Below are 57,671 nucleotides of genomic sequence, written 5' to 3'. Positions count from 1 at the left end.
GTTGGCGAGGAAGATCGACGTCCACCCGAAGCGCCCGACGAGCGCCGCGCCGAGCGTCGGCCCGAGACCGGCAGACAGCCCCATCACCGCGCCGAAGGCCCCGAACGCGCGCCCGCGGACCTCGGGCGGCAGCTCGGTGCGCAGCAGCGCAGTCGCGCTCGGGACCATGATGGCCCCGCCGGTCGCCATCAACATCCGCGCGACCGTCAGACCGACCAGCTCCGGCCAGAACCACGCGAGCATCGACCCGGCCGCGAGCAAGAGCTGGCCGAGTCCCAGCGCCCGGCGGTGGCCGAGCCGGTCGCCGAGCTTCCCGCCGGGGCTCTGCAGGACGATGTTCGTCAGCAAATAGCTGGTGACGAGCGCCTGTCGCAGCACGCCGGACTCCTCGTGGAGGGTGCGCGCCATCTCCGGGAGGGCCACCGCCACCATCGTCGAGTTGAGCGGCGCGAGCGCGGCCGAGACGGCGATGGCGACGAGCAGCCGGGCCTGGGGGCCCGAATTCGCTTCAGCCATGCGCGACCTCGCCGGCGTTCGCGGGGCGCAGGAGCGTCACCAGGCCCTCGTTGCCGTCGACCAGGATCTCCTGCCCGTCGGCGATCCGCTCGGTCGCACCGGCGGCTCCGAGCACCGCCGGGATCCCGTACTCGCGCGCGACGATCGCCGCGTGGGACACGGCGCCGCCGGTGTTCGTCACGACGCCGGCCGCGAGCGTGAACAGCGGCGTCCAGGCGGGGTTGGTATACCGGCACACCAGGATCTCGCCGGCCCGGAGCCGCTCGAACCCGTGCTCGTCACAAATGACGCGCGCCCTCCCGCGGACGACCCCGGAGGAGGCCCCGACGCCCCGCAGCACGTCGGCCGCGCCGCCCTGGCTACCGGCCGCGAAGGCCCACTTCTGCCAGCGCCCGTTGACGACCGCATAGGTCGCCCGCCGCCGCCGCACGAGCCGCTCGACCTCGCCGCGTGACGGCACCTGTCCCTCGAGCCAGCTCCTCAGCTCGGCCCGGGTCAGATAGAAGATGTCCTCGGGGACAGGTAAATGCCCGCGCTCGTGCAGGCGCCGCGCGAGCGCGGCGATGATGTCCTGCAGCGCCGAGAACAGGCGCGCCAGGTCGAAGTGGGAGCGCTCGCGGAAGACGATCGCCGTGCGGAGTCGTTCGACGACCTGCGCGAACGCGGCGCCGAGCCCGGGGATGAAGCGCACCGCGCGGGTGACCTCGGCGAGGGCGGCCCGGTAGCGCCGCTGCCCGGCCGCCTCGGAGGGCGGCTCGCTCACGTCGAGCAGCCCGCGCAGCAGCCCCCACATCGGCGTGGGATCGCGCCGCCACATCGAGGCCGAGAGGAACAGGCCGGTGCTCTCGCGATACCCGTGCTCGGCGAGGAAGGCGTCGACCTCGGCGAGGAAGGCGCGACCCGCCTCCGTCTCCCGCAGCTCGTCGGGGCGCCCGTCGCGGAGCGGGCCCGTGACCTCCGGCCCGGCGCCGACCGCCTTGCGCGAGAGGTCGAACAGCGCCTCGTTGACCTCGGAGGTCCGGGTGCGGAGCCCCGACACGAGGTCGCCCATGATCACGGGCGCTCGCTTCCTGCCGACGGCGAAGACGACGGGGATGCGCACGAGCAGCGTCGCCGCCTGACCGACGATCCCTTCGAACCGCTTGCCCAGCGTCTCGGTCAGCACGCCGGCGATCCGGTCGGCGCGGCGGAGCAGCGCGGCGTCGTCCATGGCGCCCAGGTCGGTCAGGTCGCAGGCGTCCAGGATCCGCGGGAGGGCCTCGTTCTCCCACCATCCCATCCAGTCGTGGCCCAGGCTGGCCGCGACCGTCCGCGGCAAGGCGAGCAGCCGGAGCGTCGGTCGTGCCCGCGGCGGGACCAGGGCCTCGCGCCAGACCTGCTCGGCCGACGCGCGCAGCTCGGCCTCGTCGACCGCGAAGCCGGCGAACTGCAGCGTGTGAGCCACCGCAGGCAGCACGATCCCGAACCCCCACTGATCGAGCGGCTTGGGCGCGACGGGGAAGCGGTCGTTGTCGTTCGACTCGAGCAGCCGTCGCTGCATCCGGTTGAGCGGCGGCAGCGGCGGGATCGCCTCGAGCTCGACGTCGCGGAGCGTGGTGATCGGCCGCGACTGCAGGAGGTGGACGACGCCGCCGGCGAACGCGAACTCGACGTCCTGCGGGCACCCGAAGTGCGCCTCGAGGCGCAGCCCGATGCGAGCCAGCTCGTGGACCAGCGCGTCGCTCGGGGCCGGGCGGCCGGCCCCCCGGCGTTCGCGCGCGGTGATCGCCGGGGCTCCCGCGCCCGGCTTTCCCGCGTCGAGCGGGCGACTCAGGTGATAGAGGTCGCCGCTCGTGTGCCCGGACACGATGGCCTCGCCGAGGCCCGGGGCCAGCTCGACGAGCATGCGATCGGTGCGCTGGTCGACCGGGTCGACGGTGAACAGGACGCCGGCGAATTCGGACTGCACCATGCGCTGAACGACGACTGCGATGGCGACGCCGAGGTGATCGATGCCCCGAGCCGCGCGGTAGTCGAGCGCCCGCGGCGTCCACAGGGACGCCCAGCAGCGCCGCAGCGACAGGAGCAACGCGGATTCGCCCGCCACCTCGAGGTACGTGTCGTGCTGCCCCGCGAACGACGCGTCTGCCAGATCTTCGGCCGTCGCGGAGGACCGTACTGCCACGAGTGGTGCGCCCAGCTCACGGTAGGCGTCACGCACCGCGAGCTCGACCGCAGGGAGCAGCGCCCCGTGGAGGCACAGCTCCGCGGCCGTCGCCGCCGCGGCCTCCCAATTCCTCGCGGCGATCGGCGCCGTCAGGTGCTCGGCGAACTGCCACGCGCGCGCCTGCTCGGCGTAGGTCCCGGCGGTGACGACGAAGCCGGGCGGGACCGCCAGCCCGAGCCCGATCAGCTCTCCGAGGTTCGCTCCCTTGCCGCCCGCGATCGGCAGATCGGCGCGCGACAGCTCGCTCAATTGACGGGTGATCATGAAACGTCTCCTTCGGTCACGCTCGCATTGCGTCGACTACCGCCGCGCCAGCAAGGCGCCGACGGCCCCCATCGGCCCGGTGCGCCCGCCGAGCGCGATCGTCTCGACCGCGCCGAGCCCGGCGGCCGCGAGCCACGACGCGAACTCGGCGGGGCTGTGGACCCGTCCGGCCCGTGTCCGAAGGGCCAGGTTGAGGGCGTAGAGCGCCCGGGCGCGCTCGCGCTCCGGCGTGCCGCCTGCGAGCGCGTCGACGACGAGCAGCGCGCCTCCGGGCGCGACGGCCCGCGCCAGTCGGGCGAGCAGCGACGCCGCGCGCTCCGGCGTCTCGAGGCGGAGCACGTTGGCGATCACCACCAGATCGAAGGCGCCGGCGGGCAGCTCGACCGCGTGCATGTCACCGGGGATCGTCGCCACGCGTTCGCCGAGGTCCAGCTGCTGCGCGCGCGCCGTGAACGACTCGAGCACCTGCGGAAAGTCCTGGCCGGTGACGTGCGTGGTCGGAGAACGCTCCGCGATCGCCAGGCTCCACACGCCCGAGCCGCACCCGACGTCGAGCACGCGCGCGGGCGCCTGCGCCAGCTTGCCGGCCAGCTCGCGCGCGAACGGCTCGAAGTGCTCGCCGAGCCACGCGACCCCGGCGCGGTAGCTCGCCTCGCGCTCGGCCGGGGTCCCGTCCATGTGCGCGCGGGGTTCGCCGGAGCGGAGGAACGCGACAGTGTGCTCCCACAGGTGCGGCCGCGGATCGTTGCCGCCGACCCAGGGCCGCAGCCACGACCGCAGCTGCGGGCTCGCCTCGTAGAAGTCGCCCTCGCGGCTGGCGAGGTCGAGCGTCACGAGCGCGTCGAGCACCAGCGTGGCGGCCCGCCGATCGAGGCCGAGCTTCTCGGCGAAGGCCGACGCGGCCTGCGGCGCCGCCAACAGCTCGCGGAAGAGACCCGTCTGCTGGGCCGCGGTGACGATCGATGCCGCTGCGAACAGATCCATCACATCAAGTTCCATCTGCGTGTCCTCCCTCGGTGGGGTGTCGAGCCCTCATTGAACTCGCGCCATGCGCGCGTTTCGGGGGCTAAACCCAGGCCTGCTTGCGCTGCTGGAAAGTTAGTGACATGACACTTATTAAATGGCAAGGCCGAGGAACACCACCGACGCACAAATTCTCGAGGAGGCGCGCGCGTGCTTTTTGGAGCACGGCGCGGGGGCGTCGACGACCCTGATCGCGGAGCGGCTCGGCATCTCGCACGGCGTGCTGTTTCAACGCTTCGGCACCAAGGAGCAGCTGCTGCGAGCCGCGCTGCTGCCCTCGCCGGCGCAGCCATGGATCGCGCAGGTGCGAGCGGGCCCCGACGAGCGGGACGCGCGGACCCAGCTCCTCGAGCTCGCCGAAGAAATCTCGACGTATCTCGAGCGCATCGTCCCGGCCCTCGCCGTGCTGCGCTCGGCGGGCGTGCAGGTCGAGTCGCTGGCTGAGCGGCGGGAGGAGTTGCCGCCGGTCCGTGCGCGGCGCGAGGTCACGGCGTGGTTCACCCGCGCGATCGAGCGCGGGCTGCTGCGCCCGGTCCGGCCGGAGCACGCGACCGACCTGTTCCTCGGCGCGCTGCAGTTTCGGCCGTTTTATCAACACCTCTCGGGTCAGGGCTTCGACGGCCCCGACAACCACGCGTACCGGCAATTCGTCGTCGATACGGTCTACGGGACGCTCGCTCCGACCGGCGAGCCACCGTGAGGGCGGCTCCCCGTCGGCCGCCGTCATGTCAGGATTTCGACGTACCCGTCCGTCCCGTGCACGCGGATGCGTTGCCCGTCCCGGATCAGCCGGGTCGCATGTTCCACGCTGACCACGGCCGGCAAGCCGTATTCGCGGGCGATCACCGCCCCGTGCGTCATCAGGCCGCCCACCTCGGTCACCAGGCCCTTGATCGACACGAACAGGGGCGTCCAGCTGGGGTCGGTGAAGGTGGTGACGAGGATGTCGCCCGCCTCCAGCTCTGCGTCGGCCATGTCGAGGAGGACGCGGGCCCGTCCCTCGACGACGCCGGAGGAGACCGGTAGGCCGGCGATGGCTCCGGCGGGCAGATCGGCGCGCCTGGGGGCGCATGCCACGATTTCCCCGTCGGACGTGATGACGCGCGGCGGCGTCAGCTTCTTGTGGAGCTCGTGCTCGGCCTTCCGTGTGCGGACGATCTGGTCGTCCAGCTGATGCGTGCGCACGACCTCGCGGAGCTCGGCGAACGTGAGGTAGTCGATGTCTTCCACGTCGTGGATCACGTCGGCCTGCACGAGCCGCTCGGCCTCTCGCAGCAAGGCCTGCTTGTACACGAAATAGCGATTGATGATGCTGTACTTCGGATACTCGCGATAGCCGCTGAAGTTCCGCAGGCGCTCGATCATCCGCCGGGCTTCGCTGGCCTTCTGCTCCCCGTCCGGCAGCTGCCTCAACCGCTCCAGCAACGCCTGCGCGTGCTGCGAGGCCTCCTGCTGCCCCTGCGCGAACTTCCGCGCGCCGGCGTGAGGCTCGAAGTTCTTGATGTTGCTCAAAAGCAAGGGGACGAGCGTCGTCGGCTTCTCGCTCCAGCGGGCCCTCGTGATGTCGATCTCCCCGGCGCAGCGCATGCCGTATTTGTCGAGGTAAGCCACAATGGCGTCCCGGGCCTCCGGCCCGCCGTCGAGCCCGGCCATCTCGTCCAGGAAGCCGTCATGCTCGACCTGCTGCAAATAGGCGACCACGGCCGGATACGGGCGGATCACGTCGGCGACGTGCAACAGGTCGAGGCCCATCTCCGACGTGATGTTGTTCGCCACCGACTGGGACAGCGTGTCCGCGGCGTTCTTCTCGCCCAGCCACGTCATCATCATCTCATTGAGCCACCAGGCCGCGTTCATGCCCGCCATGATCACGCCCATGTTGGTCGGACCGAACATGAGCTGCTTGAATCGCGGGATGTCCGCGAGGATGAAGTCGAACAGCTCCGTGCCGGCCCTGGTCCGGATCTCACTCTTCAGCTCCGCGAGCGCGGTCTGGCTGCGCTCGATCAACGCCGCGACGATCGCCGGATCGTCTTCGACCTGCGCGTCGAAGCGCGCCATGGCTTGCTTGCCGGGCTGCGAGGCCGGCGCCTCGTCGGGCAATTGTGGGATGAAATCTCCCCGCTCGACGATGCTCACGATGGCGCCCTGGATGAGCGGATCGGAGCGCTCCAGGAGCTTCAGGAAGGCGTCCCGGCTGGCCGGTGAGGCCAGTTGCGGCGTGACATCGACGAACAATCGACCACCCGCCGCGTGCATGGGCCCACCGGCGGTCAATTGGAAGAATGACAGTCCCAGGGGCTTCATGGCGTCGGTCATCATCTGTTGGTGGCCGACGGAGATGTAGACGCGGTTGCCGCGATCATTCGATTCAGGGACGGGATACACGGTCGTGATCGGCCGGCTCTGGACGATGTGGAACCCGTCCTCGGCCAGGCACCATTCGATGTCCTGCGGGTGGGCGAAATGCCGCTCGATCTGCCGGCCCAGGCGCTCGAGCTGCAGGACCTGCGCGACCGTCAGCACCGGCTCGTTCTGCCGCTCGGGCTCGATCGCCCGCTCTTCCGTACCGCCCTCCGCCGCGGCGCAGGTGGCCAGCGTCTTGGTGGCGATCGCCCTCTCGGCGATCTGACCGTCCCGCAGCTTGTAGCGATCGGTCCGCGCCAGGCCGGCGACCAGCGCCTCGCCCAGGCCGAAGCCGGCCTCGATCGACGCGACCTTGCGATTCGACGTGACGGGATCGGCCGTGAACAGGATCCCCGCCGCTTGCGGGAAGACCATCTTCTGCACCACCACCGCCATGTGGACCTTGCGGTGGTCGAACGCGTGCTGGATCCGGTACGTCACCGCCCGCTCGCTGAACAGCGAGGCCCAGCAGCGGCGGACGTGCGTCAGGATCGCCTGCGTCCCGCGGACGTTCAGATACGTGTCCTGCTGGCCTGCGAAGGACGCTCCCGGCAGGTCCTCCGCCGTCGCGCTGGAGCGCACGGCGTGGGCCTCGTCCGCGCCGAGCCGGGAGAGGGCCCGGGTGAGCGCCGCCTGCAGGTCGTCAGGGACGGCCGTCGCTTCGATGAGCCGGCGCAGCTCGCCGCTGAGCCGTCGCAGCTCGTCCCGGTCGTTCGCCGCGAGCGACGACAACCGATCGAGCAGCTCGCCGATCGCCGGCGCTTCTCCCATGATCCGCTGGAAGGCCCCGGTCGTGACGCAGAAGCCGGCGGGCACGCGGATCCCCTCGATCCTGGACAGCTCCCCCAGGTTCGCGCCTTTCCCCCCGACCAGCCTGGCCTGCGTTCGATCGACCTCCCGGAGACCCAGCACGTAGGTCGGCATCATCCCGGTCGGCGCTCCTCCAGCGATCACCACTTCATGCCTCGTCTTCGTCATGGCCGAGGACTCTGCGGCATGACCGGGGGCTTGTGGCAAGCCCCCGTGCCTGATATAACCTGAAGGTGGCGAGGGGCGGAGAGTCGCTCGCGCGGTGGTTTTCCTGGTTTTTGCGAAAATTTTTCGAGCCTCGCCCATGGACGAGGCCGGTTTGGGCACCTCGCGGATATCTCGATGCAGTGAGATACTCTGCGGCCATGACCGTCGTGCACATCCGCAACGTCGATATCGTGACCCTCGACGCCGCGGGCACCATCGTGCCCGGTGGCACGGTGGTGGTGCGAGACGGCCGGATCGCGTACGTGGGGCCTGGTGCCACGGACATGCCGCTCGAGGCGGCGGACGAGGTCGTCGACGGCCGCGGCCGGGCGCTCCTGCCCGGGTTCTTCAATGGTCACTGTCACAGCCCCATGACCTTCGAGCGCGGCTGGGCCGAGGATCTGCCGTTCGACCGCTGGCTCAACGAGAAGATGTGGGTGGCCGAGAGCGCGCTGACGCCCGACGACGTCGAGTGGGGCGCGCGACTCGCCGCCTGCGAGATGATCCGCGGCGGCATCGTCGGCTACAACGACCACTACTTCCACATGGACCGCGTGGCCGCGGTCGTGCACGAGAGCGGTATGCGGGCAGCGCTGGCCTGGTGCGTGTTCGGCATCGGACCGCAGTCCGAGGTGGGTCCCGGCTTCGAGGGCACGCTCGAGTGGATCGCGGCCGTGAACGAACTGGGTGAGGAGCAGGGCCGCGTCCGCGCGTTGCTCGGCCCGCATTCACCATACGTGTGTCCGCCCGAGTTCCTGCGCCGCGTCGCCGAGGTCGCGCACGAGCGCGGGCTGGGCGTCCACCTGCACGTGGCCGAGAGCGAGGAGCAGGTGGCGCAGTCGCTTGCGCGTCACGGGCGGCGACCGGTCCAGCACGTCGACGCGCTCGGCCTCCTCGACGCGCCCGGCGGCTGCGTGGTCGCGCACGGTCTGGCCCTCGATGCGGACGACACCGCCGTGCTCGCGGCCAGGGGCGTGCACGTCGCTCACTGTCCGATCACGTACATGAAGCTGGCCATGCCGTTCCCCCCGCTGGCCGCGCGCCTGGACGCCGGCGTGCGGGTGTGCCTCGGCACGGACGGTCCGGCCTCGAACTCGGATCTCGACATGTTCGCGGTCATGCGCCAGACCGTGCTGATGGAGAAGTACCAGACCGGCGATCCCGCGCGCCTCGCCGGTGACGCGGCGCTGCGCATGGCCACCCGCGACGGCGCGCTCGCCCTCGGGTTCGGGCGCAGCGGCAGCATCGAGGTCGGCGCGGCCGCGGACCTGATCCTGGTGAACCTCGACGCGCCGCACATGCGCCCCCGCCACGACCTGGTGGCCAACCTCGTGCACGCGGCCAAGGCGGCGGACGTCACCGACGTGATGGTCGACGGCCGCTGGCTGATGCGCAGGCGTACGCTGTGCACGCTGGACGAGGAGCGCATCCTGTACGAGGCCGAGCGCCGCGCGCTCGACATGGTGCGGCGGGGCCAGCACCAGCTTCGCACGTATCGCAGCTGAGCCGGCCCGGCTACATCGCGGATTGCGGCGCGTCGCGATCACCAACAGCATCGCCGGCGCATCCATCGTCGATGGCTCCGAGCAGCCGAGCCGCGGTGGCGCCATATCAGAGCACGCTTGACAGGACGACGCAGCGGGGCACCTTTCGCCGCATGAAATCCGTACAGACAAACATCCACATCCTCGCGGCGGCGCTGGCGATCGGCGGTTCGCTCGGCTTCGCCATGGTCGCCCAGGAGGCTCAGGCGCGCGATCGGGACAACGACGACAGGGACGAGGTCGAGGTCGTGGGCCCCGTGGAGAGCCTCAAGGGCACGTGCCCCGACCTCAGCTTCACCGTCAAGGGGGAGACGATCATCACCGACGAGCAGACGGAGTTCGACGACGGGACCTGCGACAGCATCCGCAACGGGGATCGCGTCGAGATCGAGGGCCGCATCGAGGACGGCAGGCTGGTCGCGGATGAGGTCGATCTGGAATGAGTCCGGGCGAGGGCGCCGCGCTCGCACGTCCTCGTGGGCGACGGCTCGCCCGCGGAATGCGGCGAGTCGCTCGCCCGGCGCCGCCTCCGAATTGTCGGGGACAGCGCGGCGCGGCGACGTGGGCCCGACTGACAGTCAGTGTGGCATCTGCGGCCGCACGCGCGTGCTCGCCGGGAGGCTGACGTGCGCGAGCTCCTGCCACGGCGTGTCCTTGTCGCGGCCGCGCACGACGAGCGCGCCGGCGGGCTCGCGCAGCACCTCGAACTGCGGCTCGTCCGTCAGCTGGCCGCCCGAGCCCATGACCGCCGCGGTACGAAACAACGCCGGCTCGCCAGGCGGCGTGGGCTCGACCGGTTCGTATAACGTGGTTTGCAGCCGCCACCAGCGGCCGACCTGATGCAGGGTCTCCTTGCCGTGCTCGTCGATGACGAGCAGCGTCAGCATGCATTCGATCACGTCGAGTTCCGTCGGGGCGGCGGTCAGGACCCATGCGACATACACCTTGATGACCGGGGCTTCCGCGGGGGCGACCGGCTCGGGTGACGTGATGGGGCCCGAGCTGCCACAACCCAGCACGAGTCCGATCGCAACGGTCACGAGCGTGCGCATCGGCCCGAGCTTACACGGATCGAGTTCGCGGCGAAGCCGTCGATGAGGGGCGTTGCCGCGCGTCACGCTGCGCGAGGGCCCCGACATGCCGCTGCGCCGGGCCTCGAGCCATGGGATGTACTGGGAGGGCCCAGGCGATGCGCGACCCGCCCCCGCCGATCGGGTCCGCGCGTCACATCGGCGGCTCGGGCTTGCACAGCGAGCCGCCTTCGATCTGCGCGTTGGTGCGGAATGTGTTGAGCAGCTCCCACGAGTGCGGCTCGTACTGCGGGATGGTCGAGTCCTCGCGCACGTTGGTGACGTGATAGGTGTGTTGATTCCAGATCCGGCGGGCCTGGATCCACCGGTCCTGTTTGTCGCGGATGACCTGCACGGTCGGGGCGGTCTGCTGGTCGTCGTAGCCGACGTCGGACACGACCACGATCTCGGCCGAACCATCGTTGTCGACGTCGGCGACCACGGGGTACTCGATGAGGGTCTTCGAGCTGCGCGGCACCGACAGCAGCGGGACGCCGTTGCCGTCGAAGACGTACAGGTTGACCTCGTCGGCGTACATCGCCTCGGCGATGCCGTCGCCGAGGAAGTCGAAGGCGGTGCCGGCGGCCCAGCCGCTGCCGTCGTCGACGTTCGCGGTCCACTCGACCTTGCCGCCGGGCTCGAACATCGAGTAGTGCGCGGCCGAGCTGGTGGCGAACTCGCTCTGCTTGTCGCCGTCGAAGTCGTGGATCGTCGACGGCCGGAACCACGCGCCGAGGCCGTTGTCGCCGGTCGGCTTGATGTCCTTGAACTTCACGGTGCCGTCGTGCTCGAGCACGGTGATGCCGTTGTTGTTGGTGAGGAGGATCTCCGGCTGCGGGTCCGGGTCGAGGTTGGCGACCGAGGGGAAGCCGGGCTTGAGCGAGACGTCGTTGTAGTAGACGCTGCCGTCGTGGTGGTAGGCGGCCTGGCCGAGCACGATCTCGAGGTCGAAGTCGCCGTCGAGGTCGGCGAGGGTGGTGGCGGTGCAGTGGAACGCGAAGTCCCACTGCGCCTGCTCGGGGGCGATGAACAGGGTCTTGCCCTCGTGGTCGACGACGAGGTCGTCGCACACGATCTCGACGTCGCCGTCGTTGTCGAGGTCGCCGAGGGCGACCGCGCCGCCCTGGTCGTGGTTGAACTTGTCGGTGGTGGTCCACTTGAGCGCGCCGTCGTGCTCGAAGGCCATCAGGGCGCTCGGGCCGAGGAAGGTGCCGCCGGGGGTGGCGGCGACGATCTCGGGCAGGCCGTCGTTGTCGATGTCGCCGATCGCCGGGGTGACCCAGCCGTCGACGGGCGTGGGGATCGCAAAGTGCTCGACGCCGGTGGCGCCGTCGAGCACGTGGATCTGGCCGCCGAAGGCGCTGCCGGTGACGACGACGATGTCGGGCACGTCGCACAGGTCGATCGCGCCGTCGCCGTTGTCGTCGGTGAGGTTGGCGACCAGCGGGGTCGAGGAGCTGCCGCCGCTGCCGTTCTGGTTGCCCCAGGACCACTGCACCTCGGGCTCGAAGCTGTCGGGCGGGGCCTCCTTGTTGCAATCGCCGATCGCGTCCATGTCGTCGACGACGTGACAGGTCGGCGCAGGGCCTTCGGTGTCGGGGTCGGCGGCGTCTCCACCCTGGGGGGTGTCGAACTTGAAGCCCGAGCTGCCGCTGGCCGACACGTCGTCGGTGGTGCCCGCGGAGGTCGAGGTGGAGCCCGTGGCGCTGTCGCTGCCGGCGCTGGTGGTCGGCACGCCCGTCGGTGAATCGGTCGCCGAGCCGGACGGCGTCGTCGCGGTGGTCACGCTCGTCGAGCTCAGAGAGTCGCTGCTGCCGGCAGTCGAGTCACCGCAGGCCAGAGGCACGATTCCGAGGACGAGGAGCGGGAGGACGGCGTGCTGAGGGCGGGGCATCTTCGAGCAGGCTCGCGTACGCCTCCGCGCGCGTCAACGCGGGCGCCCGTGGGGGTCATCACGGTCCGTGGCAGCGGGAGAGGCGAGCCGGGGCGTGGGGGCGTGGTGGACCTCGCCGGTGAACCGGTAGCGACGAGGCCGTCGACGTGGCACGCTCGCGGCTCGGCCTGCGACGGGGCTTGCACGGATCTCGCCAGCGACGGGGCGAACTGCGGGACGTGCGGCCATGCATGCACGTCGATGGGCTGTGAGGGAGGCGGGTGCAGCCAGACCTGGAGCGAGTGCGTCACGTCCGACTCCGGGTTTGCGACTTGTTCCCAGATCTGCCAAAGCTTCGGGGAGACGTGCGCAGAGGCGCAGTGCGACGGAAAGACCGTGTTTGTTTACGGTAGTCCCACGCTGTGCATGAAAGACGAGAGCGCTCTCGGTTCGAATCAGCCTTGCGACGACATTCAGAACCGGGGGAAGCCCGCCATCAGGTGCTGCTGCACCGACTCGAACTGAGCAGATAGCTTTCCTCATACACCGCCCTTCGCGATGACGCGCCGGGGCGGGCGGTGGATGGTGCACATATGTCTGAAGAGTCATGTTGATATGGCGTCGAGGAGCCGTAGATTCGGGGCGCCGACGGGCATGCGCGCGCGATGCCTTCGATCGCGCCTGGGGGGTCGCCGCGACAGTTGACGCCCGCGTCGCGCTCGAGCGATTCGACTTCGGTCGCGGACGCGGCGAGGAGGGGGCGATGCGAGGGACGAGCGCGACTGTGATGATTCTGTGGGCGCTGGCGGGCTGCGGTGACAGCGGCGGAGCCGAGGGCGGCGGGACCGGGACCACCGACACGAGCAGCGGGACGGGCACGACCACCGACGTGCCGACGACCACCGAGCCGACGACCGGCGACCCGTGCCCGATGCTGCCGGAGACGGTCGACACCGACATGACGTTCGGGCCAGGTTGCGTCCAGATGTACCGGACCAGCGTGGTCGACGGGGCGACGCTGACCCTCGTGGCCGGCACGACCGTCCACGTCGACGCCGGCGGCTTCCTCCACGCCGGACCCTTCAACGACAACTCGGCGCTGGTGATCGAGGGCACCGAGGCCGAGCCGGTGCACTTCCGTTCGGCCGCGGAGGCGCCGCAGGCGGGCGACTGGCAGTGCGTGCGGATCGGCGGCGGCAGCTCGGCGAGCCGGATCGTGCACGCGCGGTTCGAGCACGGCGGCCAGGCCTGCGACGCGATCGGCAACAAGCCCGAGACGACGCTCGACATCCACGCGCCGGCCGAGGCGTTCTCGTTCAACGAGGTCCGCGCCAGCGCGAGCCACGGGGTGATCCTCGGCGACAACGCGCTGATCCGCGAATTCGAGGCGAACACCTTCGCCGACAACGCGCGGGCGTCGCTGCGGGTGGCCCCGGCGGCGCTGCTGCGCGTGCCCGGCGGGCAGGTGTTCGTCGACGTCGACGACGTCGTCGAGGTCGAGGGCACCTTCGACGCGATCGAGGAGCCCGGGACCTGGTCGGCGCAGACCGTGCCGTACCGCCTGCTCGGCTACGTGCAGGTCGCGAGCGACGGCGACGTGACGCTCGCGGCCGGGACGGTGGTGCAGCTCGACGGCAGCAGCCTCGAGGTGTTCGCCGGCAAGCTGCGGGTGGCGGGGACGGAGGCGGCGCCGGTGCGCTTCACGTCGGCCCGGGACGCGCCGCAGGCGGGCGACTGGGGCTGCGTGGTGTTCACGTCGGTGGGGGGGCCGCCGCAGATCGAGCACGCGATCTTCGAGTACGCGGGCAACGGCCAGGGCTGCACGGGCGCGGCGCACAAGGTCGCGCTGGCCGGGCCGGGGACGATGGCGCTGACGGGGGTGACGTTCCGCGAGCTCGCCGGCGCGGCGATCCACAGCGGCGACGCGTGCAACCCGGCGTGGTGCGACAGCACGTTCGAGGGGGTGGACCCGCTGTTCGACTGCCTCGATCCGCCGATGTGCCCGTGACATGACCTCGGGGACAGGTCGAACTCTCGCCGGCGCGTCCGCCTCTCGGGGGCCCGGCGCGACAGTACGACCGGCCTCGGACTCGCCGTCGATCCGCGGATGGCATCCGGGCTCGGGTTCGGCGGCGTCTCCATCTTGAGGCGTGTCGAGCGTGAACCCCGGCGGTCTGCGCGAGGCGAGAGGCCGTCGGGACGCGTCGACGCCGAGCTCGCTGCTGTAGGCGCGCTATCGATCGACCCCGCGCGGCGCGCTCTTGCGGGCTCACGGTGGGCCCGATACCGTGGGCGCATGGTCTCCATGCGTCGCTTCGGTTGGTTGTTCGCGGCAGGGCTCTGCCACGCTCCCGCTTGTTCGAGCACGTGCGTCGACGACGGCGCGGTGTTCAACCAGTCGCTCGAGGCGTGCATGACCGCCGGCATCACCGCCAGCGCGACCGAGGGCAGCGAGACCGACGCGTCCGAGTCGGAGTCGGACGGGCCGACGATGACGGCGCCGACGGAGGGCAGCGCGACGGAGGGCAGCGCGACGGAGGGCAGCAACAGCAACTCGAACTCGAACTCGAACTCGAACAGCGAGTCCGCGACGATCACCGGCGGCGACGGCGGGTCGTGGTGCGAGGACAAGGACGGGGACGGGTTCGGCGACCCGGCGAACTGCGTCCCGTCCGAGCCCGGTGAGGACCCGCCGGCCGGCTTCGTGCCCAACGACGACGACTGCGACGACGGCGACGAGCACACCTTCCCCGGGGCCGCGCCCAACGACGATCCGGAGGCGTGCATGACCGACGCCGACGGCGACGACTGGGGCGACAACACGCCGACTGACCCCGACGCGGTCCCCGGCACCGACTGCGACGACGACGACGCGAGCACCTTCCCCGGCTCGGCCGAGGTCGAGGACCCGAGCAAATGCATGAAGGACGAGGACGGCGACGGCTGGGGCGACAGCAGCGTCGACGACGGGGTCGACGGCGGCTCCGACTGCTATGATTCGAACGCGGACATCAACCCCGGCGACCGCGTGCTCTACACCGCGACCGACAACGGCGAGTTCCTCGCGATCGACACCGCCACCGGCGACCTCGACGTGTTCGCCAGCGTCGACATCGGCCCGCTGGCGCCGCCCTACGCGGTGATCACCTGCGCGATCTCGCCGATCGACGCCACGATCTACTGCTCGCAGTCGGCCAAGCAGATCCTCATCGTCGTCGACTACTGCAGCGGCGACACGCCGATCGAGCTGGCCGACCACGGGCGATCGATCTGCGGCCTCGGCTTCCTCGACGACGGCACGCTCTACGGCGTCGACTCCGACGGCGACGAGCTCGTCACCTTCGACCCGGGCACCGGCGAGGTCCTCGGCGCCAAGCCGCTGACCGTCGACGGCAACGGCGTCAACATCCAGGCCTGCGGCATGGCGGTCGACTGCGTCGGCGAGCGCATGCTCGTCACCGACGGCCAGAACAGCCGGATCCTCAGCATCGACCCGGAGACCGGCGAGGGCACCGTGGTCGCCGACATCGAGGAGGGCCAGTGGAACTCGGTCGGCCTCGAGTTCGACCCGGTCAGCAAGCAGGCGTTCTCCAACAACGGCGACCGGCTGTTCCAGATCGCGCTCGACGGCTCGAACAACTACATGCAGCTGCCCGAACTGGAGCAGAGCATCAACGACCTGTCGTACGGGCCGACCTGCGACTGACGCGGCGGCGCCCTCGACGAGGACATGTCCGTTCGGACATGTCCTCGGAGCTGTCTCAGGCGCGCCGGCGGCGGCGCAGGCCGAGCAGCGCCAGGCCGGCGAGGCCGCCCGCCGCGGAGCCGCCGAGGTCGCAGCCGCCGGCGGATTCGGGCGCGGCGGCCTTGGTCGGCGGGGCCTCGGCGGCCTTGACCGGCGCGGGCTCGGCCGGCGCGGGCGCGGGGCTCGGGGGCGCGGTCCTGGGCGGGTCGGCGAGCGGGGCGTTGGTGGGCGCCGGCTCTCCGAGCGGCGGCGGGGCGGGCACGGCCTTGCCGGCGGCGTCGAGGTACTCCTGCTTGACCAGCTCGGCGCTGCACTTGCTGTCGTTGACGCTGGCGCGGTAGGTCCAGCGGACCTCGACGGCCGGCGAGGTGTCGACGATCGTGCGCACGCCGGCGAACGGCGGGGCACACACGACGCCGGCGGCGACGAGCGGCTTGCTCTTGTCGCGGTCGAGGTTGGCCCCGGCCGCCTTGATCGCCTCGCCGTCGGCGGCGGCGACCAGGCGCAGCTGCATCTCGCCGCCGAGCGGGTGCCAGGAGATCGGCTGGTCGGTGCCGGGGACGATCAGGGTCCCGCCCTCGAAGGTGTTGGCCAGCACCAGCGCCTTGCCGGCCGGGACCTCGGCGTCGACGTGCAGCGACAGCTTCACGCCCTTGTGCCCCTCGGGCAGCAGGTCGGCGCGGGCGGCGAGCGGGACGAGGAGGACGGCGAGGGCGGCGGCGAGGGTGCGCATCGCCGCCAGGATGCCACAGCGCGGGCGGCTCCGTCACGCGCGAGGGCGCGCCGCGGGGCCGCGCAGAGGCGCGCGAGGGTGACTGACCCCAGGGACATGTCCTCGAGGCATGGAGCGGCGGCGAGGACGCGAGGGACATGCCCCTCGAGGCATGTGACAGGAGCGGGCACGGCGGCATGTCTTCGTGGACATGTCGCAAGGGACATTTTATTTGTGCTGCCGAAGCATGCGCGAGAGGACAGGTGCGGCGGGGCGAGCCGCGCGGCGGCGATGCACGGGCCTGTCCTTCGGGACAGGGCTGCGCTCGACCGCGGCGGCGATGCGGGGGCCTGTCCTTCGGGACAGAGCTGCGCTCGGCCGCCGCGCCCTCGTCGGGGCCAGGCAGTCGGGAGTCGGCGGGCACGCCCCCGGCAGGTCGGTCGGGACCTCGCCGTGGCCGAGCGGGAGGGCGGCGGCGGCTCGCGCGTGCCGGCCGCGCCGACGAGCCGGAGCCAGCGGTCTCCATCTGGGCGATCGGCAGGGGCGGCATCGGCCGATGCTCGGGCCGTGACCTCGCTTGTTCTCCGCCCGCCGGTTTGCGTTTCAGGTCGGCCCGCAGGGCGCCCTCGTCGCGCTTTCTCGGCCTGTCCGAGCTGGCGGGGCGAGCGCCGGGAATGGCCGGCGGGTCCGCGTGTGAGGATGTTTCTCTCGTTCCGATCGGGGTCGGATCTCGTAACGGCGTGAATGTTGGTATTGTGGCTTCAGTTTCGGTGCGAAGTCTCATGCCCTCCCTCGACGCCACCCCGAACTCTGCGCGGATGCGCACAGACCCCGACGCCAGTCGGGATTCGGGGGATTTCGAGGCGGTCGGGAGCAGCGAGGGCGGGGACTTCGGGCGCATGTACGTCGACGCGGCCCGCGGCGCGGTCGCCTACGAGGCGGCGACGCGGGCGGTCGAGGCCGAGCTCGAGCCGTTCCGGGCCGGTCGTTACGTCATCATGCGGCACCTCGGGCACGGGGCGATGGGCAACGTGTTCCTCGCCTACGACCCCGACCTCGACCGCAAGGTCGCGGTGAAGATGCTGCGCGAGTCGTCGCGCGCGCTGGTCCCGGCCTCGCTGGTGCGCGAGGCCAAGGCGATGGCGCGGCTGACCCACCCCAACGTGGTCGGCGTGTTCGACGTCGGCGTGTGCGACCGCGGCGTCTACGTCGCCATGGAGCTGGTCGAGGGCGTGACCCTTCGGACATGGCTCAAGGAGCAGCCGCGAGGCTGGCGCGAGGTCCTGGGGCTGTTCATCCAGGCCGGCAGCGGGCTGGCGGCGGCGCACGAGGCCGGCCTCGTCCATCACGACTTCAAGCCCGACAACGTGCTGGTCGGCGCGCGCGGGCGGGCGATGGTCAGCGACTTCGGGCTGGCGCGCGTGCACGAGGCCGCCGGCGCCGACATGAGCGGCGAGATCTCCGACGCCGGCGCCACCCGGCGCGGCAGCGGCGGCGTCAGCAACGGCAGCAGCACCGTCGCCTCGAGCCGCGGCCCGGTCGGCACCCTGGCGTACATGGCGCCCGAGCGGCTCAAGCTGCAGCCCTCGGACGCCCGCTCCGATCAATTCAGCTTCTGCGTCGCGCTGTACGAGGGCGTGTACGGCCGGCGGCCGTTCGTCGGCGAGGACGCGTTCGCGCTCAAGCGGGCGCTGCTGCAGGATCGGCCGCAGGAGCCGCCGCGCGGCTCGGTCGTGCCGCCGAGGCTGTGGAAGGTCCTGCGCCGCGGCCTCGCGCGCGACCCGGCGGCGCGCTACCCCGGCATGGACGCGCTGCTCGCCGAGCTGTCGGCGATCGCCGCCGAGCGGCCGCTGCGGCCGTGGCGCTGGCTGGCCGCCGCCGGCTCGCTCGCGGGTGTCCTCGGGGCCCTGTCCTATGGGGCAGGTCAGGCCGACCGCTGCGGCGCGGCCGGCGAGGCGCTGGCGGTCGAGTGGACCCCGGCGGTGCGGGCCGAGCTGCAGGAGAAGTTCGTCGGCGCGGCCGGTCGGTGGGCGCGGGTCGAGTCGACGCTCGACGACTACGTGACCGGCTGGCAGGTCCGGCGCGAAGCGGTGTGCACAGCCGCGGCGCGGGCCGACGCGGCCGGCTCGGAGGAGCTGCGGGCGCGGGCCAGCTGCCTCGAGCACCCGCGCATGCGCTTCACGGCGCTGGTCGAGCTGCTGGTGAGCTCGTCGCGGATCGACGTCGACGACGCGGCGCGGGCGGCCGCGCAGCTGCCGGCGCTGGCCGACTGCGACGACCGCCAGCTGCTGGCGCTCGGGCTGCGTCCGCCGGACGCGCACGAGCGGCCGCGGGTGTCGTCGCTGCGGGCCGCGCTCGAGCGGGCGCGCGTGCGCGAGGTGTCCGGCGAGTACGCGCAGAGCCTGGCGATGGCCGAGGCGGCGGTCGGGGCGGCGCGCGGGCTCGACTACCCGCCGGTGCTGGCCGAGGCGCTGTACCAGCGCGGCCGCGTCGAGCACTACCTCGGGCGCAGCGAGGCCGCGGTGGCCAGCCTGAGCGAGGCGGTCGACCTCGCCGAGGCCAGCCGGCACGAGGTGCTGGTCGCCGAGGTGTGGCAGTACCTGGTCGAGGTCGGCGCGCTGCACTGGCGGCCCGGGCTGCCGGTGCTCGAGTGGGTGCGGCGGGCGCGGGCCAGCGCCGAGCGGCTCGGGCGTCCGGCCGCCGACGCGCGGGCGCGCGGGCTGCAGGCCGAGGGTCTGGTCGCGCGCGGGCGCGAGCAGCCGCGCGCCGCCGAGTCCGCGTTCCGCAAGGCCTTGTCGCTGTGGGCCCAGAGCCCCGCGCCCGACGCGGTAGCGATCGCCAAGCTCAAGCTCAACCTCGCCACCGCGCTGGTCGACCAGGAGCGCGAGGCCGACGCGGCCGTCCTCTACACCGAGGCCGAGCAGGGCTTCGTCGCCGCGCTCGGGCCGCGGCACCCGTACGTGCTGGTCGCGCTGTACAACCTCGGCCTGCTCGAGGAGCAGCGCGGGCGCCTCGACGCCGCGCGGGCCGCCTTCGAGCGCGCGCTGGCGGTGGCGCGATATGTCTTCGGGGACAGCCACGGCAAGGTCCTCGAGCTGCACCTCGCGCTCGCCCGCGTCGACCTTTACGAGGGCCTCGCCTCGTCGGCGCTGGCCCACGGCGAGGCCGCGCGGGCGATCTTCGACGCCACCGGCAGCGCCGACGACGAGGTGTTCGCGGTCGTCGGCGAGGCCCAGTTCCTGCTCGGCGGCTACGCCGAGGCGCTCGCGGCCGCCGAGCGCGAGCTGACCCTGGCCGCCGCCCTGCACGGGGCCGACGGCGAGGTCGTCGCCCGCGCCCACGCCAAGGCCGGCGAGGCGCTGCTCGGCCTGCACCTGCCCGACGAGGCCGAGGCGCGGTTCGTCCAGGCGCAGACGCTGCTGGCGCGGATCCCCGACGCCGACAGCGACGCCCAGGGCTTCGTGCTCAAGGGTCTCGGTCAGACCCGGCTGATCCGGGGCGACCACGCCGGGGCCGCGCAGCTGCTGCGCCAGGCCTCGGTCGTGTGGTCCAGCGCCGGCAGCGACTTCCGCGAGGTCGCCGACACTCAGTGGTGCCTCGCCGAGGCCCTCACCGCGCTCGGCGAGACCGCGGCCGCCGACGAGCGGCGGGCCGCCGCCGGGCGCTTCTACGCCCGCTTCGGCGAGGCCGGGGCGCGTCGCGCCGCCGAGCTGGCCGGCTGGCTCCGTCCACCTTCCTAGCCCAAAGAACATGTCTCATCAAACCTGTCTGGAGGTAGTCATGTCCCGCACCGTCACTCTCGCCCTCGCCGCCCTCGCCCTCACCGCCGTGTCCGGTTGCGACGAGGTGGTCCAACGCGCCGCCGAGGCGCACGCCGGGCCGAGCGCGCTCAAGCAGAACGCGGGCTCCATGGAAGGCAACGCCGAAGGCGGCACTCGCGCGAAGTTCCGCGCGCGGCCGCCGTCGGGCATCAACGCCCCGCCGTCGCTGTGAACCGCGCTTGTTTGGGTGTCCGCGGGCCGCAGGTCCGCTGGTAGTATCACTGACTCACCGAGGAGGCCTGTCGTGCTGCAAGGTCGCTACACTCCGTTTGTCCGCTTCCGCCTGCCCGACGGGCGGACCGCGCAGGTCGCCGCCGGCGGGCTCATCGGCCGCGCGTCGACGGCCGAGCTGCGGATCGAGAGCCCGGAGGTGTCGGAGGCGCACGCGTTCATCAGCATGCGCGGGCGGCACCTGCAGATCCTCTCGCTGCGGCGCTGGATCATCCTCGACGGCGAGCGCAAGTCGTCGATCGTCCTCGCGCCGGGCCAGCGGATCCGGCTGTCGCAGAACGTGACGCTCGACGTCGAGGCGGTCGAGCTGCCGGACCGCGTGATGGTGCTCTACGGCGACGGTCAGGAGCTGTGCACCCTCAGCGAGTCGGTCTACTCGATCGTCACCGCCAGCAGCGGGCCGTCGCAGACCCCGAGCTACAAGCTCCACCCGGAGTATCTGCCCGGCGCCGAGGCGTACATCTGGGGCACCTCCGACGGCTTCACCCTGCGGGTCGGCGACCGCGAGCCGGTCGAGCTGGAGGCCGGCACCTCGTGGGAGCTGCGCGGGCATCACTTCGCGACCCAGGCCAGACCGCTCGGTGATGGGGCCCTCAGCACCCGCAGCATCGGCCAGAACGACCCACCGCTCACCATCGTCGCCAGGTACGACACAGTCTACGTGAGAATGCCCGGTCGACCCGAATGTGTGATCGCCGGCCTCCTGGCACGGATCGTCAGCGAGCTGGCCACCATCAATCGCCTCGTCTCGTGGGAGGCCGTCGCGCGCGAGATCTGGGGCGACGAATCGGACCGCGGGATCATGCGGCAAAACTGGGACCGCAATCTGCGGCGGCTGCGGGCCCAATTGCGTGAGGCCGGCATTCGCCCCGACCTCGTGCGGCCTGACGGCAAGGGCAACGTGGAGCTGTACCTGTTGCCGCAGGACACGGTGGTCGACGAGAGCTGAAGGCGTCGCGGGAGGCAATCATGGCACGGGTCCTGGTGGTATTGGGGCTCGCGGCCTCCAGCGTGATGGTGGCAGGCTGCGACGAGGTTTTTACGGCGGGCGGTGTGACCACGGTGACGCCGCTGTTCGCCAGCATCACGGCGCGCGACGTGCGGGATCTGGACCCCGGCGAATCGCTGCGGGTCGAGCTCGACGGGGTCTATCCGACGGTGTTCGAGTTCGACGGCCGGGGCGGGGCCATCGATTTTCGCCGCATCGAGATCGCCGCACCCGACGTCGAGCCGATCTCGATGCACATCTGGCTCGCGCGCGAGGCCCCAATTTACGGCATCGACTTCGCCAATGCGCCGGGTGCCCGCTTTCGTCTGGCCAACGACCGCACGGCGGCGTCGCTGGGGATCGGCGAGTCTGGCGGCTCGGAGCCGCGGAGCTGCGAGCCTTTCGACATCGTCGAGCTCGATGAGCTCGTCGCGGTGCTGTTCGTGACAGAAGCCTGTTGAGCCTGGTACTCGCATTTTTTCTCCATGGGGCGAGTGGCGGGACTCGGCGGATCCGTCACGGGCATGCGCGAGCGGACGCTCACGCCGGGCGACGTCTGCACTCGCTGTAATGCGAGGACGGTTGAGCGCAGGATGCAGGCGCTGACTTCAGCAGAAAGCTCGGATTTTTCGATGCGCTATTCCGCAATTTTCCCCGGATTGTTCCTTCTGACCGCGCTGACTGGTTGCCCCGGCGACGCCGTGATGGGTTCTGACACCGACACGACGACGGATACGTCGTCGACCACGGAGCAGAACACGTCGACGACCGAGCCTGGGACCACCCTGGAGCCGCCGACGACCACGATGGAGCCGACGTCGACCTCGACGCCCGAGCCGACGACGGACACGTCGACGACGACGACGACGGGAGAGACGGACACGTCGACGACGACGACGACGGGAGAGACGACGGACACGTCGACGACGACGACGACGGGCGACACCGAGACGTCGACGACGACGACGACGGGCGACACGACGGATTCGACGGGTGGCACCGACACGGACACGGGCACCGACACCGACACGACCACGACCGCCGGTGAGACCTGCGGCGACGCGATCCTCGACGCCGGCGAGGACTGCGATCTGGACAACCTGAACGCCAAGGACTGCGTGAGCCTCGGCTTCGACAGCGGCACGCTGGCGTGCGCCGCCGACTGCACCTTCGACACCAGCCTGTGCCTGATGGAGTCGTGCGGCAACGGCGAGCTCGACCAGGACAAGGAGGTCTGCGACGGCGACCAACTCGGCGGCGCGACCTGTGAGTCGGAGGGCTTCGTCGGCGGCACGCTGGGCTGCAACGACCTGTGCACCGCCTTCGACACCTCGCAGTGCCTCACCTGCGGCGACGACGAGCTGCAGGACGGCGAGACCTGCGACGGCGCCGCGCTCGACGGCGAGACCTGCGAGTCGCAGGGCTTCGGCGGCGGCACGCTGGGCTGCAACGACAGCTGCAGCGGGTTCGACACCTCGCAGTGCGACCCGTGCGGCAACGACACGATCGACGCCCTCGAGACCTGCGACGGCGCCGCGCTCGGCAACGCGAGCTGCGAGTCGCTCGGCTTCGGCGGCGGCACGCTGGCCTGCAACGCCACCTGCGACGACTTCGACACCTCGCAGTGCGACGCCTGCGGCAACGACGAGGTCGATCCGGGCGAGACCTGCGACGGCACCGATCTCGGCGGCGCGACCTGCGAGTCGCTCGGCTTCCCCGGCGGCACGCTGGCCTGCGCGGCCGACGGCTGCGGCGCCTTCGACACCTCCGGCTGCGACCCGATCCCCACCTGCGGCAACGGCCAGCTCGACGGCGACGAGGCCTGCGACGGCGACCAGATCGCGGGCGGGGCGACCTGCGCCGATCAGCCGGGCGGCCTGTTCAGCGGCGGTGACCTGGGTTGCAAGGACGATTGCACCCTCGACACCGCGCTCTGCATCTCCGGCGATTGCTGCATGGCCGGCCCCTCCCTCGGCTGCGAGCTCGACGCGGTCGAGGCGTGCGTGTGCGCGGCCGACTCGAACTGCTGCGATGTGGGGTGGTCGAGCGCGTGCGTCACAATCGCCGTCGAGCAGTGCGGCGCCCAGTGCGGCGGCTGATCCGCCCGATATCGCGGATTGAAGGCGGCGGCGCTGCGGAGCGCCGTCGCCTTTCTCGTTCGCCCGCCGCAGGCAGGAATCGCGCGGCCGCCGAGGCCGGCGCTGGCGACGGCGCACCCGCGCACGCGTCGCGGCGGGGCAGACAGCGAGCGGTCGACGCGTGGCCGTGGCTGATGTCGCGCCCGACAGAAACCGCGCGCGCGGCTGAGCTTGACAGGGTAGGGGGCGTCGGATACCCGTCGTGCGCGATGTGTGGAGGCGAGGATCGATGAGAATTCAGCTCTGGAATGCGGCGGCGTGGGGGATCTGTGTGCTGGTCGCGTGCAACGGGGACAGCGCGACGACGAGCGCGACCGAGACCGGCACCGGCACCGGGACCACCTCGGTCGAGACGACGACGGGGACGCCGACGACGGGGACGCCGACGACCACCGGGACCACCACACAGCCGACCGAGGGGAGCGCCTCCGGCGACGCGACCTCGCTGCCGACGACGACCGTCGAGCCGACGACCGGCACCACCACGACCGACACCACCACCACGGGCACGACCGGGACCACCGAGGCGGAGACGACGGGCACCACCGGCGAGCCCGAGCCGGTGTGCGGCGACGGTCAGGTCGAGGGCGCCGAGCAGTGCGACGACGGCAACGACGACAACACCGACACCTGCGTCGAGGGCTGCCTCGAGGCGAGCTGCGGCGACGGGTTCGTCGGGCCCGGCGAGGCCTGTGACGACGGCAACGAGGTCGACGACGACGCCTGCAACAACGACTGCGCGCCGCCCTCGTGCGGCGACGGCGTGCTGCAGATGGGCGAGGCGTGCGACGACGGCAACGCCATCGAGACCGACGAGTGCCTGAGCACCTGCGCCGCGGCGAGCTGCGGCGACGGGTTCGTCCACGAGGGCGTCGAGACCTGCGACGACGCCAACGCCGACGAGACCGACGCGTGCACGACCCTCTGCGCCGCGCCCAGCTGCAGCGACGGCATCCAGAGCGGCGGCGAGTCCGACGTCGACTGCGGCGGCCCCGAGTGCCCGCCGTGCGAGCTGGCCGAGGGCTGCACCGAGCCGACCGACTGCGAGAGCGGCAGCTGCGACGGCGGCCAGTGCGTCGTCTCGGCCAGCTGCAAGGCGATCAAGCAGGCCCAACCGAACGCGCCCGACGGCCTCTACGACATCGACGCCGACGGCGCCGGCCCGCAGGCGCCGTTCAAGGTCTGGTGCGACATGACGACCGACGGCGGCGGCTGGGCCCTGGCGATCCGCTTCGCCCCGTCGCAGGGGATCTTCGACTTCTACTCGCCGCACTGGACCACGGTCTCGGTGGTCAACGAGGCGCTCAATTCCCCGACCGACACCACCGACGGCAAGTTCAAGGCCTACAACGTGCTCCCGGGCGGCGAGATCCGCGGCTGCATGCAGCACCCGATCACCAAGGCCTACGGCTGCAAGTCGTACTCGCTGCCGGCGACCACGACCCTGCTCGATCTGTTCACGAACACCCCGGTCGGCTCGGACATCGCCATGAAGGGCCTGTACTTCCAGGAGGACCAGGCGGACATGGTGAATTGGCTGACGATCCAGGGCCGCAGCCTGGCCGACGCCTCGATCGCGCCGAACTACATGGCCGTCGGCATCAACATCGACGACGACCAATCCTGCTACGACGCGCGCGTCCGCTTCGGCCTGGTGCTCAACAACGAGGTCAACAGCAGCACGCTCAACGACGCCGCCGGGTTCGGCGCGCAGTCGCACTACACGGTCGCCTGCGACGTCGCCCCCGGGGTCGACGCGCCGTGGCGGACGCCGTGCGGCTTCGCCGGCGGTCCGAATATTTACAACACCGCCGGCCATATCTGGATCCGCTGATCGCCGGCCGACGCTCGCGCGCTCGCAGCTGGTCCGCGGGACGAGCTGCGAGCGCGGCGCCGGCGCTCGTCGCCGGGGTGCGTCGCGTGCGGCGAGCACGGACGCGACGCCGTCGCGGCGGAGCAGGCGCGCCGGGGACGAGCGCAGGGTGTTTGCGATCGCGGCGCGATCGCTCAGGGTAGCGCAGCGCCGGGGCGGCGGCCGGGGGCGGCCGGGCGGTCGACGCGAATCGATCCACTGCAGCGGAGGAGCATTCATGCGAGCACTGTGCTGGCACGGTACGGGCGACGTCCGCGTCGACACCGTCCCCGATCCGTCCATCCTCGACCCGACCGACGTGATCGTCCGGATCACGTCGACCGCGATCTGCGGGTCGGACCTCCACCTGTTCGACGGCTTCGTGCCGACGATGGAGCCCGGCGACATCCTCGGTCACGAGGCGATGGGCGAGGTCGTCGAGGTCGGCAAGGCGGTCACGCGGCTGAGGAAGGGCGACCGCGTGGTCGTCCCGTTCGTGATCGCCTGCGGCGTGTGTTACTTCTGCCAGCGCGGCGAGTACAGCGGCTGCGACGTCAGCAACCCGGAGGCGGCGATGGCCCGCGAGCTCATGGGCGAGGCGCCCGCGGGCCTGTTCGGCTATTCACACATGACGGGCGGATTCCCGGGCGGACAGGCCGAGTACCTGCGGGTGCCGTTCGCCGACGTCGGCCCGATCAGGATCGAGTCGGAGCTCACCGACGAGCAGGTGCTGTTCCTGTCCGACATCTTTCCGACCGGCTACTTCGCGGCGGACATCTGCGGCATCGAGCCGGGCGACACCGTGGCGGTGTGGGGCTGCGGCCCGGTCGGGCAGATGGCGATCCGCAGCGCCTGGATGCTCGGCGCCGGCCGGGTCGTGGGCATCGACTGCGTGCCCGAGCGCCTCGCCATGGCCGCGGCCGGCAAGGCCGAGGTGATCGACTTCGAGGACGAGAGGGTCTACGACCGGCTGATGGAGATGACGGGCGGTCGCGGCCCGGATCGCTGCATCGACGCCGTCGGCTGCGAGGCGCACGGGCTCGGCAGCCCGGACACGGTGCTCGACCAGGTGAAGACCCCGGTGAGGCTGGCGACCGACCGCGCGCACGTGCTGCGCGAGGCGATTTTGTGCTGCCGCAAGTTCGGCACCGTGTCGATCCCCGGGGTCTACGTCGGCGCGGTCGACAAGCTGCCGATCGGCCCGGCCATGAACAAGGGCCTGACCTTCCGCATGGGCCAGACCCCCGTCCAGCGCTATATGCAGCCGCTGCTCGAGAAGATCGAGGCCGGTATCATCGACCCGTCGTTCGTCATCACCCACCGCCTGCCGCTCGAGCAGGCGCCCGCGGCGTACCGGACCTTCCGCGACAAGCAGGACGGCTGCATCAAGGTCGTGCTGCACCCGTGAATCGAGATGTTCGAAGAGACAGGTGCCCGGCGCGCCGCGTCGAGGGGGTCAGTGGATTCCCCATCACCCGTCGCGTCCGGCCGTGAATCGTGGTGGCGCGCGCGCCGGCGAGCTCATAGACTGCTCGGCACGCGGAGGTGCGGGTGCGCAAGCGGAGTCTGATCCTGGCGACGGCGGCGATCGTGGCGGTGTGGGCGTGGCGGCGCGGTGAGGCGGAGGCGCCGGTGCGCGGCGGCGAGAACGAGGGACAGGTCCGTACGGACATGTCCTTCAGGTTCAACGAGGCGACGGCGGAGCGGCCGGTCGTCGGACCCGCGGCCATCGCCGGGCGCGTGCGCGACCGGCAAGGGCAGGCGATCGCAGGAGCAAGCGTGTGCGCGCGGGTCCGCGGCGGCGGCCCGGCGTGGGCCGGCGAATGGGTGCCGAACTGCGGGGTGTCCGGGCGCGACGGCGACTATCGCCTCGCAGGCCTGCTCCCGGGGCGCTACGCGATCGAGGCCAGCGCGCGCGGCTACCTGCCGGGGCGCCCTGGCGAGGCGCAGGGGCCGGAGAGCCTGGTGACGGTGGCGGCCGGGGGCGAGGCGAGCGGGATCGACGTGGTCTTGTGGCCAGGTGGGGTGGCGCTGCGCGGGTCGGTGTTCGACGCGTCGGGCGGGGAGATCGAGGGGGCGATCGTCAGCGCGGGCGGGAGCACCGACTTCACGGGGCCGGACGGGAGCTTCGTGCTGCACGTGCGGCCGGGCAAGCACGGCGTGCAAGCGCTGGCCGAGGGCTACGCGCCCGGCGGGGTGTGGGCCACCGTGCCGGGGCAGACGGCGCAGATGCAACTGTTGCCCGAGGCGGTGCTGGTCGGCCGGGTGGTGCGCGCGTCCGACGGCCTGCCGGTGGCCGACGCGACGGTGGCGGCCCGGCGCGGCTCCCCGCAGGTGACGGTCACCGACGCCGACGGCAACTTCCGCATCGGCCAGCTGCGCCCGGGGCTGTTCAAGCCGCGCGTCGAGGCCGACGCCTACACGGGGATGGCCGAGGGCCAGGTGCACATCGGGATCGGCGAGACGTCGACGCCGGTGATCGTGCGCGTGCACCCGGCGACGCTGGTGCGCGGCAAGATCGTGGGGCCGGGCGGGGCGAGCTGCGCCGAGGGCTCGGTGTCGCTGACCGAGCCGACGACGCGACGCATGGCCTGGGCGACGGTCGAGGCCGACGGCGAGGTGACGGTCCGCGGGCTGCTGCCGGGGACGTACGCGGTGACCGTGGCTTGCGCAGGATATGTCCCCGAGGACAGCTACGAGGCGATCACGGTCGGCGAGGCGCCGATCGAAGGGCTGACGTGGAAGGTCCGCGCCGGGCAGGCGATCCGCGGCAAGGTGGTCGACGCGCGCGGCGGGGCGGCGCTGGTCGAGGCCGTGCTGGCGCACCCACAAGCGGCGGCGGGCGGCGCGGGCCGGGCGCTCGACGGCAGGGTGGGGCCGGACGGCAGCTTTCACCTGATCGGGGCCAGGCCGGGCGCGTACTCGATCGAGGTGTCCCCGGGGCCAGGTCGACCGCCGCCGCCGCGGGTGCCGGTCGAGGTGCCGGAGGGGCGCGACGTCGAGGGGGTGGAGATCCGCCTGCCGGACGGCAGCGAGGTGCGCGGGCGGGTGATCGACGGGGCGGGCCGGCCGGTCGCGCGGGCGAGCGTGCGCCTGCGCGGCGCGCAGACCGGCGGCAGCCAGGAGTCCGACGACGACGGGCGCTTCGCGCTGCAGGGCGTGCAGCCGGGGCAGTACCGGGCGACGGCGTCGATCGATTTCGTGGTGCTGAAGCGGCCGGGGCAGCGGCCCGAGGAGGTGCCGGGGGTGCCGGTCGAGGTCCGGGCCGGCGCGGCGACGGAGGTGGAGATCGTGGTCGAGGCGCGCGACGGACGGATCACCGGCCAGGTGGTCGACGCTGCCGGCGGGCCGATCGCCGACGCGTTCCTCGACTGGACCCGCGAGGCCGAGCCGGGGACCATGGGGAGCTGGGCGGTGGCGCCGCCGCAGCCGAAGCTGAGCGACGGCGAGGGTCGCTTCGAGATCTCGGGGCTGTCCCCGGGGACATATGCGATCACGGCGTCGCGCCGCGGATCACCGGGGCAGGGCACGGTGGAGCACGTGGCCGTCGGCGCGACCACGGTCGTGACGATCCCCGAGACCGGCGAGATCGGCGGGAGTGTGCGGATCGCCGGCGGCGGGGCGCCGGAGTGGGTCAAGGTGATGGCGAACGAGGCGAGCCGACACCTCTGGGTCGATGACGAATTCTTCCGCACCGGCGGGCGCTTCACCCTGGCGGGCCTGGGGCCGGGGACGTACGTGGTGCGCGCCGAGTCGGGCGAGGGCGCGGCGGAGGCGACGGTGAGGCTGGGCGAGGGCGAGGTGCGCCGCGACGTCGAGCTGGTGCTGGCGCCGCGGGTGACGGTGCGCGGTCGCCTGGTCGACGTCGAGACCGGCGCGCCGGTGGTCGGGATGGACGTGCGCGTGCAGGCCCCGCAAGGCGGGCTGGGCGGCGACCGCACGGGCTCTCGCCACGTGACCGACGCGCAGGGGCGCTTCGAGGTCGCGGGCGTGGCGGTCGGGCCAGTGATTGTTTCGGCGTCTCCGGCCAATCGCGACTACGCGAGCGGCGACTACGCGGCGACATCGGCGACGGTGCTGCTCGAAGGGACAGGTACGGTGGAGCTGACGCCGATCGCGGTCGCCCGCCGCCGCGCGCCGGCCGACCAGCCCGCGGCGGACCTCGGGTTCTCGGTGCTGCCCGTGCCCGGCGAGCAGGCGCCCGGCACGGCGCGCGTGGTGGTGGCGCTGGTGCGCCCCGACGGCCCGGCAGGCCGCGCCGGACTGCGCGCCGGCGACGAGATCGTGGCGGTCGACGGGCACTCGGTGGTGGGGCCGACGCACCATCTGTTCCGCCCGCTGACGACGGTGGCGAGCGGTCGCACGCTGCAGCTGACGCTCGGCCGCGGCGAGTCGATCGCGGTCACGGCGGAGGCGCTCCGCTGAGGGCGCCACTCACGGCCGTCGCAGCTGCGAGGCCGTGCCAACTTGGCATGGTCGAGACGGCGCTGGCGTCATCAGGGCCCGCCCCGGTCGCGACAGCATGCGATTTCTTGCCCCTTTGACCCGGCCTCGCGCTGGCACGCCGCGTGCTTATGCGGTCCGCATGGTCGGCTCCGTGAGCCTCGCTTTCGCCGCGTTCAGCTCTCCGAGCCGGGGACGCATTCGCATCGCTGCATGCGTGCTCGTACTCGTGGGGTGCGGCGCGACGGCCGACTCGTCGGTCGGCCCGACGCCGTCGGTGGTCGCTGCACCGACGAGGGCCGTCGGCGAGGCGCAGGCCGCCGTCACGGTCGGCGGACGCCTGCGCGCCCACGACGGCGAGCCGTTGCGGGCGGCCGAGTTCACCCTTCATCGCACGGGCTTCATCGAGCCGACCGCGAAGGGGACGCTGGCGGAGGACGGTAGCTTCCGCGTGGAGGTCGAGCCCGGCATCTACACGATCAGCATCGCCGCGGTCGACCACGCACAGCTCGCACAAACGATCCTGGTCGAGCGTGCCGTCGAGGTTCGCGGCAACCTCGGCACGTACGGGCGCGCGGAGCCCGGCGAGGCGTTGCTGCTGAAGACGGAGCTGCTCGCGGCCGACGGCGAGCCGATCGTCGCGGGGGACAAGACCGCCGCACGCACGGCCGACGGCACTTATCTGGTGGATCTGTCGGACAGGCCGAAGCACGCCGTGAAGCTGCGGTACCAGCTCCAGAGCGGCAGCGGGCGGACCTACAACGGGCCGCTCGCGGATACCTACGAGAGCGATGGCGGCGGTGATTACTGGTCGGTGGTAACGATCGAGGGGCGCGACGCGATCGAGCTCGATCTCGCCGCATTGCCGCCCGCCGGCAAGGCGGCAGAGCTGAAGTGGCGCGGCGAGCCGCCCGAGATCGTCGCAATGCGGGCGTACCGCGACCGCTGGCGTGTTCGTGAGGCGAGGCTGCGCGACAGCATGTCGCACGAGGACGGCAAGCTCCTCGCGCCGAGCGAGGGGGAGAAGGCGGAGATGGCTGCGCTCGCGGCCGAGGCGCTCGCCGAGGCCGACGCCGCGGAGTCCGACGACGCGCGGATGCTGCTGCGCCTCGCGCACCTCGAACTGTTCACGATGTACGACGACGACGCAGCCGTACGGACGCGCGCCGAGTGGCTCCTGGGGCGCGTGGATCCGGTGGATCCGCGCCTCGGAATGTTCTGGAACGTGGGCTCCACGCTCCGTCGCGCGCTGGAGTCCGCCGACGAGGCCTTCAGCGCTCGGGTGGAGGCGTGGTACGGCCGCATGCAGGCGAACCCCGACCCGAACACGGCCCTCGGTGCGATCGCCTTCCTCATCTACCCCGCCGACGAGCGGAGCGACGACGCGCGGGTCGCCGAACTGTACGCGCTCACTCGCGAGCCGCGCTTCGCCGGCATGCACACGGCGAAGACCCTCGCGCAGCGCTTCGACCCCGGCCGCATCCTCCAGCGGGGGAAGCCGTTCCCCGGCTTCGAGTTCCCGGCGCTCGCCGCGGGTGGCCGCCCGATCACGCAGGCCGAGCGCGAGGGCAAGCTCTACCTCGTCGAGTTCTGGGCGACCTGGTGCGCCCCCTGCGTGGGCGAGATGCCGTACCTGCACGCCACCTACGCGAAGGTGAACGGCGCGGGGCCCGGCGAGGGGAAGGACGGCCTGCGCCGGCTCGGGCCGGTCGAGCGGCCGAAGATCGAGTTCGTGTCCGTCTCGCTCGACGAGAGCCCTGACGACGCCCAGGCTTTCCGCGAGGCACACTGGTCGATGCCGTGGACGCACGCGTTCGTCGGACGCGCGGGCGAGAAGGAGGCCATGGAGCGCTACGGCTTCGCCGGCGTTCCCACCGCGGTCCTCGTCGACGGCGCCGGGACCATCGTGGAGGTCGGCCGTGCGCTCCGGGGTGAACGCCTGCTGCCCACGCTCGAGCGAGCGCTCGCGCCGGAGCGATCGTCGGTGCGCTGATTCGGCCGTCCGGTCACGCCTGGACGCCGATTGCGTGAGCAGTCAAGAGCGCGATGCGCGACGCGAGCATGGCCAGAAGGACATGTCCTGATGGTCATGGCCGATTCGCCAGCCACGCACCTGCGGCCGGTTTACAGGGCCGGGAACACGCCGAGAATAAACACCCCGAGCAGCAGGGTGCCGAGGACCGCCCAGCGCAGCCCGCCGGCGATCGAGTCGTTGAGGCGGGCGCCGAGCCCGAACAGGACCAGCGGCAGCCAGACGAAGCTGAGCGCGACGAGGTCGGTCTCGGAGAAGGCGTCGAAGAAGAACCCGTAGAGCAGCAGCGCCGCGGCCCCGCCGGTGTACAGCGGGGCCTTGTAGACGGCCGGCGGCAGCGACCTGGCCGCGGGGACAGGCAACGAGTTCTCGCGCCGCTGCAGCGCGTCGCCGGCGAGCACGACCAGCACGTCGCGCGCGCTGGCCAGGCGGCGGCCGACGGCCGGCTCGAGCATGCCGTCGAGCGCCCGCGCCAGCCGCTCGGGCAGCCCGGGGCAGGCGCTGCGGACGACGACCTTGCTGGTCTCGGGATCGATCGGCAGCTCGTCGGGCTGGCGGTGGGTGAGGGCGACGACCATCGTCATCGCCAGGGCGTACAAATCGGAGGCCGGCCGCGCCTTGCCCAGGACCTGCTCCATCGGGAAGAAGCCGAAGGTGCCGACGGTGGTCGAGCCGACCTCGGAGTCGCGGCGCAGGCGCTCCTGGATCGCGCCGAAGTCGATCAGCATCGGCTCGCCCGCCGGCGTGACGACGATGTTGGCGGGCTTGATGTCGCGGTGCACCACCGGCGGATGCAGCCCGTGCAAGTAGTCGAGCACGCCGAGCAGCTCGCGCAGCAGCGCCTCGGCCTGGGCCGCCGTCATGCGCTCGCCGGCGGCGATCCGGGCCGCCAGCGAGGCGCCGTCGACGTGGTCCTGCACGAGCACCAGCGAGGCGTCGCCGCCGAGCTGGGCGATGTCGGCGGGGTCGACCGCGCGCGCGCCGTCGGTGGCGAAGAACTCGTGGCAGCGCGGGATGTTCGGGTGCGCGAGCGAGGCCAGCACCCGCGCCTCGCGCTCGAACAGCTCCATGGCCTTCCAGTCGCCCATGCGCGCGACCCGGAGCTGCTTGAGCACGACCCGCCGGCCGTCCGCCGCGGTCGCCACGAACGCGAGCCCGAAGCCGCCCTCGCCGAGCCGCTCGCCGACGACGTACTCCGAATTGCGGCCGACGACGCGCTCGCTGGCGGTGAACTCGGGCATCCCGTCATTGTACGCGAGGCGAGGGCGGCGGCGGCCGGCGAATTCGAGCGCGCCGCCGCCGCAGGGTGCACGCGCCGCGCGGCAATGATGGCACGTGCGCGATCGATCGTGCCATCATTGGGCCGCCGCTCACTGGCAGACGAAGGTCGCCCGCAGGTCGAGCGCCGAGTCGATCAGCGGCTGGCCCTGCTGCGGCGTCACCGTGCCGACGTCGAGCCACCCGTCGACCTGATCGACGATGTCCTCGAGCTTGTTGCACAGCTGGTTGTGCTTGTCCTTCTCGATCGCCGCGGCGACGATCTCGAGGTGCACGAGCAGGCTGTTGAGCTGGCCGGGGTTGAGGCTGCCGGCCAGCGCGGCCGCGGCGGACTCCATGTTCTCGACCACCTCTTCGGGCGTGTACACCTTGATCTGCAGGTCGCAGACGTCCTGATGGCCGGCGGCGTCGGTGGCGGTGCACGTCACCACGGTCTCGCTGCCGATCGGGAAGGTGTCGCCGGACGCGGGGCAGACGACCGCGGGCGCGCCGTCACACAGGTCGGACGCGGCGGCGGTGAAGGTGACCACGGTGCCCGCGGGGCTCTCGGGGTCGACGGCGATGTCGGCCGGACAGACGATCTGCGGCGCCTGGGTGTCCTGCACGGTCACGGTGGCGGTGCACGAGTCGGTCGGGCTGCACACGCCGGCGTCGGTGGCGGTGAAGGTGACCTCGGTGGCCGGGCCGACGCCGTAGAACAGCGGGCGGTCGTCGACCACGGTGACCTCGTCGCAGTTGTCGATCGACGCGCCGGCGGCGGCGTAGAACTCGGCGAGCTGCGGGTCGCCGCCCCAGGTCCCGCCGGGCGCGGTGCACTCGACGACCTGGTCGGAGGGACATGCGATGTTCGGGGTGGCGTGGCGGAACGGGTTGGCCTCAGGGGCGGCGAACACGGTCCCGGTCAGCGTCCTGGCGAAGTTCACCGCCTCGAGCGGGGTCCAGATGTCGATGGCGCCGACGATGTCGTGGCACTCGTCGGCGTTCATCATCACGCCGTTGACGCCCTCGAGCAAGAAGCCGGTGATGGTGGACTGCTTCTCGTAGGTCCAGGTGTACACGCCGTGGAAGGCGTCGCAGTCGGCGCCCGAGTCGCGGATGTCGATCGCGTCGGCGACGTTGTCCTCGACGCTCTGCGGCGTCGCGACGGTGACGTTGTAGCCGTCGCCGAACCAGTACTTGGTGAAGCCGGTCGCGTTGAAGTAGTTGTCGACGGCGGACATGGTCTGCTCGTCGCCCGACAGGTAGTCGACGGCCACGGCGGCGCGCGGGTCGGCGTTGATCTGGCTCAGGATCGCCTCGAACTGCTCCTTCTCCTCGAAGTCGGGGATCGACAGCAGGAGGTTGATGTCGGGGCCGAGGCTGCCGCGCACGTGGCTGTAGAGGTCGAGCAGCGGGCCGTCGGGGTCCTTGATGTCGAGGATGACGAGGCCGAGCGGCGAGTCGGGCAGGCTCAGGGTCAAGATCACGCCGTCGAGCCAATCATCGATATCGGTCGACCAGGCGAACACGCCGTCGTGATCGACGACCCACCGGTCGGGCACGAACTCGGTCGGGCTGCCCCACGAGAAGTCGGCCTCGATCGCGTTCACCTCCTGCGCGAGCACGACGTTGGGCACGTCGGCCGGATCGTTGCACCGGTGGGCGATGATATACAGCGGCTGGTCGCACGCGGCCCGCGCCGGTGCGGCCGTCAGCGCGGTCGCCAGCGCGGCGACCACGGACCCGAGGCCGACTCGTCGATTGTGTGCTCGTATTGCGTTCATTCGCGTCACGTGTCCCTCCTGTCGCGCGCCCCGGCGCGCTGGTTGCAGTTGTCATCGGCCCGTCATGAGCCGTCGGCGGCCGGGCACCGCGCGCACGCGGGCCGACCGTCATTTCACCAGTGGCCGCAGCGGCGCGAACGATCGCGGTCGCCGGCGAAAAAAACCGCCGCGCACGCGGCCGCGCGTCGCCCCGCGCGATCGTTCAGGCGATCGCGTGCACCCGCGGCGGCCATCGCTGAGGTTGACCGCGCCGCGGTCGCTCTGCACATTTCATGGACCGGCTCGGGCGCGGAGACGACGCCGACATGCGCGACAGACGTCAGGAGCAATTCAGGCCGGCGAGCCCGACCGTGTACGACAGCGGCGGCGAATGGCCGTCGCTCCACGACGAGACGCTCGCCGACTTCGGGCGGGGCGACGCGCCCGACCCCGAGCGGATCGGGCGCTTCCACATCCACGGCCGCCTCGGCGAGGGCGGCATGGGCGTGGTGTACTCCGGCTACGACGACGATCTCGGCCGCTCGGTCGCCATCAAGCTGATGCACGCGGCGCTCGACGCCGACCTCGAGACGCGGCCGCGTCTGCTGCGCGAGGCGCAGGCGCTGGCCCGCCTGTCGCACCCCAACGTCGTCCAGATCTTCGAGGTCGGCCGTCACGAGGGCCGCCTGTTCGTCGCCATGGAGTACGTCCACGGCAAGACGCTGCAGGCGTGGCTGCGCGGGCCCGACGGGCCGCGGACGTGGCGACAGATCCTCGACGTGTTCCTCGCCGCCGGCCACGGGCTGGCCGCGGCCCACCACGTCGGTCTGGTCCACCGCGACTTCAAGCCGAGCAACGTGATGATCGGCGCCGACGGGCGCGTGCGCGTGCTCGACTTCGGCCTCGTCGGCTCGCTGCTCGACTGCAGCGTCGACCCGTCGGCGCCGCCGCGGCCCCCGCCGACGCGCGAGGGGCCGACGCTGCCGGTGCTGCACACGCCGCTGACGATGACGGGCGACATCCTCGGCACGCCGGCGTACATGGCGCCCGAGCAGTACAACGGGCGCCGCTGCGACGCGCGCGCCGATCAATTCAGCTTCTGCGTGGCGCTGTTCGAGGCGCTCCACAGCCGGCGTCCGTTCGCCGGTGCGACCCCGTGGGAGGCCCTCGAGGCCAGCGAGCGCGGGGAGATCCAGCCGCCGCCGCCGGGCTCGCGGGTGCCGGCGTGGCTGCAGGCGGCGGTGGTCCGCGGGCTGTCGCCCGACCCGGCGGCGCGCTGGCCGTCGATGACGGCGCTGCTCGCCGAGCTGGAGCGCGACCGCCGGGCCCCGGTGCGCACCCGCGCCGGCGCCGTCGCCCTCGTCGCGTCGGTCGGCCTGTGGTTCAGCGCGGCCGAGGCCCCGACCACCGCCGAGGAGTGCGAGGCGGAGCTGAACGAGGCGCTCGGCAGCGCCTGGGACGAGCGCACCGCCGCGGCGCTCGGTCCCGCGGCGAGGGTGCGCGTCGAGGGCCTGATCAGGACCTGGCGGACGATCCGCAGCGAGCTGTGCGCGACCCGGCACATGGGCAGCTTCTCCGCCGCGGAGTACCGGCGCGGCATCGAGTGCCTCGAGCCGTATCGCCGGCTGTTCGTCCGACTCGGCGAGCGGCTCGCCGACGGCGCCGGCGACGTCAACCCCGCCGAGCTGCCCGACCCAACGCGGATCGCCGCGTGCGCTGACCCATCGGACATGTCTCTTCAGACATTTCACGGGAGCGCCGGCGATCAGGCGGCCGCCCGGCGGATCGAGGAGGTGATCACGGAGGCCGAGGTGGCGTTCATCACCGGCCGCTACCGCGACAGCGAGGCGCTGGCGGACTCGGCGGTCCGCGCCGCGGAGGAGCTCGGCCACGCGCCGACGCTGGCGGCCGCGCTGTACCATCTGGGGCGGGCGCAGGACTTCGGCCTGCGCGCGGCGGCGGCCCCGGACACGCTCGCGGCCGCCGATCTGCTGGCTGTCGAGCACGACCTGCACGACCTGGCCGCCAACATCGCCCTGCGTCGGCTCCGCTTCGCCGCCTACCACCGCGAGCCGGCGCAGGTCGGCCGCGTCTGGTACGAGGTGCTGCGCGGCCGGCTCGCGCGCGTCGCCGCGGCCGACGATCCGCGCCAGCTCGAGGCGCACAACTACCTCGGCGAGATCGCGCTGGTCCACCGCGAGTGGGCGCCCGCCGAGCGCGAGTTCCGCTCGGTGCTCGACCACGCCGCCGGCACGGCGACGCTGCTGCGCGGGCCGGCGCTGCTCGGCCTCGGGCGCGTGGCCTTCGGCCGCGGCGACGTCGCCGAGGCGCACGCGCGGCTGGCCGAGGCGCAGGCGCTGATCGAGGCCGAATGGGGCGAGGAGCATCCCAGGCTGGTGCCCGTGCTCATCAATTCGGCCGACGTGATGCTGTCCCAGGGCCGGCTGGTGGACGCCGAGACGGCCGCGCAGCGGGCCCTCGCCATCGCCAAGGCGAACCCCCGCTCGCCGCGGATCGCCGTGGCGTACTACTACGCGGCGCTGGTCGCCAGGGAGCGCGGCGAGTTCGCGCGGGCGCTCGCGCTGGCCGAGCACGCGCGCGCCGAGCTGCGGGCGCGCGAGCTGACGCCCGAGCAGCGCTCGTATCGCGCGGTCGTCCTCGACCTCGTCGGTGAGATGGCCTTCAGGACAGGTGAGGCGTCGGCCGCGCTGGCGCCGTACCTCGAGCTCCTCGGCTCGTCGTCGGCCGACGATCCGGGGCAGGGGGTCGCGCTGGCGGAGGCCTACACGCGCGCCGCCGGGCTGGCCGACCGCGCCGGGGCCGACGAGCTGGCGCTCCGCTTCGTCGCCGCGGCGCGGCCGTTCCTCGCCGTGCTCGAGCCGGCGGAGGCGCGCGAGCTCGCGGTCGACCTGGCGCTCGCCGAGGGCCACGCGCTGCTGCGCAGCGGTCGCGTCGCGGCGGCGACTCTGGTGATTCGCTCGGCGCTGGAGACGTGGGATCTCGACGACACCGCCACCGACCCGCGCGCCGCGGCGCTGCACCACGCGCTGTTCCTCGCGCTGCAGGCGGAGGCGCCGGCGGAGGCGCGCCGGCACGCGCTGCGGGCTCGCGACCTGTGGACGCTCCAGCGCCCGCCGTCGCAGGCGGAGCTCGACGGCCTGACCGCGTGGTTGCGGGAGCACCCGGATCGCGGCGACCGATCGTGACGATCACAGCAATGAGGGACTGCCATGAGAGCGAACAATGCGAGTGACTGGGTGCGCGCGGCGGTGTGGACGGCGCTCGCGCGGCCGCGGGCGGAGGAGCCTCCTCCGCCGCCTCCGGGGCCTCGTCCCGCCGGTCCGGCGGCGGCCGCCGAGCTCGCGACCGGCGTCGATCGGCTGATCGACGATTACGAGCAGTTGCGCCTGCAGAATGACGAATTGATGCGGGAGATCGACGAGATCAAGCAACATACCGGTCGATGATCGCGTGGTCCTCGCCGCCAGGAGGGCCTGCCGGCGCTCGCTGCGGCCCGGATCTCGCGGCGGCGGCGAGCGCCGGCGCGGATACGCCCGGCGCCGAGGCGCGAGCGATCGGCTTGCGCGGCCACGAAGTCGGCCCATTCGAGGCGAGTCGGGCGAAATGGCATGCTTCCGTTCTCACGGCGAGAGATGCGCGTGAACCATCCGGCGTGCGCGCGGCGACGTCGGGCGATGGGCCCCGTCGTCGGGCGTCGTCGCGCCCGCGGAGGCGCGCCGTGAACGTCGAGCTGCTGCGGGTGCTGCTGCGCGACGCGCTGGCGCCGGAGGAGCTGCGGCGCGTGCTCGCGGAATTCCCGGCCGCCGACGGCGTGCTGCGGGCCCGCGCGCGCGATCCGGCCGGCGACGGCGAGGCGCTGATCGACGACGCGCTGGCGGTGCTGGAGCGCGGCTCGCTCGGCCCGGCGTTCCTCGTCCACCTGGCAGCGGCCCGGCCCGACCTCGCCGAGCCGCTCCGCGAGGTCGCGGGGCCGAGCGGCGCGCCGGAGGCGTTCGCGGTCGCCAGCCTGCTGTCCGCCGGCCAGGACGCCGCGGCGGAGCGCAAATTGACGGAGCTCGAGCGCGCGCGCCCGTCGACCGCGGGCGACCGCCACGAGCTCAACCTGGCGGTGGCCGACCTCCACCGCTGGCAGCGCGAGGCCGGCGAGCGGGCCGAGCCGAGCGAGGCGGGCCGCGACGCGATCACGCGCCGGCTCACCAGCGTCGCCGCGTCGATGAGCGCGCGCAGCCTCGACGCCGCCGAGATCGGCGAGGCCGCGGCGGTCCACCCCGAGGCGGGCCGGCTGCGCGAGGAGATCGAGGCGCACGTGCGCCGGGCCGACGGCAAGCGCGCGGCGCTGCGCCTGCTCGACCTGGCCGAGCGGTTCGCCGGCCCGGCGGTGCGGCGGCGGGCGATCGAGCTGTCGGTCCGCGCCGGCATATGGCGTTCGAGACATGTCCTCGGGGGCAGGCTCGAAGTCGGCGAGCAGCGCGAGTGGACGGACTTGCTGCAGGCGATCCTGGCGCTCACCGACGACATCGTCGCCGGCGCGGCGCCGGGCTCGGGCGGGCTGTGGCTGACGGCCCCGCTCGACGGCGCGGGCCGGCCGGTGCCGGAGGCCGAGGCCGCGCGGGAGTACGAGCCGCTGGTCCGCGCCGCGTCGCTGTCGCTGCGCTATCGCCGGGGCGGCCCGCAGGTGCTCAGGGACGTGTCGCTGACGGTGTTTCCGCGGACCATCGTCGGGGTGGTCGGCGGCAACGGGGCCGGCAAGACCAGCCTCCTGCGCGTCCTCGCCGGCGAGCGGCGCGTCGACGACGGCATGCTCGCGTACCCCCAGCTCGACCCGGCGCAGGGCCGCGAGATCGACTGGCCCGCGGTGCGCTCGCAGGTCGCCCACGTGCCGCAACGCCTGCCGCAGTGGCGCGAGCAGCTGGCCGATCACCTGCACGCGTGGGCCGGCGCTTGTGGCATCGAGGGCGACGAGAACCGCGACGCGGTCGACTTCTGGCTCGAGCGGCTCGGTCTGGCGAATCGCCGCACGGCCCGCTGGGGCGAGCTGTCGCGCAGCTTGCAGGCGCGGGTCGCGCTGGCGCGGGCGCTGGTCGGCCGGCCGCGCCTCCTGCTGATCGACGAGCCGCTGGTCGCCCTCGACCCGCGGGCGCAGCAGTGGCTGCTGCAGGACCTGCGCGACATCGTCTCGAGCTCGTCGCTGTGCCTCGCGGCGGTGGTGAGCTCGCAGCACATCCCCGAGCTCGAGGCGATCGCCGACGACGTGGTCGGCCTGCGCGACGACGGCGGGGTGTGGTTCCACGGCGCGGTCCTCGACCTCGAGCAGGCGCGCCGCGGCGCGCTGTTCGAGATCGGCGGCCGGCTCGACGACGCCACCTGCGACCGTCTGACCGCGGCGTTCGGGCCCGGGTGCCTGCGCCAGCGCGAGAGCGTGACGCTGCTCCGCGTCGGCCGCGACGTCTCGCGCGGGGCGGTGCTCGAGCTGCTGTCCGCGGGCGGTCAGCCGCCGAGTTACTTCCGCGACATCAGCGCGTCGCACCTTCGCATGTTCTGGGGAGACCGACCGTGAGGGCCGCGGCGCAGCGACTGGGAGACGCGGCCGGGGCGGCGCGTCGCGCCCTGCGGCGATACGACCGCCACTTCCTCGTCTGCCACCTCGAGCTGTGGCAGACGCGGGCGCACTGGATCGCGCCGGTGAGCCTGGCGACGTGCCTGGCGGGGGCGGCGATCGTCGAGCTGTCGCGGATCGACGCCGACGCCCCGGTGCGCTCGCTCGACGCCCTCGTGTCGCCGCTGGTGTTCGCGTCGGTGCTGGTGATCGTGCTGTGGGTCCGCGACCAGCGAGGCGTGCTGGTGTCGTTCGCCGCGCCGTCGCGGCGCTGGATCGCCTCGCTCGCGCTGCTCCGCCTGCTGTGCGCGGTCGCCGTGCTGCTCCCGTCGGTCGTCGTCGACGCCGGCCTGCGCGCGCGCGCGGTCCGGATCGCGGCCGCGGCGGAGAACGTCGGCGTGGCGACGGCGATCGTCCACGCGAGCGAGCGCTGCCTGGCCGAGCCGAGCGCCGACGCGCCGCCGATCGCGCGCCTGCGCGAGCGAGCGTCGCGCCTGGTCGAGGCCGCGAGGACGCGCGAGCGCGGCGACGCGGCGAGCCGGCCGGCGCGCGCGAGCTGGCCGGCGGCGGCGCGCAGCGAGCGGTGGATCGGCGTCCATTGCCACGACGCGGCGGCGAGCAGCCCGAACGAGGACATCCGCCGCATCGAGCAGCTCCACCTCTACGCGATCGAGCGCGTGTTCCCCCGCCCGTCGCTGCGCGCGTTGATGTACCTGCTGACCTGCGGCGCGGTGGTGGTGCCGTTCCTGGCGCTATGGGCCGGGGCGCGGCGGATCGCCGTGCGCCCTGCCATCTGGCTCGGGCTGTTCTTCGTCGTCCACTCGCTGACGGCCGTCGGCTGGGTGCCCGGCGGCTGGCTCGCGCGCGGCCCGTGGGTGTGGAGCCTGCTGGTCGTGTCGGTCGTGGCGATCGTCGGCGCGCCGCTGGCCGCGTGGCGCAAGGCGCCGCCGCAATTGGTGCTGTTCACATTCGCCACCGCGCTGATCGTGGCGCCGCTGCTGCCGGTCGCGGCGCTGTGGCTGAGCGCGCCCGCAAGCGGGGACGACCCGGGATTCGTGTGCCTCGGCCTGCCGTCGTTCATGGCGGCAGGCCAGGAGGGGATCGACTGGCGCGAGCTCGCGGCCTACGCGGCGGGCCTCGCCTATTGTTGCATCTACGTGGTCGCGGTCGGACCGACGATGCACCGCATGTGGGCCGCGCCGCGGTAGCGGGGCCGTCAGCCTCGTGCTGCCGCGCTCCGGCGTTCGGCGAGAGTGTGAGAGGGATACCCAGACGGATCAGGCGGGGGTCAGTCGCGCTGTCTGTGCTGATTTGAGTCGTGAAGAAGATCACCGCTGCGGATGCCTTCGCGCACGCTGCGACGTGCTACTCACCGAGCCATGTCCGCCGATGTCTCGTACTTGTTGCTTGGGTTCACCACGTTGATGCTGCTGGGGTTTGGCTTGCAGATCGCCATCATGCGCAAGCGTCGCGGCGAATACATCGTCTACAAGCCGCTGCTGCTGCTGGCGCTGGTCGTGCTCTGGGGCCTCAGCCTGGTCTCCGTCGTGACCGGCAAGAGCATCTCCGAGCTCACCGGCGGCGTGATCGGGTAGCTCTTCCCAGCCGAAGAAGGCCACCAGGTCGTTGACCATGGCCTCGACCCCTGAACAGCAAATCCAGCTCGACAGCCTCGCGCTATGGACTGTGCGGCCGACGTCGATCACGGGCCAACCGTAGCTCCGGGTCGGTGACGGCCGTCGGGGCCGGTCAGCCGACGCGCAGGCGGACGCGCTGGACCGTGTGGTCGGCGGCCTTCTCGAGGATGAGGTCGGCGCGATCGCGGGTGGGGGCGATGTTCTGGCGCAGGTTGACGCCGTTGATCGTGTCCCACACCGTGTGGGCCAGCTGCATCGCGCTGGCCTCGGGCATGCCGGCGTACTTGTGGAAGTACGAGTGCGGGTCGCGGAAGGCGGTCTCGCGCAGGCGGCGGAACCGCTGGAAGAACCACTCGCGGATCGCCGACTCGTCGGCGTCGATGTAGATCGAGAAGTCGAAGTAGTCGGAGATGTACACGCCCTTGCGGCCGGTGGCGTGGTGGCCGCGCTGGAGCACGTTGAGGCCCTCGAGGATGAGGATGTCGGGCCGACGCACGCGCTGCCGCTCGTCGGGGACGATGTCGTAGATCAGGTGCGAGTAGACCGGCGCGGCCACCTCCTCGGCGCCCTCGCGGACGTCGGCGACGAAGCGCATGAGCCGGCGCAGGTCGTAGCTCTCGGGGAAGCCCTTGCGCTGGAGGATCCCGCGCGCGGCCAGCTCGGCGTTGGGGTAGAGAAAGCCGTCGGTGGTGACGAGGTCGACCCGCGGGTGCTCGGGCCAGCGCGAGAGGATCGTCTGCAGCACGCGCCCGGCGGTGCTCTTGCCGACGGCGACGCTGCCCGCGAGCCCGAGGATGAACGGCGAGGGCGGGCCGTCGGTGGCCTGGCCGAGGAAGGTCTGGGTGACGCGCCGGAGCTCGCGCAGGGCCGCGAAGCGCAGGTTGAGCAGGCGCGTCACCGGCAGCCAGATCTCCTGCACCTCCGCCAGCGACAGCGCCTCGTTGATGCCGCGCAACGCGTCGAGGTCGGCCTCGCTCAGCGTGAGCGGGGTCTGGTCGCGCAGCCGTGCCCACGCGCCGCGGTCGAAGGTGGCGAAGGGGGCCCTCGAGGTCATTCGCCGCAGTCTCGCACACACGCGCGGGCGGGCCCAGGGCGCCCATTCGCGGGGATGCCCTGTGAGCGAGTTCACGCGGGCGTGGGGTGGCAAACGGCTGCGCGGCCGGGCTCGACGGGCGCGGGCGGTGACATCATTGGCCCCGAGTATGCGCATTGAGCCCGGCGCGGCGTCAATCGATGCTGCCGTGATTGCCGCAGCACGACGATCGCGCTTGGCAAGCCGCCGGTCGTCACCAATACGACGGCCGCGACGGGGTCGTGCGGCACTTCGTGCGCGCTGTTGGCGATCCGGACGGAGACGCCGGCTCAGTCCGGCAGCGCGTCGATGGCGTCTTGATGGCTGCCGGCACCAACGCTAGGGTGGTGAGCGGATCTCACCAGGTTGACGCCGTCTTGCGTGGCAGCCGCGGAGCCACCACGACGTCGACGAAGGTAGTCTCATGCATCTGAAAAAGTGCGCGCGGTCCATCATCCTGTCGGTGTCCATCGCCGCGTCGTGCGGGCCGGACACGCCCGCCGAGAGCACGTGGATGCTCGGGACGTTCTCGGAGCAGCCCGTGGGATACGTCCAGGGCGATTGGGGCGTGAGTCAGATCGAGATCCTCGCCGACGGGGCGTTCCTTCTCGGCGGGGTCGGGGTCGACAACAATCCGCTCGAGTCGCAAGAGTACGCATGGGAGCGTGGACCCGACGAATCGATCGAGGTCAGCTTCCCGAACGCCGGGCAGGGCGGTATCGAGGCCTGGCGCATCGCTCCGGGCGAGCGCTGCAACGAGATCCTTGTTCAGGACATCCAATTGGGCGAACCCGTCGGGGCACCATTCACCTATGTCCGCGGGGCCGTCTGCGTCCACGACCTGGAAACGTGTCCCGGCCCGGTGGGCTCACAATGCGAGCAGTTCAAGACAGTATGGTGCGACGCTCCGCCACCGCCATGTGAGGACGACACGGAGTGAGGCGCCAGCGGACAGCTCGGCGCCGGGCATTTCCGTCGAACACGGCAACCGGCCAATCGCACGTCGGCCGTGTCTCCGGGGCACGAGCGTCGGTGGCCGCGTCGGCGAGCGCGGCCGGTCGACGCGGGCCCGGCCGCGGCGACGAGGCTCCTGACGGGACGCCCGCGACCTGATACGCTGCGCGAATGGCCGGGTCGCCCCCGATCTTCCCGCGCGAGTACAACGCCGCCGCCGACCTGATCGAGCGCAACCTGGCCGGCGGGCGCGCCGCCAAGATCGCCTACGTCGACGCGTTCGGGCCGGTGACCTACGCGGAGCTGGCCGAGCGGGTCGATCGCGCGGGCGACCTGCTGCGCGGGCTCGGGGTGCAGATCGAGCAGCGGGTGCTGCTGGCGCTGGTCGACACGGTCGACTTCGTGGCGGTGTTCCTCGGGGCGATGAAGATCGGTGCCGTGCCGGTGCCGGTCAACACGCTGCTGGCCGCGGCCGACTACGAGCACCTGCTGCGCGACAGCCGGGCGCGCGTGCTGGTGGTGAGCGACGCGCTGCTGCCGAAGCTGCGCCAGGCGCGGGAGCGCAGCCCGTGGCTGGTGGCGACGGTGGTGGCCGACAGCCCCGCCGGCGGCCCCGACGACGGGCACCCGCGGCTCACGGCGCTGCTCGCCGAGGCGGCGCCGAGGCTGGCGCCCGCGGCCACCGGGCCCGACGACGTGGCGTTCTGGCTGTACTCGTCGGGCTCGACCGGCAAGCCGAAGGCGGCGGTGCACCTGCACGCGCACCTCGTGCGCACGGCGACGCTGTACGCCGGCGCGGTGCTCGGGCTGCGCGAGGACGATGTCGTGCTGTCGGCGGCCAAGCTGTTCTTCGCCTACGGCCTCGGCAACGCGCTGACGTTCCCGCTGGCGTTCGGGGCCACGGCCGTGCTGCTGGCCGAGCGGCCGACGCCGGCGGCCGTGTTCGCGGCGCTGCAGCAGCACGCGTGCTCGGTGTTCGGCGGGGTGCCGACGCTGTTCGCGTCGATGCTGGCCGACCCGGCCCACGCCGACGTCGCACTGCCGGCGCTGCGCGTCAGCACCTCGGCCGGCGAGGCGCTGCCGCGCCACGTGGGCGAGCGCTGGCGGGCCCGCTTCGGCAGCGACATCCTCGACGGGATCGGCTCGACCGAGATGCTGCACATCTTCCTGTCCAATCGGCCAGGCGACGTCCGCTACGGCACCACCGGCCTGCCGGTGCCCGGCTACGAGCTGCGGCTGGTCGACGACGACGGCCAAACGCTCACCGGCGCGGTCGAGGGGGCGCTGTGGGTGAACGGGCCGACGGCGGCGGCCGGCTACTTCAACGACCGCGAGCGCAGCCTGCACACGTTCCACGGCCCGTGGACGCGCACCGGCGACCGCTACGCCCGCGACGCCGAGGGCTATTACACCTACTGCGGGCGCGCCGACGACATGCTCAAGGTCGGCGGGATCTGGGTCTCTCCGTTCGAGGTCGAGTCGGCGCTCGCCGCCCACCCCGAGGTGCTCGAGGCCGCGGTCGTCGGCCACGCCGACGCCGACGGTTTAATAAAGCCGAAGGCCTTCGTGGTCGCCCGTGACCCCGGCCGGGCCGGGCCGGAGCTCGTGGCGGCGCTGCAGCAGTTCGTCAAGGCCCGCCTGGCGCCCTACAAGTACCCGCGCTGGATCGAGTTCGTCGCCGAGCTGCCGAAGACCGCGACGGGGAAGATCCAGCGCTTCCGCCTGCGGGCCTGAAGGACATGTCCTCGAGGACATGCCGGCCCAGCGCGGCGATGCCCGCGGGTCAGCGGAAGTACACCGGGTTGGTCAGCGCGATCGGCCTGCGCCCGCGGTGCAGCTCGGCGCGCACGAACTCGCCGGGACGCACGCGCAGCCGCAATCGCACCGCCGCGTCCGGCTCGGCGAGGGTGCGCGTGAACAGTTCGCCGGCCGGGCCGAGCAGGCGGACGCGAGCCCCGGCGCCGGCGAGCACGCGCAGCTGCAATTCGACCTCCGCGCGACCCGCGAGCTCGACGGTGTCGCCGGGCCGGGCGCCGCCGTCAGCCTCGAGCACGACCCGCGGCGCGTCGCGATCGTCGACCAGCAGGACGTGCCCGGCGCGCAGGCCGGCGAGCACGTCGGCCTCGCCGCAGGTCGCCGCGGTCACGCGATTGAGCGGACGGCGATGAGCTCGCAGCCAGGCGCCCGGGTGCAGGTCGGTGCCGGCGACGGCGACGAGCCGTTCGCCGCGGCGCAGCCGATCGTGCCACCAGCGCACGGCCTGGCGGTTGCGAATCACCACACTGTCGAGACCCCACACCTCGACGCCGTCGGCGCCGAAGGTGTCGTCGGGCCAGGTGCGGAACGGGACCCGCGGGTGCGCGATGATCACGAGGCCGCCGCGCCGGTGCGTCTCGACGACCATGCGGCGGAAATCGTCGGCGACGACGCGGGCGCGCCACGCCGGGGGCATGGCGGCGTCGGCGGGGCTGGTCGCGGCGAAGCCGATCTGCAGCGCGTGTCCGCGGCGCGTCGTCCACTCCATGCCGGGGATCACGGTCAGCGGCGCGCCGGCGATCGCGGGGTCGAAGCGGGCGTAAGTGCTGTTGTGATCGGTGACGACGATCGCGTCGACGCCGTCGCCGGCGAACGCGGCGATCGCCGCGCGCAGGCCGGCCGGATCGTAGGCGCGGGCCTCGTTGGCGGCCGTCGGGGCGTGGCTGTAGCGGTCGGAGACCAGCGTGTGCACGTGGTTGGCGACCAGGCAGTCGCGCGGCGCCGCCGGAACCCCGGCGGTCGCGCTCAGCTCGCGCACGCGAGCGTGCGCGCTCGGGTAGCGGCCGGCGCACGCGGCTGCGCCGAGCAACGGCAGCAGCACGAGGGCGAGGAGCGGCGCGCGCATGTCGGCGGCAACCTATCACGCGAGGACCGGGACACCTGCGTGCGCGGTCGCAGCGCCCGCCGATGCGCGGGAGGGCGATGCAGGCAGGCGCGTGGGAGCTGCCGCGGCGAGCGCGCGACGCCTCTGCCGCTGGCACCATGGTCGTGCGACGCGTCCGCGCCGAGAGCTGTCCGATCTGCTGCCAGCAGTGGACGCGCCGCTCGTCGCGCGTCGCTCAGCCGGCGGCTTGCTTCGCCGCGGCCGCCTGCTCGGCGAAGAATTTCTTCGCCGCCGCATCTTGCTCGGCGCGGTACTCATTCACCCGGCTGCGGTCGGCCGCGGCGAGCGCCCGCGTGAGCGCCTCGCGGTCGAGGTCCTTGCAGTAGGCGGGGGTCCCGGGCTGCTGGCGCCACGAGTCGGCCAGGCTGCCGGCGTCGACGCCGTCGAAGCCGATCTCGTCGATGAGGCGGAGCACGACGGCCTTGGCCTCCTGCGAGTCGCCGGCGACGGACAGGGCGATCCGGCTCGGGGTGCCGGCCGGCCCACCCCGCTCGCGCAGGCTCCGGGCCATGATGTTGTTGAAGGCCTTGACCACCGGGCGGCCCAGCTTCTGCGCCACCCACTCGCTGTCGAGGGTGCCGGCGTCGAGCTCGGCGATCCGGCCGTCGCGCAGCTCGGGGTAGTAATTGCCGGTGTCGATCACCACGACCGACGGCGGCACGCCGGCGAACAGATCGGCGGGCAGATCGACGATCGCCCGCTGGGGGATCGAGATGACGACGACGTCGACGCCCTGGACCGCCTCGCGCACGTCGACCGGCGTGGCGCCGGTCTCCGCGGCGAGCTTGCCGAGGCTCTCAGGGCCGCGCGAGTTCGCGACCTTCACCTGGTGACCGCGCTGCGTCAGATGACCCGCCAAAGCGCCACCGATGTGCCCTGCGCCGATGATACCGATCTTCATGTCGACTCCTTCGAGAGCCTCGTTTGTAGCATCGGCCGCGAGCCCTGCAAGGCGACGTCCGGCTTCACCTCATGGGAGAGTGCCGGATCGATCGAGCGGGCAGGGCGCCGGACGGGCGGCGGCTCGGCGATGCATGCACGTCTTTTGAAGCATGTCGACATGGACATGTCCGAAGAGATATGTGAGTAGCGCGCATTGTCATGACTCGCCGGGCTCACGCGCGACGAATCACCGCTCACTCCTCTTCTTCGAGGCGGCGCCGGCGGGCCTCGGTGCGCCGGCGGACGGCGTCGAGGACGTCCAGCCGGGCCGCGACGGCGCTCTCGCTGCGGTCGAATCGGTCGGCCAGCTCGGCCAGCGATTCGCCGGCCGCGTGGGCCTCCTGCAGCGCGGCGTCCTCGGCCGAGCTCCACGGCGCCGGCTTCTTCTCGGCGGCCGCGGGCTTGCGCACGATCGGCTTGCTCTTCTTCACCGCCGGGGCGGCGAGGGCCTCGCCGAGCTCGGCGAGGAATGGGCTCGGCGCGTGCGGCGGCGCCTCGAGGTAGACGGTCTCGGCGGCGCGGGTGAGGCCGACGTAGAAGATCCGCCGCTCCTGCTCGAGCCGGTCGCTCGGATCGTCGCCCGCGGGCGCATCGACCGTCCCGAGCACCTGCTCCTGGCGGCCGCCGGGGCACAGGCCGTCCTGCAGGCGCGGCAGCAGCACGGTGCGCCACTCCTTGCCCTTGGCCTTGTGGATCGTCGAGACCCACACGCAATTCTCGGGCGGCTGGCCGGCGCGCGGATCGAGCCCGGCGAGCGCCTGCGCGGCCTCGGCCGGGCCGACGGCGAGCGCCTTCAACAATGCGTGCACCGCCTCGAAGCCGGCCACGGCCTGCTCGAGCTCGGCCTCGGTCCGCTTGCGCGCGGCCAGCTGGGCCTCGATGTCGACCTCGCGGACGAGCAGGTCGAGCGCCGCGCCGGCGCTGCGAGACCGGCCCATGCGCGTCAGCAGGTCGGCGAGCTCGCCCATTGTCTCGATCGCGCCGCGCGGCTGATCGACCTCGCGCGCGACCTTGGCGTTGCCGAGGACCGCCCGCAGGCCGCGCGCGCCGAGCCGGCGGATCTGGGCGGCGAACGCCTCCTTGCGGATGTAGCGATCGGGCGCGAACACGACGGCCCACGCCTCGTCGAAGCCGACCGGCGCGTCGCTGGTGGCGAAGCGCAGGTAGTGGAGCGCGAGCTCGGGGCCGCGACCCTTGCGGACGAAGTCGAGGTCCTCGGTCTCCATGCCGATCCGGCGCGCGGCCAGCTCGGCGAGCACGCTGGTGCCCTGTACGCGCCCGCGGTACAGCACGGCCAGCTCGTCGGCGGGGTGGCCGGCGGCGAGCAGGCGCTGGATCGTCGCGGCGACGTCGTCGGTGCGCTCGATCTTCCCCGGATGCGCGCCGCGGCCGACGACCTCGATCGGGAAGCGCTCCTCGTTGTGGGCGATCAGCGAGCGCGCGGCCGCGGCGATCGTCGGGCCGAAGCGGAAGCTGTGCGACAGCGGATAGGTGCGGGTCGGCCGGTGGGAGAACGTGCCGGCGAACTCGCGGAAGAACCGCGGGCTCGCGCCCGAGAACTCGTAGATGGCCTGGTCGGCGTCGCCGACGGCCATGAGCGTGGACCGCTCGTGCATGAGCAGGCGCAGCAGCTCGACGCGCGCGGGGTTCACGTCCTGGAACTCGTCGACGAGGAAGTGATCGATGGTGCCGAGCAGCCGCGGCCGGCGGCGCAGCACGGCGACCGCGGTGTAGACCATGTCGGGGAAGTCGACGCGCAGGGTGCCGCCGGCGATCCGCAGCGCTTCGAGCTCGCGGTAGGCCTCGGCGAGCTCGGGCAGGTCCTCGCAGGCGGCGCGGGCCGGGGTCACGAGGTGGGCCTTCCAGAAGCCGACCGCGCCGGCGATCTCGTCGGCGGTCTCGATCTTGCGCGCGAACTTGCGGTGGACCAGCTGCGCCCATTCCCGGGTGCGGTGGGCAGCGACCTCGAGCGGGCGCGAGAGCATGCCTTGACGCTCGGCGCGGCCCAGCACCTCGAGGCCGAGGGCGTCGAAGGTGGTGACCTTGACCCCCGAGATCCCGGCCCGCTCGAGCCGCGCGCTGAAGGTCTCCTGGATGGCCTTGTTGAACATGACGACGCGCATGCGCTCGCCGTCGACGCGCTCGGCGAGGCGAGCGACGCGGCCGACCAGCGTGGTCGTCTTGCCGGCGCCCGGGGCCGCGTGCACGAGCGCGTGCGCGTCGAGCGGGTGGCCGAGGATCGCGGTCTGTTCGGGGGTCCAGTCCATGCGCGGCGCGAGAGGCTACCGCATCGGCGGATGCGGTGCGCGCCGGCGCGCAGGTGTGATCGATCTCCGGGGCGGGCGCCCGTGCGGCCGCGCGGCGCGTGGGAGTATCGGCGCCAGGAGCGGCCCCTTGGACATCCGCGCGACGATCGTCTTCTCATGCATCCTCCTGGGCGCCTGCGGCCCCGGCCCCGGTAGTTCGACCGACACAGTCACGAGCACCGACCCGACGACCTCCGGGGCGACCTCGACCGGCGGCGCGACCGGCGACACGACGACGGGCACCTCCGGCGCGACGACGCCGACGACCGGCGCCACCGCCACGAGCGACGACACGACGACGACCGGCGCGCCGACGACGGGCACCACCGGCGCGACGACGTCGCCCACCACCGGCGGACCGCTGGTGTGCGACGACATCGTCGGCTCGCTGGACTGCGCCGAGCTCGTCGCGGTGTCCGCGGATCTGACCATGGAGACATGTATGAAGTGCCAGGGGATCCCGTGCGGGCAGGAGCCCGACTGTGACGGCCAATTCCCGTGCTTCAACGACGTGATCGTGATCCAGGGCTGCTGCACCGACGAGCAGTGCGAGGGGCTGTCCCCGTTTTGCGGCATGTTCATCGCCGCCGACAACGTGTGTGTGCTCAGCGACGACGTCTGAGTTCGCGGGCGAGGGGTCGAGTTCGCCCCGGGCTCGCGGGCGCGCCGGCCGGCGCAGGTGCAAGCTGGCGCTCGGAGCAGGTCGGACACTCGTACGAATTGACCCGCGAGGCGCGAGGGTTCGCGGCTGGACTTTGACGGGCGGGTCGGCTTGCTGAAAGATGGCGCCGATGATCGGTGCGCGCGTGTTCGTGGTCCTGCTCGTCCTGCCGGCAGCGGCCTGCTTCTCGCCCTCGGGCGGACCGGCCGGGGCGACCGACCCGACGTCGACCTCGACGTCGACGTCGACGGCGACGTCGAGCGGGCCGACGACGTCGACCTCGACGACCACGCCGGAGCCGACGTCGACGAGCGAGGGCACGAGCACGGGCACGTCGACGACGACGCCGGTCGACCCGACGGCGACGACGAGCCTCGACGAGGCGACGACGACGACGACGACGACGGGCGACGAGACCACCGAGCCGGGGACGACGTCGTCGACGACGACGACGACGACGATGGGGCCGATGCCCGAGTGCGGCGACGGCATGGTCGATTTCGGCGAGATGTGCGACGACGGCAACGACATCGAGACCGACGCGTGCACGAGCCTCTGCAAGCCCCCGAAGTGCGGCGACGGGCTGCTCCACATCAATGAGGAGTGCGACGAGGTGGGCGAGAACTGCATGAGCTGCCAGCGCCAGTGGATGCAGGTGTTCGTGACGAGCACGCAGATGGACGGCGACCTCGGCGGGCTCGACGGCGCCGACAAGGTCTGCCAGCAGCGGGCCGCGGACGCCGGGATCCAGGGGCGCTTCAAGGCCTGGGTCAGCACCGACACGCAGTCGGCGGGGGCGCGGCTGCAGCATTCGACGCGCCAGTACAAGCGGCTCGACGGGGCCGTGGTCGCCGACTCGTGGTTGGACCTGACCGACGGGACGCTGCAGAACGAGATCGACGTCGACGAGAACGGCGAGTCGGCGGCCCAGATGACCGGCTGCGGGACCTGCGAGGTGTGGACCGCCTCGAAGACGAACGGCGACGGCGACTACTCCGACGATTGCAACGGCTGGGGCATCTCCGCCATCCTCCAGGGCCGCGTCGGCGAGTGCTCGCTCAAGGACGCGCGCTGGACCGACGGCTGCGGGACGCTGGGGTGCATCATGACCGCGCGCCTCTACTGCCTCGAGCAGGGGCTGGTGCCGTGACGCGCACTCGGGGACATGCCCGAAGGAGCATGCTCCCACGAACAAGTCCTTGTGGACATGCTATCTCGCTCAGCCGCGCAGGCTGGCCAGGATCCCGCGCGCGACCAGCTTGACGGTCTCGAACACGCCGGCGCCCTGGGCGGCGACGGCCTCGCCGTCGGGCAGGCCCCAGGCGTTCAGCTGGCGGCGCAGCTGCTCGACGGTCTGCGCGCCGGGGACGTCGCGCTTGTTGTACTGGAAGGCGGCCGGCAGCTTGCCGAGGTCGAAGCCGCGGGCGCCGAGCTCGCCGGTCAGCTTGTGCAGCCAGGCGATGTTGGTGAGCTGGGCCGGGGGGCTCGAGTCGGCGACGAACACGACGCCGTCGACCGGGGCGCCGCCGAGCTCGTCGAACACGTGGCGGGTCCAGGAGCCGTCGCTCGGGCAGCGCAGCAGGCTGAGCACGACCTGGTAGCCGCGGATCTCGGCGAGCGTCAGCGGGAAACCGACCGAGCCCGCCTTGACCGCGGGTGGGCGGTCGGGCGGGCTCGTCTTGCGGTGCACGTGCTCGAGGTTGGTCCACTTGCCGCTGCCGGGCGGACCCCAGTACACGATCTTCGCGGTGATCCGGCGGGCCTCGTGGTCGATCGTCGGCATGCCGCGAGTATACCGGCCGCGCGCCCCTGCGGGGCGCACGTGGGCTCGCGGGGCGGGCTCAGTTGCAGGTCGGCGCGACCTGGCCGTCGGAGCCGGTGAGGATGTACGCGTCGGAGACGTAGCCGGTGCCGATGAAGTCCCACAGCGTCGTGGTGCCGTAGGTGCCGCTCACCGAGGTGCCGTGCTTCTGACAGGTGATCGTCACCTTGGCGCCGTCCTGGACCGAGCCGACCGCGGTCGAGCCGGTGCTCGGGCCCGAGCGCACGGTCAGCGGCGCGCCGGCGGTGTTGACGGTGCCGGTGACGCCGCTGCCGCCGCTGCCGCACTTGTTCTTGCTGGTGTAGTTCTTGGTGCCGTAGAAGAGGGCGGTGCTGCCGTTGAACACCGGCTTGACCGCGGTGCCGTTGAGGCGCTGCTCGTAGTGGAGGTGCGGGCCCGTCGAGCCGCCGGTGCTGCCGACCGTGCCGATCTTCTGGCCCTGGCTGACCTTCTGCCCGACCGACACCGACTGCGAGTTCAGGTGCGCGTAGCGGGTGCGGTAGCCGCTGCCGTGATCGATCTCGACCCAGCGGCCGTAGCTGACGTTGCCCTCGTTGGCCACGCGCGTGACCGTGCCGCCGGCGGCCGCCACCACCGTGTCGCCGATGTCGTCGGCGCGGTTGAAGTCGATTGAGTTGACCGGGCTGTGGTTCGAGCGCGTCTGGCCGGCCCACACCTGTCCGCACGGAAACGGCAGCTGGAACGCCGGCGCCGCCGAGATCACCTGCTCGGCGCGGAGGTCGTCGAGCTCGTCGTCGAGGTCGAGCGACTCCTCGCCCGCCGGCGGGCCCTCGTCCCACCACTCGTCGGGCCCGAGGAAGGCGGCCGGGTCGTTCTCGATCTGCTCTTCGGTCATCTCCTCGACACAGGCGCTCATGCTGATGCTGGTCAACGCCAGCGCGACGAGCTTCAAGTTCGCGGACACACGGAGGTCGGAGAGTCGGGTCATGGTCAATCCTTTGCTGCGCACAAACGCCAGGGTCCGGGCGACACGCGTCCGCACTCGCGGAGCACCCCGCGGGTCGAGAGCGGCCAGCCAACCGTGTGGTCGCTATAAATCGGGTCGCCGACGCAGCGCAACCGGGCGTAATCTGCGCGGAAGGCCGAGAGCGCGGCGAAGGGCCGCGAAAGCCCGCATATACCGAGGATCACGGCCGCCGCTGCCGCGACCTCACTCCGAGCTCGCGACAATCTTGTGATCGAAAGCCCGGGGGTCGTTACTCGGTGCAGGCACGAATGTGGGCACACGTGGTGCTCACAGCAGCAGACACGCAGCCCGGTATGTCGTGATCGGCGCGAGCGGGCGGCCCGGTCTTCACAGGAGAAGACACGCGGCCGTCGGCATCTCGTGATCGGGCGCGAGCAGGCACTGCGCGCGCAGGCTGATGCGCACCAGCTCGCGCGCCTCGTCGGCGGTCGGCGGCCGGTCGGCGGCCGCGAGCGCGCGGGCGCGAGCGAGATCGGCCTCGGCGCGCCCCCGGGCCAGCCCGCCGAACTCGGCGGAACCGCGCGCGCCGCCCTCGCCCAGCGCGGCGGCCAGCAGCTCGGCCAGCACGGCAGCGTCGGCCGCGGCGAGCGGCTGCGATGACGACCACGCTGGCCGATCGGGCATGTCCGCGAGGACACGTACGTGCGCCTCGACGACGGCGACCGCGGCGTGCAGCTTGTCGTACGCGAGGGTGTCGGGGGTGTCGGTCGGCTGGTGGTAGTGCGGCGAGCGGCCGGTCGAGACGAACAGCGAGGGGATCTCGCGGGCAAAGAAGCCGGCGTGATCGCTGAAGGCCTGGCGCCCGTGCGGCAGATCCTCGACGAGGCGCAGGTGCATCGCCCGCACGGGCAGCCGCGGGTCGTCGGCGAGGCCCGGCTCGGGTCGCACGGCGAAGGTCTCGCGCCCCATCACGTAGAGCGGCGTGCGATGACCCGGCCAAAGATCGCCGCCCATCAGGTCGAGGCAGACGACGGCGACCAACTGCTCGCGCGGGAGCGTGGGCCGGGCGAGGAAGTGGTTCGAGCCCATCGTCGGCGTGAGATAGTCGGGCGGCTCCTCGGCGTCGAAGCCCGCGAACAGGACGCTGCGCGCCGGCGGATCGGCCGCCAGGCGCCTCGCCACCGCGAGCGCGACCGCGACGCCGCTGGCGTTGTCGTCGGCGCCGGCATGGACGACGCCGTCGTGCTCGCCGAGGTGATCGTAGTGCGCCGCGAGCACGACGTGCTCGCCCGCCCGCGCGGGGTCGCGGCCGGGGATGCGAGCGAGCACGTTGGCGCCGCGTGGGAGCGGCTGTTCGAAGGTTCCTGTCTCTCCGGCCGGGTGCAGGCCGTAAGCCTGCAGGCCGGTGATGATGGCGGCGCGCGCGGCCTGGCCGCCCGGGCTGCCGTTGTCGCGGCCGGCGAGGGCAGGGCCGGCGAGCAGCTCGACCCAGCAGCGCAGGGCGGCGGGCTCGTCGGTCTCGCCGGCGCACGAGGTCGGGGCAGGGGCGGGCGTGGTCGCGGGGCGGGGCGGGGTCGCGGCGACGGGAGGCGCCTGCGCGGGACCGGCACGCTCGCCGCAGGCGGAGACGAGACAGGCGGCGAGGAGCAGGCGGCGCGGCGACATGCTCTGTGAAGTTACCACGCGGGCCGAGCTCACGAGCGCGAGCTGTCCCGTCCGGATTCATCGGACATGCATACGCTTCGCGCTCCTGCGCTCGGCCTACCACGATAGGCAGCGACGACCGCGTGCACCTGCGTTTCGGGGCGCTGCCGGGCGACGTCGCCATCATCGTCGCGCGCTGGGTCTCGACGTGACGTCCCGGGAGCGCCGGGGCGTCGTAAACCGCGCACGTGGACGTCGGACGCACGCGCGTGCAGACTGCCCGCGATCCGACGGGAGGACACCGCGATGAGGTTTCGGGCGTCGTTCATTCCCCTCCACGCAGTGCTGCTCGTCGCGGCGGTCGCCTGCAAGGACGCCGGTCCGGCGAGCACCACCGGTGGCACGACGACCGGTGAGCCGGCGACGTCTTCGACGACTGCTTCGACGACGTCGACCTCGCCGACGACCTCGACCGCGGGCGTGTCGACGAGCACCGGAGGGACGTCCAGCAGCGACAGCGGCGGCTTCACGGTGATGCCGGACCTGCCGCCGGTGGCCGCATGCGACGTGTGGAACGATACCTGTCCTCGGGGACAGAAGTGTGTGCCCTACGCCGGGCCGCTGGAGCAGCCGGGCTGCGTCGACGTCGCCGACGAGCCGGTCGGCCTCGGCGAGCCGTGCGACTCGGAGGCGTTGCTGGACTCGTGCGAGGCGGGCACGCTGTGCTACGGCTTCAGCCAGGGCGGCGACAGCGGGCGTTGCCTGGCGACCTGCGAGGGCGGCCCGGACGAGGCCGAGTGCGCCGACGTGTGCTCGAACTGCTTCATCGACGCCGTCAAGACCCACGGCGTGTGCCCGGTCCTCTGCGACCCGCGCGCGCCGGCCTGCCCGGAGCACCTGTCGTGCGTGACCTTCCCGTTCGCTCCGCACTTCCTCTGCGCGGCCAGCGACGAGCTGTCGGTCCCGGCGGGGATGCCCTGCGCTGGCGTCTTCGACTGTGTCGAGGGCGCGGCCTGCATGCCCGCGATGTTCCTGCCGGCTTGCGACGCCGACAATTGTTGCGCTCCGGTGTGCGACCTGAACGGGCCCGACACCTGCTCGACGAGCGTCCCGGACGCGGTGTGCAACCCCTGGCCGCTGTGGAACCCCGAGTTCGAGCTGTCTTGCCTGCTCGACGGGCTCGGGTTGTGCGGCGCCCCGCTGTGACGGCCGCCTGTCGCCGTCGCCCGGGGTCGGGCGCGCGTGGCAGCGGCAGGGGATGTCGACGGCGCGGCCGCGGCGCGGCGCGGCCGATGTCGACGAATCGGAGGGGCGCAGCGGGCGCGTCGGCGCAATGATGTGCTGTCCCGAAGGACAGGGTGGACCGCGGGCTCGCGCCGGCGTAGGCTGAGCGCCATGGACCGCTGCGAGGGGACGCGGATGGACGAGGCGGCGCGCCGCCACGGGGCGCTGTTCCTCACCCCGCTCGGCGGGCGCCCGTTCGTGCCGCAGCGGCGGGCGGTCACGCACGACCACGTGGTGCTGCTGTTCTACACGGCGGGCGCGGTCGAGATCGAGCTGCAGCAGCTGCTCCGGCTCGCGGCCGGCGACGTGCTGCTGCTGCCGGCAGGCGAGCCGCACCGGCTGGTGCGGGCCGAGGGGGTCGAGGGCTGGGGGCTCGGCTTCTGTCCGTCCTGCTTCATGCGCACCGAGCTGGCCGAGCTGCTGGCGCCGTTCGAGCGCGTGCGCATGGGCGCCGCGGCGGCGCTGCAGCTGGCGACGGAGCGGCGGCCCCACATGCAGCGGCTGTTCGAGGAGCTCGCGCGCGAGTCGAGCCGCGGCGGCGAGCCGGCGCACGCGCTGGTCGAGCGCAGCCTGTTCGCGCTGATCCTCGCCGAGCTGGCGCGCGCGACCATCCCGGCCGCGGTGGCCGGGAGCCGCCCGCCGCTGGTGGCGGCGGCGCTGAACTACATCGAACGCCACTGCTTCGCGCCGATCTCCTTGCGCGACGTCGCGGCCGCGATCGGCCGCTCGCCCGCCCACGTGACCACCGCGCTGCGCCAGGCCACGGGGCGCACCGCGCAGGCGTGGATCATCGCCGGGCGGCTGGCCGAGGCGCGGCGCCGGCTGCTCGCGACCGACGAGTCGGTCGAGGACATCGCCGGGCGGGTCGGCTACGCCGACGCGTCGCACTTCATCCGCCTGTTCCGCCGGGAGCACGCGATGCCGCCGGCGGCCTGGCGGGCGCTGCATCGCCGCTGAGCGCGTGCTCGACGGTCAGCTCGTGG

General features: G+C 72.4%; 43 protein-coding genes (2 of these 43 running past the window's edge). 26 read left to right on the top strand and 17 right to left on the bottom strand.

What is annotated here, in order from left to right:
* The 3 genes in view from K7C98_RS12275 to K7C98_RS12265 are tightly spaced (at most 36 nt apart) and all read right to left on the bottom strand, a layout consistent with a single transcriptional unit that may run on beyond the window.
* A protein-coding gene (locus K7C98_RS12275) for an MFS transporter (RefSeq protein WP_224191804.1) crosses the window boundary here: on the bottom strand, positions 1 to 516 show its start. Its footprint begins 855 nt before the window's first position; 516 of the gene's 1,371 nt are visible here — the first part of the coding sequence; it begins with the start codon at positions 514 to 516; its stop codon lies off the left edge, out of view.
* Positions 509 to 2,986, bottom strand: coding sequence for a PEP/pyruvate-binding domain-containing protein (locus tag K7C98_RS12270; protein WP_224191803.1), 2,478 nt, complete (start codon positions 2,984 to 2,986; stop codon positions 509 to 511). The genes K7C98_RS12275 and K7C98_RS12270 overlap by 8 nt, the downstream gene beginning before the upstream one ends.
* 36 nt (positions 2,987 to 3,022) lie before the next feature.
* Positions 3,023 to 3,970, bottom strand: a complete 948-nt coding sequence (locus tag K7C98_RS12265) for a class I SAM-dependent methyltransferase (protein WP_224191802.1) — start codon at positions 3,968 to 3,970, stop codon at positions 3,023 to 3,025.
* 136 nt (positions 3,971 to 4,106) lie between these two features.
* Here K7C98_RS12265 and K7C98_RS12260 point away from each other — a divergent pair, with 136 nt between their 5' ends.
* Positions 4,107 to 4,709 (top strand): TetR/AcrR family transcriptional regulator, encoded by a 603-nt coding sequence (locus K7C98_RS12260; RefSeq protein WP_224191801.1) that lies wholly within the window; start codon positions 4,107 to 4,109, stop codon positions 4,707 to 4,709.
* A gap of 23 nt (positions 4,710 to 4,732) precedes the next feature.
* Here the strand turns inward: K7C98_RS12260 and rph are convergent, their stop codons facing one another.
* Complete coding sequence (gene rph, locus K7C98_RS12255) at positions 4,733 to 7,339, bottom strand: rifamycin-inactivating phosphotransferase (RefSeq protein ID WP_346660277.1); 2,607 nt, start codon at positions 7,337 to 7,339, stop codon at positions 4,733 to 4,735.
* A gap of 251 nt (positions 7,340 to 7,590) precedes the next feature.
* Here rph and K7C98_RS12250 point away from each other — a divergent pair, with 251 nt between their 5' ends.
* Positions 7,591 to 8,937 (top strand): amidohydrolase family protein, encoded by a 1,347-nt coding sequence (locus K7C98_RS12250; RefSeq protein ID WP_224191799.1) that lies wholly within the window; start codon positions 7,591 to 7,593, stop codon positions 8,935 to 8,937.
* A gap of 152 nt (positions 8,938 to 9,089) precedes the next feature.
* On the top strand, positions 9,090 to 9,419 hold the full coding sequence (locus K7C98_RS12245; protein WP_224191798.1) for a DUF5666 domain-containing protein: 330 nt from the start codon (positions 9,090 to 9,092) through the stop codon (positions 9,417 to 9,419).
* A gap of 135 nt (positions 9,420 to 9,554) precedes the next feature.
* On the opposite strand, the gene K7C98_RS12240 is transcribed toward K7C98_RS12245, so the two are convergent.
* Both K7C98_RS12240 and K7C98_RS12235 read right to left on the bottom strand, forming a co-directional pair.
* The gene (locus K7C98_RS12240; protein ID WP_224191797.1) at positions 9,555 to 10,028 is read right to left on the bottom strand and encodes a hypothetical protein; all 474 of its coding nucleotides are present in this window, start codon (positions 10,026 to 10,028) and stop codon (positions 9,555 to 9,557) included.
* Between the two features lie 172 nt (positions 10,029 to 10,200).
* On the bottom strand, positions 10,201 to 11,940 hold the full coding sequence (locus K7C98_RS12235; protein ID WP_224191796.1) for an FG-GAP repeat domain-containing protein: 1,740 nt from the start codon (positions 11,938 to 11,940) through the stop codon (positions 10,201 to 10,203).
* A 766-nt stretch (positions 11,941 to 12,706) separates the two neighbouring features.
* On the opposite strand from K7C98_RS12235, the gene K7C98_RS12230 reads away from it, so the two are divergent.
* Both K7C98_RS12230 and K7C98_RS12225 read left to right on the top strand, forming a co-directional pair.
* Complete coding sequence (locus tag K7C98_RS12230) at positions 12,707 to 13,927, top strand: hypothetical protein (protein WP_224191795.1); 1,221 nt, start codon at positions 12,707 to 12,709, stop codon at positions 13,925 to 13,927.
* Between the two features lie 288 nt (positions 13,928 to 14,215).
* Positions 14,216 to 15,625 carry a hypothetical protein gene (locus tag K7C98_RS12225; protein ID WP_224191794.1) on the top strand — a complete coding sequence of 470 codons (1,410 nt, stop codon included), beginning with the start codon at positions 14,216 to 14,218 and terminating at the stop codon, positions 15,623 to 15,625.
* A 55-nt stretch (positions 15,626 to 15,680) separates the two neighbouring features.
* Here K7C98_RS12225 and K7C98_RS12220 read toward each other — a convergent pair whose 3' ends face one another.
* Positions 15,681 to 16,397 (bottom strand): hypothetical protein, encoded by a 717-nt coding sequence (locus K7C98_RS12220; protein ID WP_224191793.1) that lies wholly within the window; start codon positions 16,395 to 16,397, stop codon positions 15,681 to 15,683.
* A gap of 797 nt (positions 16,398 to 17,194) precedes the next feature.
* Between K7C98_RS12220 and K7C98_RS12215 the strand changes: the two genes are divergently transcribed.
* The 9 genes from K7C98_RS12215 to K7C98_RS44715 all read left to right on the top strand — a co-directional run bounded on the left by K7C98_RS12215 (position 17,195) and on the right by K7C98_RS44715 (position 31,842).
* The gene (locus K7C98_RS12215) at positions 17,195 to 20,116 is read left to right on the top strand and encodes a serine/threonine-protein kinase (RefSeq protein WP_224191792.1); all 2,922 of its coding nucleotides are present in this window, start codon (positions 17,195 to 17,197) and stop codon (positions 20,114 to 20,116) included.
* A gap of 40 nt (positions 20,117 to 20,156) precedes the next feature.
* A complete protein-coding gene (locus tag K7C98_RS12210) occupies positions 20,157 to 20,369 on the top strand; it encodes a hypothetical protein (RefSeq protein WP_224191791.1) in 213 nt (70 codons plus the stop codon).
* Positions 20,370 to 20,441: 72 nt separating this feature from the next.
* Positions 20,442 to 21,377: an FHA domain-containing protein gene (locus K7C98_RS12205; RefSeq protein ID WP_224191790.1), complete on the top strand. Its 936-nt coding sequence runs from the start codon at positions 20,442 to 20,444 to the stop codon at positions 21,375 to 21,377.
* Between the two features lie 20 nt (positions 21,378 to 21,397).
* On the top strand, positions 21,398 to 21,877 hold the full coding sequence (locus tag K7C98_RS12200; protein ID WP_224191789.1) for a hypothetical protein: 480 nt from the start codon (positions 21,398 to 21,400) through the stop codon (positions 21,875 to 21,877).
* 243 nt (positions 21,878 to 22,120) lie between these two features.
* Complete coding sequence (locus tag K7C98_RS12195) at positions 22,121 to 23,515, top strand: hypothetical protein (RefSeq protein WP_224191788.1); 1,395 nt, start codon at positions 22,121 to 22,123, stop codon at positions 23,513 to 23,515.
* Positions 23,516 to 23,783: 268 nt separating this feature from the next.
* Positions 23,784 to 25,388 carry a fibrinogen-like YCDxxxxGGGW domain-containing protein gene (locus tag K7C98_RS12190; protein ID WP_224191787.1) on the top strand — a complete coding sequence of 535 codons (1,605 nt, stop codon included), beginning with the start codon at positions 23,784 to 23,786 and terminating at the stop codon, positions 25,386 to 25,388.
* A gap of 256 nt (positions 25,389 to 25,644) precedes the next feature.
* On the top strand, positions 25,645 to 26,814 hold the full coding sequence (locus K7C98_RS12185; protein ID WP_224191786.1) for a zinc-dependent alcohol dehydrogenase: 1,170 nt from the start codon (positions 25,645 to 25,647) through the stop codon (positions 26,812 to 26,814).
* Positions 26,815 to 26,957: 143 nt separating this feature from the next.
* Positions 26,958 to 29,831, top strand: coding sequence for a carboxypeptidase regulatory-like domain-containing protein (locus tag K7C98_RS12180; RefSeq protein WP_224191785.1), 2,874 nt, complete (start codon positions 26,958 to 26,960; stop codon positions 29,829 to 29,831).
* Between the two features lie 235 nt (positions 29,832 to 30,066).
* Positions 30,067 to 31,842: a TlpA family protein disulfide reductase gene (locus tag K7C98_RS44715; protein ID WP_224191784.1), complete on the top strand. Its 1,776-nt coding sequence runs from the start codon at positions 30,067 to 30,069 to the stop codon at positions 31,840 to 31,842.
* A gap of 131 nt (positions 31,843 to 31,973) precedes the next feature.
* On the opposite strand, the gene K7C98_RS12170 is transcribed toward K7C98_RS44715, so the two are convergent.
* Together K7C98_RS12170 and K7C98_RS44710 are read right to left on the bottom strand one after the other, a co-directional pair.
* Positions 31,974 to 33,122, bottom strand: coding sequence for a serine/threonine protein kinase (locus K7C98_RS12170; protein ID WP_224191783.1), 1,149 nt, complete (start codon positions 33,120 to 33,122; stop codon positions 31,974 to 31,976).
* A 129-nt stretch (positions 33,123 to 33,251) separates the two neighbouring features.
* Positions 33,252 to 34,877, bottom strand: a complete 1,626-nt coding sequence (locus tag K7C98_RS44710) for an HYR domain-containing protein (RefSeq protein WP_224191782.1) — start codon at positions 34,875 to 34,877, stop codon at positions 33,252 to 33,254.
* A gap of 350 nt (positions 34,878 to 35,227) precedes the next feature.
* On the opposite strand from K7C98_RS44710, the gene K7C98_RS12160 reads away from it, so the two are divergent.
* From K7C98_RS12160 to K7C98_RS12140, 5 genes are all read left to right on the top strand, one after another.
* Positions 35,228 to 38,107: a serine/threonine-protein kinase gene (locus K7C98_RS12160; RefSeq protein ID WP_224191781.1), complete on the top strand. Its 2,880-nt coding sequence runs from the start codon at positions 35,228 to 35,230 to the stop codon at positions 38,105 to 38,107.
* A 51-nt stretch (positions 38,108 to 38,158) separates the two neighbouring features.
* Positions 38,159 to 38,368 (top strand): hypothetical protein, encoded by a 210-nt coding sequence (locus tag K7C98_RS12155; protein WP_224191780.1) that lies wholly within the window; start codon positions 38,159 to 38,161, stop codon positions 38,366 to 38,368.
* 272 nt (positions 38,369 to 38,640) lie between these two features.
* Complete coding sequence (locus tag K7C98_RS12150; protein ID WP_224191779.1) at positions 38,641 to 40,479, top strand: ATP-binding cassette domain-containing protein; 1,839 nt, start codon at positions 38,641 to 38,643, stop codon at positions 40,477 to 40,479.
* Positions 40,476 to 41,726 carry a hypothetical protein gene (locus K7C98_RS12145; RefSeq protein WP_224191778.1) on the top strand — a complete coding sequence of 417 codons (1,251 nt, stop codon included), beginning with the start codon at positions 40,476 to 40,478 and terminating at the stop codon, positions 41,724 to 41,726. The genes K7C98_RS12150 and K7C98_RS12145 overlap by 4 nt, the downstream gene beginning before the upstream one ends.
* 171 nt (positions 41,727 to 41,897) lie before the next feature.
* A complete protein-coding gene (locus tag K7C98_RS12140) occupies positions 41,898 to 42,113 on the top strand; it encodes a hypothetical protein (RefSeq protein WP_224191777.1) in 216 nt (71 codons plus the stop codon).
* 154 nt (positions 42,114 to 42,267) lie between these two features.
* Here K7C98_RS12140 and coaA read toward each other — a convergent pair whose 3' ends face one another.
* A complete protein-coding gene (gene coaA / locus K7C98_RS12135; protein WP_431312831.1) occupies positions 42,268 to 43,218 on the bottom strand; it encodes a type I pantothenate kinase in 951 nt (316 codons plus the stop codon).
* Positions 43,219 to 43,651: 433 nt separating this feature from the next.
* On the opposite strand from coaA, the gene K7C98_RS12130 reads away from it, so the two are divergent.
* Both K7C98_RS12130 and K7C98_RS12125 read left to right on the top strand, forming a co-directional pair.
* Positions 43,652 to 44,167 carry a hypothetical protein gene (locus K7C98_RS12130; RefSeq protein WP_224191775.1) on the top strand — a complete coding sequence of 172 codons (516 nt, stop codon included), beginning with the start codon at positions 43,652 to 43,654 and terminating at the stop codon, positions 44,165 to 44,167.
* Between the two features lie 185 nt (positions 44,168 to 44,352).
* The gene (locus K7C98_RS12125) at positions 44,353 to 45,915 is read left to right on the top strand and encodes a benzoate-CoA ligase family protein (protein ID WP_224191774.1); all 1,563 of its coding nucleotides are present in this window, start codon (positions 44,353 to 44,355) and stop codon (positions 45,913 to 45,915) included.
* 49 nt (positions 45,916 to 45,964) lie between these two features.
* On the opposite strand, the gene K7C98_RS12120 is transcribed toward K7C98_RS12125, so the two are convergent.
* Both K7C98_RS12120 and K7C98_RS12115 read right to left on the bottom strand, forming a co-directional pair.
* Complete coding sequence (locus K7C98_RS12120; protein ID WP_224191773.1) at positions 45,965 to 47,062, bottom strand: CehA/McbA family metallohydrolase; 1,098 nt, start codon at positions 47,060 to 47,062, stop codon at positions 45,965 to 45,967.
* 214 nt (positions 47,063 to 47,276) lie between these two features.
* Positions 47,277 to 48,002, bottom strand: a complete 726-nt coding sequence (locus K7C98_RS12115) for an NADPH-dependent F420 reductase (protein ID WP_224191772.1) — start codon at positions 48,000 to 48,002, stop codon at positions 47,277 to 47,279.
* On the opposite strand from K7C98_RS12115, the gene K7C98_RS12110 reads away from it, so the two are divergent.
* On the top strand, positions 47,931 to 48,191 hold the full coding sequence (locus tag K7C98_RS12110) for a hypothetical protein (protein ID WP_224191892.1): 261 nt from the start codon (positions 47,931 to 47,933) through the stop codon (positions 48,189 to 48,191). The genes K7C98_RS12115 and K7C98_RS12110 overlap by 72 nt on opposite strands.
* A gap of 46 nt (positions 48,192 to 48,237) precedes the next feature.
* Here K7C98_RS12110 and K7C98_RS12105 read toward each other — a convergent pair whose 3' ends face one another.
* Complete coding sequence (locus K7C98_RS12105) at positions 48,238 to 50,310, bottom strand: ATP-dependent helicase (RefSeq protein ID WP_224191771.1); 2,073 nt, start codon at positions 50,308 to 50,310, stop codon at positions 48,238 to 48,240.
* Positions 50,311 to 50,437: 127 nt separating this feature from the next.
* On the opposite strand from K7C98_RS12105, the gene K7C98_RS12100 reads away from it, so the two are divergent.
* Together K7C98_RS12100 and K7C98_RS12095 are read left to right on the top strand one after the other, a co-directional pair.
* Positions 50,438 to 50,971, top strand: a complete 534-nt coding sequence (locus K7C98_RS12100) for a hypothetical protein (protein ID WP_224191770.1) — start codon at positions 50,438 to 50,440, stop codon at positions 50,969 to 50,971.
* A 169-nt stretch (positions 50,972 to 51,140) separates the two neighbouring features.
* On the top strand, positions 51,141 to 52,160 hold the full coding sequence (locus K7C98_RS12095; RefSeq protein ID WP_224191769.1) for a DUF4215 domain-containing protein: 1,020 nt from the start codon (positions 51,141 to 51,143) through the stop codon (positions 52,158 to 52,160).
* Between the two features lie 69 nt (positions 52,161 to 52,229).
* Here K7C98_RS12095 and K7C98_RS12090 read toward each other — a convergent pair whose 3' ends face one another.
* The 3 genes from K7C98_RS12090 to K7C98_RS12080 all read right to left on the bottom strand — a co-directional run bounded on the left by K7C98_RS12090 (position 52,230) and on the right by K7C98_RS12080 (position 55,425).
* Positions 52,230 to 52,793 carry a hypothetical protein gene (locus tag K7C98_RS12090; RefSeq protein ID WP_224191768.1) on the bottom strand — a complete coding sequence of 188 codons (564 nt, stop codon included), beginning with the start codon at positions 52,791 to 52,793 and terminating at the stop codon, positions 52,230 to 52,232.
* A 58-nt stretch (positions 52,794 to 52,851) separates the two neighbouring features.
* The gene (locus K7C98_RS43515; protein WP_276572657.1) at positions 52,852 to 53,781 is read right to left on the bottom strand and encodes a peptidoglycan DD-metalloendopeptidase family protein; all 930 of its coding nucleotides are present in this window, start codon (positions 53,779 to 53,781) and stop codon (positions 52,852 to 52,854) included.
* A gap of 366 nt (positions 53,782 to 54,147) precedes the next feature.
* Entirely contained in the window at positions 54,148 to 55,425 is a 1,278-nt protein-coding gene (locus K7C98_RS12080) for a M20/M25/M40 family metallo-hydrolase (RefSeq protein ID WP_224191767.1), read from the bottom strand.
* A gap of 285 nt (positions 55,426 to 55,710) precedes the next feature.
* On the opposite strand from K7C98_RS12080, the gene K7C98_RS12075 reads away from it, so the two are divergent.
* Complete coding sequence (locus K7C98_RS12075) at positions 55,711 to 56,610, top strand: hypothetical protein (protein ID WP_224191766.1); 900 nt, start codon at positions 55,711 to 55,713, stop codon at positions 56,608 to 56,610.
* A gap of 189 nt (positions 56,611 to 56,799) precedes the next feature.
* Complete coding sequence (locus K7C98_RS12070) at positions 56,800 to 57,645, top strand: AraC family transcriptional regulator (RefSeq protein WP_224191765.1); 846 nt, start codon at positions 56,800 to 56,802, stop codon at positions 57,643 to 57,645.
* Here K7C98_RS12070 and K7C98_RS12065 read toward each other — a convergent pair.
* On the bottom strand, positions 57,578 to 57,671 hold the final stretch of the coding sequence (locus tag K7C98_RS12065; protein ID WP_224191764.1) for an NAD(P)/FAD-dependent oxidoreductase. Its footprint extends 869 nt past the window's final position; only the last 94 of its 963 coding nucleotides appear in the window; the start codon falls outside the window, past its right edge — the gene reads right to left on this strand; it ends in the stop codon at positions 57,578 to 57,580. The two genes, K7C98_RS12070 and K7C98_RS12065, sit on opposite strands and share 68 nt — an antisense overlap.

The organism is Nannocystis pusilla, from assembly GCF_020073745.1.
Classification (GTDB): domain Bacteria; phylum Myxococcota_A; class Polyangia; order Nannocystales; family Nannocystaceae; genus Nannocystis; species Nannocystis radixulma.
Note: the sequence above shows the minus strand (reverse complement) of the source record. Positions and strands in the feature narration are given on the sequence as shown.

Excerpts from the sequence above, each read along its gene's own strand:
- K7C98_RS12270 (WP_224191803.1), bottom strand. The coding sequence starts at position 2,986 with ATGATCACCCGTCAATTGAGCGAGCTGTCGCGCGCCGATCTGCCGATC.
- K7C98_RS12265 (WP_224191802.1), bottom strand. The coding sequence starts at position 3,970 with ATGGATCTGTTCGCAGCGGCATCGATCGTCACCGCGGCCCAGCAGACG.
- K7C98_RS12260 (WP_224191801.1), top strand. The coding sequence starts at position 4,107 with ATGGCAAGGCCGAGGAACACCACCGACGCACAAATTCTCGAGGAGGCG.
- rph (WP_346660277.1), bottom strand. The coding sequence starts at position 7,339 with ATGCCGACCTACGTGCTGGGTCTCCGGGAGGTCGATCGAACGCAGGCC.
- K7C98_RS12250 (WP_224191799.1), top strand. The coding sequence starts at position 7,591 with ATGACCGTCGTGCACATCCGCAACGTCGATATCGTGACCCTCGACGCC.
- K7C98_RS12245 (WP_224191798.1), top strand. The coding sequence starts at position 9,090 with ATGAAATCCGTACAGACAAACATCCACATCCTCGCGGCGGCGCTGGCG.
- K7C98_RS12240 (WP_224191797.1), bottom strand. The coding sequence starts at position 10,028 with ATGCGCACGCTCGTGACCGTTGCGATCGGACTCGTGCTGGGTTGTGGC.
- K7C98_RS12235 (WP_224191796.1), bottom strand. The coding sequence starts at position 11,940 with ATGCCCCGCCCTCAGCACGCCGTCCTCCCGCTCCTCGTCCTCGGAATC.
- K7C98_RS12230 (WP_224191795.1), top strand. The coding sequence starts at position 12,707 with ATGATTCTGTGGGCGCTGGCGGGCTGCGGTGACAGCGGCGGAGCCGAG.
- K7C98_RS12225 (WP_224191794.1), top strand. The coding sequence starts at position 14,216 with ATGGTCTCCATGCGTCGCTTCGGTTGGTTGTTCGCGGCAGGGCTCTGC.
- K7C98_RS12220 (WP_224191793.1), bottom strand. The coding sequence starts at position 16,397 with ATGCGCACCCTCGCCGCCGCCCTCGCCGTCCTCCTCGTCCCGCTCGCC.
- K7C98_RS12215 (WP_224191792.1), top strand. The coding sequence starts at position 17,195 with ATGCGCACAGACCCCGACGCCAGTCGGGATTCGGGGGATTTCGAGGCG.
- K7C98_RS12210 (WP_224191791.1), top strand. The coding sequence starts at position 20,157 with ATGTCCCGCACCGTCACTCTCGCCCTCGCCGCCCTCGCCCTCACCGCC.
- K7C98_RS12200 (WP_224191789.1), top strand. The coding sequence starts at position 21,398 with ATGGCACGGGTCCTGGTGGTATTGGGGCTCGCGGCCTCCAGCGTGATG.
- K7C98_RS12195 (WP_224191788.1), top strand. The coding sequence starts at position 22,121 with ATGGGTTCTGACACCGACACGACGACGGATACGTCGTCGACCACGGAG.
- K7C98_RS12190 (WP_224191787.1), top strand. The coding sequence starts at position 23,784 with ATGAGAATTCAGCTCTGGAATGCGGCGGCGTGGGGGATCTGTGTGCTG.
- K7C98_RS12185 (WP_224191786.1), top strand. The coding sequence starts at position 25,645 with ATGCGAGCACTGTGCTGGCACGGTACGGGCGACGTCCGCGTCGACACC.
- K7C98_RS12170 (WP_224191783.1), bottom strand. The coding sequence starts at position 33,122 with ATGCCCGAGTTCACCGCCAGCGAGCGCGTCGTCGGCCGCAATTCGGAG.
- K7C98_RS12160 (WP_224191781.1), top strand. The coding sequence starts at position 35,228 with ATGCGCGACAGACGTCAGGAGCAATTCAGGCCGGCGAGCCCGACCGTG.
- K7C98_RS12140 (WP_224191777.1), top strand. The coding sequence starts at position 41,898 with ATGTCCGCCGATGTCTCGTACTTGTTGCTTGGGTTCACCACGTTGATG.
- K7C98_RS12130 (WP_224191775.1), top strand. The coding sequence starts at position 43,652 with ATGCATCTGAAAAAGTGCGCGCGGTCCATCATCCTGTCGGTGTCCATC.
- K7C98_RS12125 (WP_224191774.1), top strand. The coding sequence starts at position 44,353 with ATGGCCGGGTCGCCCCCGATCTTCCCGCGCGAGTACAACGCCGCCGCC.
- K7C98_RS12120 (WP_224191773.1), bottom strand. The coding sequence starts at position 47,062 with ATGCGCGCGCCGCTCCTCGCCCTCGTGCTGCTGCCGTTGCTCGGCGCA.
- K7C98_RS12115 (WP_224191772.1), bottom strand. The coding sequence starts at position 48,002 with ATGAAGATCGGTATCATCGGCGCAGGGCACATCGGTGGCGCTTTGGCG.
- K7C98_RS12105 (WP_224191771.1), bottom strand. The coding sequence starts at position 50,310 with ATGGACTGGACCCCCGAACAGACCGCGATCCTCGGCCACCCGCTCGAC.
- K7C98_RS12095 (WP_224191769.1), top strand. The coding sequence starts at position 51,141 with ATGATCGGTGCGCGCGTGTTCGTGGTCCTGCTCGTCCTGCCGGCAGCG.
- K7C98_RS12090 (WP_224191768.1), bottom strand. The coding sequence starts at position 52,793 with ATGCCGACGATCGACCACGAGGCCCGCCGGATCACCGCGAAGATCGTG.
- K7C98_RS43515 (WP_276572657.1), bottom strand. The coding sequence starts at position 53,781 with ATGACCCGACTCTCCGACCTCCGTGTGTCCGCGAACTTGAAGCTCGTC.
- K7C98_RS12080 (WP_224191767.1), bottom strand. The coding sequence starts at position 55,425 with ATGTCGCCGCGCCGCCTGCTCCTCGCCGCCTGTCTCGTCTCCGCCTGC.
- K7C98_RS12075 (WP_224191766.1), top strand. The coding sequence starts at position 55,711 with ATGAGGTTTCGGGCGTCGTTCATTCCCCTCCACGCAGTGCTGCTCGTC.
- K7C98_RS12070 (WP_224191765.1), top strand. The coding sequence starts at position 56,800 with ATGGACCGCTGCGAGGGGACGCGGATGGACGAGGCGGCGCGCCGCCAC.